The sequence below is a fragment of the Kutzneria sp. CA-103260 genome (assembly GCF_018263855.1).
GTDB lineage: Bacteria > Actinomycetota > Actinomycetes > Mycobacteriales > Pseudonocardiaceae > Kutzneria.
The window spans coordinates 4,929,078-4,986,568 of sequence record NZ_CP073318.1 but is presented as its reverse complement, the minus strand read 5'-3'; the positions used below and the strand labels follow the sequence as shown (position 1 = coordinate 4,986,568).

Genomic DNA, 57,491 nt, shown 5'->3' with positions numbered 1-57,491 from the left:
CGTGGCGGCCTTGCGTTGTGCGTCCTCGGCGAGCCGCTGCTGTCGGCGGGCATCCTCGAACTCCACGGCGAGTTCGTCGGAGAGGCGGTAGACGATGTCGACCACGAACTCCGAGGGGGCGATCCCCAGCATGGCCACCCCTTCGGCAGGCACTGCCATGCGTTCGCCGATCGACTTGACCACTGCGAGCGCAAATCTAAGTGGGCTGGCCGTCGACATCTCACCCGTCCAGACGATCGGGTGATCTTGCTCAAGGTCACGGTCGGCAGTGCGGCCCGCATGGGCCGTTTGGGCCAATACGGTGATTGGACTGGTCCCTTCGCGTCCTGGGGCGCAAGGTCGCCCGCCGACGCGCCGACAACCTTGTCAGGGAGCAAATCGCCAACCACGAGGGAGGCGACCGTGAGCAGGTCGAAACATGAGCCGCGGCCCGACATGCCGGCGCCGGATCTGCCGATTCCGTACCCGCGGCGGCCGGTGCAACAGCGCTGACCAATCGCGGGGCGGCGTGGTTGGCGTGCGGGCCACCGCTTCCCCTTCACCAGGTGGCCCGCACGCCGGCTCGTCGGCGGGGCTGACGCTGCTCTCCGCTATGAAGTGGCAACGTAGCGTGGCCTGGATACCCCCGGGGCGTTCTGTCACCCGAAGTGCCCAATGGTGCTGGTCGTCCGTGCCATTTGACGCAGACGGGCGGCCCCGACCCTGGTTAGCCTTGCCCGCGACGGGGCCGGACGACCGGCGGCGACCTACGATGGCCCGGCGAAGATCGTGAGCGACGGGGGAGGCGCGCGTGGGCTCTGCTGGCCGGCCGCAGTTGCCGGAGCACGTGCGCAACCGGTTGGTGGCGCTGTTGCTCGAGGTGGAGGACCTGCGCGAGCTGGGCACCCGCGGCCTGCTCGTGTCCGAGTTGCGCAACCGGTTGGGCCCCGGCTTCGAGGTGCCGATCCACAACAGCGACCGGCTGTACACGATCGCCCTGGTCGAGGAGTGCCAGCAGCACTACGGGGGCCTGCGCAAGCTGGTGGACGCGCTGCGGCTGATCAGCCCGGGCCACTACCGCGTGGACGAGGCGGCGGAACTGGTGGCCTCGCACATCCCGCTGGAGATCCTGCACGCCGCCGAGCGCGCGGACCTGCGCAAGCTGCTGGCGGCGCTGACATCCGAGGTGGACTCGGGGAGCCTGTACCGGGCGGCGGTGGGGCCGCTCGCGCCGCAACTTGAGTCGGCCCCGAACGACCTGCTCGGCGTGGTGGACGAACTCGTCAACATGATGACGCCGCCGGGACAGCTGCCGCCGCTGCTGGTGTTCGTGGAGTACCTCGCGGCCGCTGTGGACGGTCGCGGTCAGACGGCGCAGGCGTTGCGCCGCTGGAACGCCGACGTGGTGCGGCGCTGCGAACTGCCGCCGCAGCTGCTGGCCGCGGCGCGGGAGAGCGCGCACTTCCACACCAGCAAGCCCGCCGGGCGTGCCTCGCTGCTGGTGCAGATCGAGGAGGACGGCCTGGACCACAACCGGTTCCAGGTGTCGGTGTGGCTGTGGCTGGACACCGACAGCCAGACGCTGGCCCGTGACGACCGGTCGTACCTGCTGGACGAGATCCCGGACGTCATCGACCGCGCGCTGCTGGACTGCGGCAGCCTGCTGGTGTCGGACTCCGTGGAGCCGATGGTGGAGTTCATCCTGCCGCACCGGCTGCTGGTGACGCCGGTGGACAAGTGGCTGATCACCTCCGGCACGCCGTTCCGCAGCCGGCTGGGCGTCTACTACCCGGTGGTCGTGCGCAGCCTCGACCGCCTGCGCACGACGTCGCTGCCGCTGCGCCAGCAGTGGCGCGCGAAGTGGCGCTGGCTGCAGGAGCACAGCGGCCTGCACCCGGAAGCGGCGGTCCGGTGGATGGCCGACGAGGACGGCCGCGATCCACAGCGGCTGTACCGCGAGCTGTCCGGCGACCAACCCGTGGCGGTCGCGTGGCCGGGCCCGCCGCCGCCCGGGCACCAGGAGGCGGACTCCGTGCTGGGCGCGGCGGTGTGGGCCGGCACGCCGGTGGCGCTGTGGTGCCGTGAGCACCACGGCGAGGGCGGTCACCTCCAGCTGACCGACATGCTCGCCCACGGGCCGCTGCCGCGGCTGCCCGACCACGCGCTGCGCGCCCGCAAGGAGGCCGACGCCCCGGGCGCCGCCGACGACCACTGCGGCAACCATCTCAGCCTGCTCTGGGACGACCCGTCCCGCCTGCCCGAGCCGCGGTTCGGGCTGTCCGCACCGAGCTCAACGGGAGGATCCCCACCATGACCGGGGACGAGGACTGGCTGATCTACCGGGGCGCCGGCGAGCCGCACGACGGCATCGACCGCCTCCCGCCGCCACCGCGGTGGCGGGAGTTCGGCGGCCTGCCCCTCGTGGAGCCGAGGCTGGGCGTCGACGGCTCGGGTGGGCGCAAGCTGGGCGAGCAGGAGCGCGCCATCACCTACCGCGCGGACAGCGAGGTCACGGAGATCGTGAACGCGGCGCTGTACCTGCGCCGCCCGCTGCTGGTCACCGGCAAGCCCGGCACCGGCAAGTCCACACTGGCCTACAGCATCGCCCACGAGCTGAAGCTGGGACCGGTGCTGCGCTGGCCGATCACCAGTCGGTCCACTCTGGAGCAGGGCCTCTACCGCTATGACGCGGTGGGGCGACTGCAGGACGCGAGCCTGCGTCAGAACGGCACGCGTCCGTTGTTGCGCACGGGGAGCGGGGAGTCGCCGGCGCCGCCGAGCATCGGGCGCTACATCCGGCTGGGCATGCTGGGCACCGCGTTGCTGCCGCAGGCGCGGCCGCGGGTGCTGCTGATCGATGAGATCGACAAGAGCGACGTGGACCTGCCCAACGACCTGCTCAACGTGTTCGAGGAGGGCGAGTTCGAGATCCCCGAGCTCACCCGCCTGCCCGACGACCAGGCCGCGGTCGAGGTGATGATCGCCGACGGCACCGACCGGGTGGCGATCCAGCGCGGCCGGGTGCGCTGCCACGCGTTCCCGGTGGTGGTGCTGACCAGCAACGGCGAGCGGGACTTCCCACCGGCGTTCCTGCGGCGCTGCCTGCGGGTGGACATCCGCACCCCGAACCGGCAGCAGCTGACCGACATCGTGGCCGCGCACCTGGGGCCGGAGACGGTGGCGGCCAGCGAGGACGTGATCGAGCGCTTCCTGGAGGACCGCCGGGTCGGCGACCTGGCCAACGACCAACTGCTCAACGCCATCTACCTGGCCGCGTCCGGCGGCCGACCGCCCGAGGAGACCCGGGCCCGGCTGCTCGACGCCCTGTTGCGGCCGCTCAGCCAGCCGGGCCAATGAGGCTGGAACGGCTCGTCGACGCGCTGGCGGCCGCTCAGGTGGACGTCACCGGCGAGGAACTGGCCGACGCCGTCTGGCTGGCCGGGCACCTCGGCGACGCCCGGCCTCGGGGCACGGGCGAACCGGCTCCCGAGCGGGAGCCACTGCCGCCGCCGGTGGAGCCGGCGGAGCCGGCCTCGCCCACCGGTGGGGAGACGGAACCCCAGCGGCGCTTGGGAAGTCGGCCGTCGCCGGGGGCCACCGAGGTGCCGGCGTCGTCCGCGGCCATGCACCTGCCGGGGCGTGGCAGCCAGGTGGACGGCATGACCGGACTGACCATGCTGAGTCCGGCGGCGCCGGCGTTGCCGGACATGCTGCGGCTGTCGAGGGCGCTGCGGCCGCTGAAGCGGCGCGTGCCGGATCCGCACCGGATCATCGTCAACGAGCAGGCCACCGCCGACCAGATCGCCGACACGGGACTGTGGCTGCCGGAGTGGCAGCCGGAGATGACGCGGTGGCTCGACGTCGCCCTGGTCGTCGACGCCGGGCCGTCGATGCGGATCTGGCAGCGTGCGGCGACGGAGCTGCGGGTGTTGCTGGAGCGCATGGGGGCGTTCCGGGACGTTCGGGTGTGGGAGATGGACAGTCGGGAGGACGAGCCGCGGCTGCGCCGGCCGGGCGCGCCCAGTCGCAGTCCCCGTGAGCTGATCGATCCGAGTGGTCGCCGGCTTGTGCTGATGCTCAGCGACTGTGTCGGCGAGGCGTGGCTTTCCGGTGCCATGTCACGGTTGTTGGCGATGTGGTCGCAGTCGGGGTCGGTGGCGATCGTGCAGCCGCTGCCGCAGCGGCTGTGGCATCGCACGGGCGTGGTGCCGGTTCCGGTGCGGCTGCGGGCCTTCGAGTCGGGGCTGCCGTTCCGGCGGTTCGAGTTCCAGCCGCGCAACCAGGGCTTCGGCGCGCCGCCGCCGGCCGGGATCCCCATCCCCATCATGGAGTTGTCGCCGCGGTGGATCGGTCGCTGGGCCTCGCTGCTGGCCGGCGAGAGCCGCGGCTGGGTCGACGGCATGGTGGTGCTGGCCGGTGGTGAGCTCGGGTCGCGTCCGGAGTGGATGGTCGACGTGCCACCGGATTCGCCGCTGGAACTCGTGCAGGCGTTCCGCGCGACGGCGTCCCCCACCGCCTTCCGGCTCGCGTCGTACTTGGCGACAGCGCCGCTGAACCTGCCGGTGATGCGGCTCGTGCAGGCGACGATGCTGCCGGAGTCGGGTCCGGCGCACCTGGCGGAAGTCTTCCTGGGCCAGCTGCTGCACCGGATCGGCCACGACCAGCCGGACGAGGACCCCGACGAGGTGCAGTACGACTTCCGCAAGGGCGTCCGGGAGACGCTGCTGGGCACCCTGCGCCGGGACGAGGCCATCCGGGTCTTCGGCGAGGTGTCGAGATACGTCGGCAGCAGGATGGGGCAGCCGCTGGACTTCGCGGCGATGCTGGCCGACCCGATCGGGGGCGACGGACCCCGGCTCGCGCCGAGCAGCATGGCCTTCGCCCGGGTGCTGCACACCGTGCTGGAAGCGCTGGGACCGCCCTATTCGAACGCGGCCCGCCGGTGGAGCCAACTGCTGCCGGCCCCGGAGGACGACACGTCCACGGGCATGGTCGAACTGACCACTTTGGACGGAACCGAGACGGAAACGGAAACGGAGGTGGTGGGCGAAGAGCAGGACAGCGCGGAGCGGTTGGCGTCGCAGATCTGCCTCAGCTACCACCCCCGGGACTATGCCTGGGCGGAATGGCTGCGGTGGGAGCTGGACCGGCTCGGCTACGCCGTCGTGATCAGGCCGCTGTCCGAGGCGTCGACCCCGGACGGCCTGCGCCGGCTCGCGGCGGAAGCGTTGGAGCACGGCCGATACGTCATCACCGTGATCTCCGCGAGCACGGTCGCGCTGCCCTACGCCGGTGAGTCGTGGCTGCAGGCGTTGATCGACAGCCCCGGAAGTCGAGGCCGGGTGCTGGCGGTGACCATCCACGCCGGCCTGCTGCTGGCCGAGATGGTGGACCGCATCGACGGCGTCACCTTCGAGGGCAAGGACGCCCGCACGGCGCTCAGCTCCATTGTGGACTGCCTCGGCCGGGTGGCCGCCCGACCGGCGCGCACCACGCCGCCGGAGGTGCTGCGGTTCCCGCCGCCGCCGTTCCCGGGCGACGACGCGCATGTCGGCGATTCGGACAGCCAGGGGCCGGTGTGGGTGCTGGCCGAGATCCGCTCGGGCGGCCGGTCCCTGCTCGCCCGCGGCGGCGCGGACGGCGCGGTGCGGCTGATCGACGTGGCCAGCGGGCAGACCGTGCTCAACCTGGAGGGCCACATCGGCCCGGTCCGGGTGCTGGCGGCCATCCCGGCCGCCGAGAGCGAACACGGCATGATCGCCAGCGGTGGCGTGGACGGCATCGTCCGCACCTGGGACCTGGACTCCGGCGCGCTGCACCGGGAGACCCGGTTCCTGGAGGGCGAGGTGTGGGCGCTGGCCACGGTCCGCGTCGGCGGCCGGATCTGCCTGGCCGGCACCGGATCCGGGTCGATGATCCAGCTCTGGGACCCGGACAGCGGACAGCGGCTGCGCACCCTGGTGCGCGGCGGCAGCCGGGTGTGGGCGCTGACCTCGGTCGAGGTCGACGGCCGCGAGCTGCTGGCCAGCGGCGGGGCCGACGGCACCATCCGGCTGTGGGACCCGGAGACCAGCTCGGTGCTGCGCACCATCCAGGCCCACCGCAGCACGGTGTGGGCGCTGACCACGATCGCCGTCAACGGCGAGTCGCTGCTGGCCAGTGGCGGCGCGGACGGCATGATCCACCTCTGGCGCCCGCGCAGCGGCGCTCTGGTCAACTCGTTCGTCGGGCACGTCAGCACCATCCGCACGCTCGCGGTGGTGCCGACCGAGCACGGCGACCTGCTGGCCAGCGGCAGCGCCGACAGCACGGTGCGGCTGTGGAACCCGCGCACCGCGCGGGACGGCGTCGAGCACCGGTTCAGCCACCACACCGGCGAGGTGTGGGCGCTGGCCCCGGTCGAGGTCGAGGGCCGAGTGCAGCTGGCCAGCGGCGGCGTGGACGGCACCATCCGGCTCGCCGACCCGGTCACGTTCCAGACCGACGAGTTGCAGTCGGTGCGGTCCAGCGCGGTGTGGGCGCTGACGTCCGTGCTGCTGCCGGACCGGACGCTGCTGGCCAGCGGGGCGCTGGACGGATCCGTGCACCTGCACGAGCTGTCCGGCTTCTCCGAGGAGCGGACCCTGCGCGGGCACCGCAGCACGATCCGGGCCCTGGCCTCGGTGCCCGGTCCGGGCCGGGTGCTGCTCGCGACCGGGTCGTCGGACGGCACCGTGCGGATCTGGGACGCCGACAGCGGGGAGCACGTGTCCACCAGGGCCGAGCACACCGGCGAGGTGTGGACCGTGACGCCGCTGCTGCTCGACGGTGAGCGGTTCATGGCCAGCGGCAGCGCCGACGGCACCATCCGGCTGTGGCCGCTGGACCGGGCCGAGGAGTCGCAGGTGCTGCGCGGGCCGGCCGCCGAGGTGGTGTCGCTGGCCGCCCTGGACGGCGCCCGGGGTCCGCTGCTGGCCAGTGCCGACAGCGACGGCCGGGTGCTGCTGTGGGATCCGGCGACGTGCGAGTTTCTGGGCACCTTCGACGACGGCCTGGCCGGCGTGGTCACCCTGACCGTGGTCGACGGCCGGCTGGCCGCCGGCTGCCAGGACGGCACGATCGCCGTCGGTGATCCCGGCGACCAGGTGCGGCTGGTGATGGACAGCGGCCTCGGGCATGTCGGCGCCCTCGGGCCGGTCCGGGTCGGCGACCGCCGGCTGCTGGCCAGCGGCGGCTTCGGCGGGTTGGTGCAGTTCTGGGACGTGCGCACCGGCGAGCTCGTCGGCGAGTACCAGGCCCATGGCGGCACCGTGCGCGCCCTGACCCGGGTCCGCGTCGACGGCCAGCCGCTCGTCGCCAGCGCCAGCGACGACGGGGACTTCCTGCTCTGGGACCCGCAGAGCCGGATGCGACCCCGGTCATGAATGTCGTGCGGAGAAAGGACAAGAGGGCCGTGCGGCTGAGGCTGGACGCGCTGGACTGGGTGGCGGTCGGGCTGCTCGCGCTGGGGCTGGTGTTCCTGGCCAGCGGGCTGCTGCCGGTGGCGCAGGCGCAGGGCACGCTGGCGCGGATCGGGCCGATCCTGGTGTTCCTGGGCGCGGTGATCGTGCTGGCCGAGCTGACGGCCGAGGCCGGGGTGTTCGACACCATCGCGATCCGGCTGACGATCCTCGCGCGGGGCGACTTCGTGCTGCTGTTCGTGCTGTGCGTGCTGTTCGCGGCGATCACCACCGCGACGTTGAACCTGGACACCACGGCGGTGCTGCTGACGCCGGTGATGCTGGCCGTGGCCAAGAGGTTGGGGATTCCCGGGGCGCCGCTGGCCATGACCACGGTGTGGCTGGCCAACACCGCCAGCCTGCTGCTGCCGGTGTCGAACCTGACGAACCTGTTGGCGATGAACCGGGTGGCGCTCAGCGCGCCGGAGTTCGCCCAGCGCATGGTGCTGCCGGAACTGGCGTCGGTGGCGGCGACCGCGGTGTGCCTGTGGATCTTCTACTGGCGGCGGGGCCGGCGGGGCGTGGACCGCTACGAGCCGCCGGCGGCGCCCAAGGCCGCCGATCCCGTGCTGTTCGCCATCTGCGCCGCCGCCTGCGTGATCTTCGTCGCCGGTGTGGTCACCGGCCTGGAACTGGCCCTCGTGTCGCCGGTGTGCGCCGGTGTCGTGGTGATCGCCTTCGCCGTGCGCAAGCGGGGTTCGCTGCGCTGGGGCCTGCTGCCGTGGCGGCTGCTGGTGTTCGTCACCGGGCTGTTCTTCGTCGTGCAGACGATCAGCGACCACGGTCTGGCCGGCGTCATGCAGGCGGTGATCGGCGGCGACAACGGTCCGGGCGGCGTGTTCCGGGCCGCCGGCACCGGGGCCGGGCTGTCCAATGTCCTCAACAACCTGCCCGCCTACACCGCGGGGGAGGCGGTGGTGCCGGTCGCCAACCACAACCAGTTGCTCGGGCTGCTGATCGGCACGAACGTCGGCCCGATCGTCACGCCGTGGGCCTCCCTGGCCACGCTGCTGTGGTACGAGCGGTGCAGCTCTGCCGGGGTGAAGATCGCCTGGCCCCGGTTCCTGCGCACCGGCCTGGTCACCGCCCTGGCCTGCCTCGCCGCGGCCACCGGGGCGCTGGTGCTCACCAGCTGACGACCGCGCCGGGTCGGCCACCCGGCGACGGCCGGCTGATCAGGCTAATTTTTGGTCTAAACCATGCCCGGCTCTTGCTGATCGTGATCGGGTCACTACAGAGTGGCGGGCATGTCTTCCCTGCGTGTTGTGACCGCCCTCGGGCTGGCGGCGCTGACGGTTGTCGGGACGGTGGCGGGCTCGGCGTCGGCGGCGACCGCCGGCCCGGCCGCGCCGGACCATCGCGGTGCGCCGAACCATGTTGTCGGGGCGTACTTCGCCGGGTGGGAGAGCGGCGACTTCCCGGTGTCCAAGATTCCGGCGGACACGGTGACGAACGTGTTCTACGCGTTCTCGACGATCGCCGACGGCGCGTGCACCGTGCCGAGTGGGGCGGCGGGTGACTTCGCGGCGTTGAAGCAGTTGAAGGCGAGCCACCCGAACCTCAAGGTGTCGATCTCCATCGGCGGCTGGGGCGCGGGGGGATTCTCGGACGCGGCGTTGACGGACGCGTCGCGGAAGAAGGTCGTCGGCGCCTGCCTGAACACGTTCTTCCGGGGCTATCCGGGCGTGTTCGACGGGGTGGACATCGACTGGGAGTTCCCGGTCTCGGGTGGCCCGGCGGAGATCCCGGCCCGGCCGGCGGACAAGCAGAACGCGACGTTGCTGGCCAAGGAGTTCCGCAAGGAGCTGGACCAGCTCGGCGGCGGCCACAAGCTGTTGACGGCGGCGCTGCCGGCGGGCCGGCTGCAGACGGGCAAGGGCAAGTACGGTGACCCCTACGACCCGGCCAACAGCTTCGACCTGGGCGGCATCGCCAAGGTGCTGGACTGGATCAACCTGATGACCTACGACATGGGCACGGGCTTCTCGCCGGTGTCCACGTTCAACGCCCCGATGGCGCAGGTGCCGTCGGATCCGTTGGGCCAGCCGATGAAGCGCTGGAACAACGTGACCGGCGCGGTGCAGTACTACGAGCAGCACGGGGTGCCGGCGGACCGGATCGTGCTGGGCGTGCCGTTCTACGGCCGGGGCTTCCACGTCACCCAGGCGGGCCCGAACCACGGCCTGTTCCAGCCGTGGGACACCAGCTTCGACCCGGGCAGCTGGGGCGACATCAAGGCGAAGCTGCTGACCGACCCGGCCTGGGAACAGCACTGGGACGACAACGCGCAGGCGCCGTGGCTGTACAACGCGGCCGAGCAGAAGTTCGTCAGCTTCGAGAACCCGCGTTCGATCGGCATCCGCTCCGGCTACGCCCGCGCGGCCGGCCTGCGAGGCGCGTTTATGTGGGAGATCGCCGAGGACGACTCGGCGCACTCGATGCTCAACGCCATGGCCAAGCCCTGGTGACCGAGCCTGGCCGGTCAGTCCTGGTCGAGCAGTGAGGCCAGGATCGTGACCACATCGCCGTGCAGCGCGTCGACGTCGAGGCTGTCGTCGCCCTCGATGCGCTGCACGGCGGTCAGCAGGGCGGCCAGGCCGCCGTTGCGGGTCATGCACGTCCGGACGATCGCGCGGACGTCCATGCGCGCACGGGGACTGCGCGGGATGGACACGCGGATCTGCGTGGGCAGTTCCTCGAGGACGTCCCGGCGGGCCAGGTCGTCCACCATCGACGGGACCCGCAGGAAGGCCTCGGCCAGGGCGTGCAGGGCCTCGTCGGGGTTGCTGCGGAGGTCGTGCTGAGGCCACCGGGACCGGGTGGCGTCGAGCAGCGCGGGGGACTGCCGGATGGCGTCCACGAGTTGGCTGACAAGGCGTTCGCCGCCGGGAACGACCCGGACCACGCCGCTGTCGTCCTCCAGGACGAGCGGCAGCCGCGAGGGCTGGGGCACAACGGCCTGGGCGACGCCGCCGCGCAGCCAGCCGACGCAGTCGGTCTCCTTGGCACTGACCTGCACCTCGGCGTAGCTGGCGGGGGCGGCGGCGGGCTCGCCGCTCACGACCTCGCGGTAGAAGTGGTCCGACACGATCAGGGCAAGGGGCGCCTCGCCGCGTTTCAGGGCGTCCCGCACCGGATGGCTGTCCACGAGCCGGCAGGCGTGGATCACCGACGCGGCCGACGCGCCGGTCTCGTCGAAGAACACCTGACCGTGGTGCAGAGCCACCCGAAGGCGGATCTGCGCGCCGTTGGCGTACCGGCTGTTGTGCTCGCGCAGCATGGCCTCCAGCGCGACCGGCAGGTGGCGCACCAGCTGGCTTTCCGGGATGTCGGGGGTGAGGAACACGACCACGCCGTCGCCGGTGTCGTTGTGGTACCCGGCCTGGTAGTCGTGCCCGAGGGCGCCGAGCGCGGCGACGAGCATGTCCCGCAGGCCGGCGCGGACGATCCGGCGATGGTCCTCCGTGCGGTGGCCACCGCTGAAACTCTCCACGTCGACCACGAGGATCGCGCGGTACACCGCAGGCTGACGCTCTGCCATCCGTGTCGTGCCCCTCCAGCAACTACTCTTGCCGAACACCATAGGGGAGGTGATCGCGCTGACCGGTCCGGCCGGCACGTTCTGGGGGCGGCTGTCACCGGCCGAGCAGGCCGCGTTCGCTGCCGCGTCGACGCGCAGCAAGTTCGCGGCCGGCGAGGTGATCGTGGGACAGGGGGAGCAGACCAAGCAGGTGTACGTCGTGCTCGCGGGGCACATCAAGGTCATCGCCGGCGGGGCCGCGGGCCACGGCATCATGCTGGCCGTCTGCGGGCCGGGGGAGGTCCTGGGGGAGCTGTCGGCCATCGACGGGCGGCCGCGGTCGGCCACGATGACCGCCATCGACGCGGTCGACGTGCTGCTGCTGCCGGCGGTGCGGCTGCAGGGGCTGTGCGACGGACATCCCCGGATCGCCTGGTCGCTGCTGGAGGTCGTCGCGCGGCGGTTGCGGGAGACCGACCAGCAGCGCGCCGAGTACGGCGGGGGCAGCACCATGCAGCGCGTGGTGACGCTGCTGCTGGACCTGGCCACGCGGCTGGGGAAGCCGGGAACGGACGGGGTGCACATCGCGTCGCCGTTCACCCAGCAGGAGCTGGCGGAAACGGCGTCGACGTCACGGGAATCGATGGCCCGGGTGTTGCGGGAACTGCGGGAGGAAGGGGCCATCACCACCGGGCGCGGGCACTTCGTCATTCACCGGATGGAACGACTGCGGGATCTGGTTCGTTAGCCGGATTGCTCCTGTCCACGCTGGTCAGGGCTTTGGGAATCACACGCCGACGGTGCCGTCCACGGCCTCCCGCAGGAGATCGGCGTGCCCGTTGTGGCGGGCGTACTCGTGAATCATGTGGTGCATCACCAGCCGCAGGGAAACCCATTCCTCCCAGCGCGGCTGATACCCCTTGACGTCCAGCGACTCGGCTTCCAGTTCGATTCGCCGTGCCTGTTCGACCTCGGTTTCCCAGGCCGCGAACGCCTCCTCCCGGGTGGCCGTGGAGGCGTCGTAGGCGACCTGGTAGTCGCCGCTGTCCGAGTGGACCAGCCCGATCTCCTCGCCGTTGATCACCTTGCGGAACCAGGTGCGCTCGACTTCGGTCATGTGCCGCACCAGCCCGAGCAGCGAGAGCGTCGACGGCGGACTGGCCTGCCGGCGCAGCTGGTCGTCGGTGAGGTCGGCGCACTTGAGCGCGAGGGTGGCGCGGTGGAAGTCGAGGAAGGCGCGCAGGGTGGCGCGCTCGTCGCCGAGCAGCGGGGGTGAGAGGCGTTCGAATGTCACCGGCACAGCGAACCACAGGTGTCCGGCGTGCAAGTGCACGGCGAAATTTCCTCGTGGAAGTTCCGTTCTGTGTCAGGTGACGCAGATCTCCGCCGCCGGCCGGTCTACAAAGGTGTCATCTGCCGGATCGGCAGACCGAGGAGGGGACCAGAGATGAACACTCAGCACGAGGAGCGCCGACCCTACAACCGAGTCTTCACCCGCGTCGTCCTGACCGTGGTGTTCACGGCGGTGCAGCTCTGGGCCGTGGTGGTGTTGCTGACCCAGCTCCACGTGGCGGGCGTGGTGGCGGTCGCGCTGGCCATGGTCATGGCGGCGGCCGTGCTGACGGTCGTCTACGGCTGGCAGGAGGTCCGCGCGGCCAGCCGCCAGCAGACCGGCGGCGACGAACTGTCCGAACGGGTCCGCTGGACCCGTGACAACAGCCGGTTCCTCGACGACTTCTACCCGATCGAGCAGCGCCAGCGTCGCCAGGAGGAGCGCGACCGGCTGGCCGCCTAGGGCCGGGGGGAGAGGGCCACCCGCCTCGCCGGTCGGGGAGCGCGGGGCGGGTGAGCAAACCAGAGGGGGAACAGGTCCGTGGCGCTTCCTGTCGGGGCAGGAAGCGCCACGGGCTTTTTGCCTTTCCGGGCCACAGTTCGCGGAAACGTCCACGGCGTCGACGCCGCCGAGGTTAATCTCCGACAATGCAGTTGCCGTGGCGGACGTCCGCTCGCACCGGCCTGAGCAGCGGAAGTTCCGTCGTGGTGGCGGCGGTGACCGGCCTGCTCCTGGCTTTTGTCGCCGCGTCGGCCGTGCTGTGTGCGGTGAGCACCGGAAACGCCGCGCTGAGTTACCAGGTCGGGCGGTCCTGCCCGCAGTCGCTGGCGGTGGCGGTCAACGGCATCGCCACGCCGCCGGAGCTGGTCGGGAAGGTGGCCCAGGACGCCCGGGAAGTCGCGGCGCGGCAAGGATTCCCGCAGACGTTGTTCGGCGCCTACACCCGGACGTACCGACTGGACCTGGGCGGCCGGCCGTCGCCATGGCTGAGGTTCGGCTTCCGGGACGAGGCGACGAGCAACCTGAGCCTGGTGCGGGGCGGCGCGCCGAACGGCATGTGGCTGGCCCAGAGCCCGTCCCAGGACGCGCACATCGGCCTGGGCCCGCTCAGTCCGCAACTCCCGCCGGTGACGGCGATCTACTCGGACCTCGACGAGCCGGTGCCGCCGTTCTGGTGCACCGAGGTGTCCTCCGTTTTCTACAACCGGCAGGCCCCCGACGGCGGCAGTTCGACGACCGCGTTCCTGCCGACGCTCGACGACGTCGTCAAGATCGGCCAGCGGCTGGACACCTCGGCGCGTTTCCCCGTGGCGGCCCCGAAGACACTGGCCGAAGCCCGCGATCTGGAGGCCCGCAGCGAGCGGCTGGCCGACGCGCTGCGGGCGAAGTTCGCGGCCGACGGGCTGACCGGCGTCGCGCCGGTGCGGCTGCCGTTCGCGTCGGCGCTGGCCGAGGCGGAGAAGGCGCAGGCCAACATCGTCGCGTTCGTCCTGCCGCTGACGGCGATCAGCCTGCTGGTCGGCCTGGTCGGCGTCGGGGCGGTCGCCGCGCAGTGGTGTCAGCGCCGGCAGCCGGTGCTCCGGGTGCTCTGGGCCCGCGGCAGCGCGCCGATCTCCTTGGGCGCCAAGGCGTTGCTCGAACTCGGCGGTCCGCTGTTGGTGGGTGCGATCGCCGGCCTGGTTGCCGCGCGGACGGCCCTGCCTTGGTACGCCCCGGTTGCCGAGCTGGATCCCGGCACGACGGTGTGGGCCGGCCTGGTGGTGTTGGGCGCTGTCCTGGCGGCCGCCGCGTTGGTGACACTGACCGCCACCTGGCGTACGCACCGGATGTTCCAGGCGCAGGCCCGTCGGCGGATGCCGAGGGTGCTCAAGCTGATTCCGTTCGAGTTGCCGGTCGCGGTCGCCGCGGCGTTCTCCTGGCTGCGGCTCACAGCGGCGACCCCGAAGACCGGTGTCGTGACGGTGCCGGTCGACGCCTTCGCGTTGGCCTTTCCGGTCCTCGTGGTGGTGGTGATCGCCGGCATCGCGGCCCGGCTCGGCCGGCTGCTGCTGGCCTGGTCGCACCGGTTGAGCGTGTGGTCGCTGCCGTCGGTGCAGCTGGCAGTGCGCCGGCTCGCGGCCGCCAGCACGGCGGCGACCGGCGTGGTGCTGGTGGGCGTGCTGGCCGTCGGCACGCTGGCGGTCGGCGACAGCGTCAGCCGGGCCGAGCAGAACGCGCTGGCCAGCAAGTCCGGCACCCTCATCGGCGCCACCACCTCCGTGCAGATCTCCACCACCTTCGGACAGAGCAGCGCCCAGCTTCCGTCCACAATGGACGGCCGCGCCACTGTTGTCGGCGTGGTCGACCGGGGCGTGCACAACATGGTCGCGGTCGACCCGGCGACCTTCGCCAACGGCGCGTGGCTCGATCCGGACCGGCGGACGGAACTGCTGGACCTGGTCGGCAAGCTCGGCCATGGCGCGGCGATCGCCGTCGGCGGCGCGCCCACCGGAGCTGTGTCGGTCCCGGGTTTCGGGCCGCTGCACACCATCGGCCGGCTGCCGATCTTCCCGGGCATGCCGGACAACGCCGGCTACGTGACGGCGCGGTCGGACATCACCAGCGCATCGGAGATCAACTCGTTCTTCGTCTGGTCCGGCGTGGACGCCGACACCCTGCTCGGACAGCTGTCGGCCGCGCACATCGACCACATCGGGTACCAGACGGCCGCGCAGGCCCTGGACGCGCTGCCCTTCTACACCGTGGGCTGGACCTTCGGCTACATCGAGTCGGTGGGCGCCCTGCTGGCCGTGATCGCCGCGGCCTCGCTGCTGCTGGCAGTCGGCGCACGGCGCAAGCAGACCGCCCTGTCCGGCGCGCTCGCGACGCGGATGGGGCTGCGGCCGACCACGCTGATCGTCAGCCATCTGCTGGAGTTCGGGGCCGTGGCCGGAGCGGTGCTGCTGGCCGGAATGACGGTCGGGCTGGTGACGGTGGCGGTCTCGGTGGCGCGGCTGGATCCCGCGCCGTGGCTGCGGCCGCTGGTGGCGCTGCCCGACTCGGTGACGTTTGTGCTGATCGCGGTGGTGACCGGGCTGGCCGTCGTCGCGGTGGCGGGCTTGATCGCGGTGCGCGGCGTGCGCACCGCCCGAGTCGGGGAGCTGATCCGTGGCTGATGTCCTTGTCGCCCAAGGGGTTGGCGTCGACTATCCGACGCCGGCCGGCGCGGTGACGGCGATCGACGACGTGACGGTGACGGTGCCCGACCAGGGCATCACCGTGTTCGCCGGGCCGTCCGGTTCCGGCAAGTCGACCCTGCTGCGGGTGCTGGCGCTGGTCGAGCGGCCGACTCGCGGTGTGGTGCAGCTGGACGGTGAGGCGGTGAGCAGTCGATCGCACCGCCAACTCAGGGCGCTGCGACGGCAGACCATCGCGCTGATGTTCCAGAACCCGTTGGAGAACCTGCTGCCGGAGCTGACGGCGGCGCAGAACGTGATCGCCGCCGCGCAGAGCGCGGGTCGCCGGACCGACCTCGGCTTGCTCGATGTCGTGGGGCTCAAGGGCATGGGCAACTATCGGGTGCCGGCGCTGTCCGGCGGCCAGCAGCAGCGGCTGGCCCTGTGCTGTGCCCTCGCCCGGGAACCGAAGGTGGTGCTGGCCGACGAGCCGACGTCGCAGCTGGACGACATGTCGGCCGGACTGGTGCTGGAGTCGCTGAAAGTGTTGGTGGAGCGGGGAGTCCCCGTCGCCGTGGCGTCGCACGACGACCGGCTGACCGAGTTGGCCGACCTCGTGGTGCGGATGAGCTCCGGCCGAGTGGATCATGGACGGGTGGCGTGATGGCGTTGACGGCCAACGGGATCGGCCGGTCGTTCCGGCAGGTCGAGGTGCTGCGCGGGGTGGATCTCGCGGTGGAGCCGGGAGAGTTCGTCACCATCGGCGGCCCGTCCGGCTCCGGCAAGAGCGCGCTGCTGTCCATCCTGTGCGGCTTCGACCGGCCCGACGTCGGCCAGGTGCTGATCGGCGACGTCGAGCTGGACGGCGCGCCGAGCTGGCAGCACTGCGCGGTGCTGCCACAGGCCCTCGGGCTGGCCGGCGAGCTGACCCTGGTCGAGAACACCGCGCTGCCGTTGCTGCTGACCGGATCGGCGGAGGCCAAGTCGCGCAGCCTGGCCGTGCTGACCGAGCTCGGCGTCGGCGACCTGGCCGACCGGTACCCGAACGAGGTGTCCTACGGGCAGCAGCAGCGCGCGGCGCTGGCCCGGGCAATCGTGGTGGAGCCGGCGGTGCTGCTGGTCGACGAGCCGACCGCGCACGTCGACCACGCCAGCGCCGAGGTGGTGCTGACCGTGCTGCGCCGGGTGGCCGACCGCGGCACGGCGGTCATCGCGGCGACGCACGATCCCCGGGTGCACGCCGTCGCCGACCGCCGGCTCCGGCTGGACAAGGGCCGGCTGGTGGCGTAACCAGGAGGGCATGCGGGAGGCGATGCGGCTGATCGGCGGTTCGCGGCGGATCACCGTTCTCACCGGGGCCGGCGTGTCGACCGCGTCCGGCATTCCCGACTTCCGCGGCCCGGACGGCGTGTGGACCAAGGATCCCGAGGCGCAGCGACTGTCGTCGTTGCCGGACTACCTGGCCGATCCCGAGGTGCGGCAACGGGCCTGGCGCAGCCGGGCCGTGCATCCGGCGTGGACGGCCGAACCCAACGCGGCCCACCGGGCGCTGGTCGACCTCGAACGGTCCGGCCGGCTGGGGGCGTTGCTGACCCAGAACATCGACGGCCTGCACCAGCGGGCCGGCTCCGACCCGAAGCTGGTCGTCGAGCTGCACGGGTCGCTGACCGAGACGGAATGCCTGAACTGCGGCGACCGCCGGCCGATGGCCGAGGCCCTGGACCGGGTCGCCCGCGGCGAGGCCGATCCGCCGTGCCGCGAGTGCGGCGGGATCATCAAGTCCGCGACGATCTCCTTCGGACAGGAGCTCGACCACGAGGTGCTGCGGCGGGCCCAGCGGGCGGCCCTGGACTGCGACCTGTTCCTGGCCGCCGGCACCTCGCTGACCGTGTACCCGGCGGCGGCGCTGCCCGAGCTGGCGGTGCGGGCCGGGGCACGGCTGCTGATCTGCAACGCCGAGCCCACCCCGTTCGACGACGCCGCCGACGCGGTGGTGCGGGAGCCGCTGGCCGAGTCGCTGCCGGCGCTGGTGGCCGCTGAAACGATCGAGCCCACGGGTCGGCTGTCGACATGGGGCGATCCCGCCACTTGGTAGATAGGGTGCAGTGATGCGGGTCCCACTCACCGTCAGTGACTTCCTGGACCGTGCAGAGACGGTCCTCGGCGACAGCGTCGCGATCGTGGACGAGCCGGCCCAGCCGGCCGATCCGGTCGCCACCACCACCTATCGCGAGCTCGCCGGGCGGGTCCGCGCCTGGCAGGCCGGCCTGGACGCGCTGGGCGTCGGCGAGGGCGAGCGGGTCGCCGTCGTCAGCCACAACTCCGCGCGGCTGATGGAGCTCCTGCACGCGGTCCCGGCCAGCGGCCGGATCTGCGTGCCGGTCAACTTCCGGCTGCGGGCCGAGGAGATCGCCTACATCGCCGAGCACAGCGGCGCGTCGGTGCTGCTGGTCGACCCCGAACTGGACGACTCGCTCAAGGCCGTCACCGCGAGGCACCGGTTCGTGCTCGGGACCGAGACCGAGCAGCTGATGCGCTTCGACACCGAGCCGCGGCCCTGGTCGTCGCCGGACGAGGACGCCACCGCGACGATCAACTACACCTCCGGCACCACCGCGCGGCCCAAGGGCGTGCAGCTGACCCATCGCAACATCTGGACCAACGCCGTCACCTTCGCCATGCACACCCGGGCCTGGGAACGCGACGTCTACATGCACACCCTGCCCATGTTCCACTGCAACGGCTGGGGCATGCCGTACGGGCTGACCGGCGTCGGCGCGCGGCACATCGTGCTGCGCAAGGTCGACGGCGCCGAGATCCTGCGTCGGGTCGACGAGCACGGCGTGACCCTGATGTGCGGAGCCCCGGCGGTGTGGAACGCCGTGCTGGACGCCGCGCAGACGTGGACCGGCGAGATCCCCGGACGGGACAAGGTGCGGATCGTGTGCGCCGGCGCGCCCCCGCCGACCCGGACCATCGCCCGCGTGCAGGACGAGCTGGGCTGGGAGTTCCTGCAGATCTACGGCCTGACCGAGACCTCGCCGCTGCTCACGTTCAACCGGACCCGGCCGCAGGACCTGGACCTGCCGCCGCTGGAGCGCGCGGCCAAGCTGTCCCGGGCCGGCGGGCCGGCGCTGGGCGCGCGGATCGCCATCTCCGACAGCGGCGAGGTGCTGGCCCGGTCCAATGTGGTGCTGGAGGGCTACTGGGAGAACCCCGAGGCCACCGCCGACGCGCTGGAGGACGGCTGGTTCCACACCGGCGACGGCGGCTCCATCGACGAGGAGGGCTGCCTCGTCATCTCCGACCGCCGCAAGGACGTGATCATCACCGGCGGCGAGAACGTGTCGTCCATCGAGGTCGAGGACTGCCTGTTCAGCCACCCGGCCGTGGCCGAGGTCGCGGTCATCGGCGTGCCGCACGAGAAGTGGGGCGAGACCATCAAGGCCCTGGTCGTGCTGGCCGACGGGGCGTCGGTGGACGAGGCCGGCCTGATCGCCCACTGCAAGCAGCGGCTGGCCGGCTACAAGGCCCCCACCTCGGTGGAGTTCCGGGAGTCCATCCCGCGCACCGCCACCGGCAAGATCCAGAAGTACAAGCTCCGCGAGCCCTACTGGGCCGACCGCGCCCGCAAGGTCAACTGACCACCCCCGCGAGTCACGCTCTCCGTCACACCGAACTGTATGAATCCGTTTCGGGCTTTCGGTGTGACTGTGGGCGGGACTCGCGGAGGCGGGTGGGGCATGCTCCGGGATACGCCGAATGCGTGCAGTGTATTCACGCATTCGGTGCATACGTAGGTTCTCGCAATTCTGTTCATTTTGTGTCCGATTTATCTGGCCATGGTGTTTGGTTTACTTCGGGCTCGGTCGGCGCGGCAGGGCCTCTTCTTGTGAACGTGGACGGCGAAATCAGTGGTTTTCCCAGTCGCTGATGCCCGTTCGGTGTGCGCCGGCCGGCCTGCGGCGCATGCTCCCGCCGGGAGTGCGGACAAGGGGAGCGGTCAGTGTTGTTATCCGAGGGAAAATCACCAGAGGGAAAATCGACGGACACGTCCAGAGCCGACGTGGGGACGGCGGTGGCGGACTTTGCCGTACTGCCGGTCGTGTTCGTCGCGGGCCTGCTGGGCGTCGTGCTGCTGGCGGCCAGCGGCCGCTATGGCTACTTCGGCGATGAGCTCTACTTCGTCGCCGCCGGACATCATCTGGACTTCGGCTACGCCGACCAGCCCCCGCTGGTGCCGTTCCTGGCGCTGATCGCCGACACGATCGCGCCGGGAAACATCGCGGTGGTGCGCATCCCGGCGATCCTGGCGACGGTCGCCGGCATCGTCGTGGCCGCGCTGATCGCCCGGGAGCTCGGTGGCCGGCGCCGGGCGCAGATCATCACGGCGGCCGCCTACGCCGTGGCGCCGGTGGTCGACGTCGGTGGCCACCTGCTCGCCACGACCAGCGTGGACCTGTTCTGGTGGACGGCCATCACCTGGCTGCTGGTGCGCTGGGTGCGACTGCGTGAGGACCGGCTGCTGCTGTGGGCCGGCCTGGCCACCGCCGTCGATCTCCAGGCGAAGTACCTGATCGTGTCCTTCTGGGTGCTCGCCGGCGTCGCGATCCTGATCGCCGGCCCCCGGGACATCTTCCGCAGCAAGATGCTGTGGCTCGGCGCCGGCATCGCTGTGCTGACCTCCGTGCCGTCGCTGCTGTGGCAGGCCGACCACGGCTGGCCGCAGATCCAGATGATCCATGAGGTCGCCGTCGAGCAGGAGGGCGGTGGTGGCGGCGGTGCGAGCGGATTCCTGCTTGCCCTCGGCGGGGCCGGCGGAGTCATCGGGGTCCCGCTCGGGCTGTACGGCCTGTGGCGCGCGATTCGCCTGCCCCAGTACAGGTTTCTCGCCATTGTCGCGGTGTCGCTGGTCGTCGTGTTCATCGTGATGGCCGGCCGGCCGTACTACGCCGCCGGCATCCTGCCCGTGCTGTGGGCGTTGGCCGCCGTCGGCCTGGACGGCCCGCGGCGGAGGCGTTGGGTGCCGTGGGTCGCGTGGCCGGCCGTCGCCCTGTCGGTGGCGATGCTGCTGCAAACGCTGCCGCTCGAGCCGCGTCCGTTACGGGGCGACGACGACACGGTGGACGCCCTCGACGTCGAGAGCGTCGGATGGCCGCAGGTGACCGGCGACATCGCCGCCGCGTACCGCGCGCTGCCCGAGGACGTGCGGCGGCACACCGCAATCGTCGGCGACTCCTACTGGTTGGCCAGCGCGATCGCCCTCTACGGGCCGGCGCGCGGTCTGCCCGCGGCCTACAGCCCCAACCGCGGTTACTGGTATTTCGGCGTCCCGCCGGAAAGCGCCACGGACGTGCTGTACGTCAATGCCTTGCTCAACACCGACGCGACCATGCGCCGGCACTTCGCCAAGGTCACCCAGGTGGCCACCGTGGACAACAAGCTGGGGGTGAACAACCTCTATCAGGGCGCGTCGATCTCCCTGTGCGTCGGCCGGGACGAGTCGTGGTCCAGGCTGTGGCCGGAACTGCGCAACCTCTGACGCGGTGGTGTGGACCTTGAGGTGGTGGCGCCCGACCCGCCGCAGGGGTTCTAGGCCATTCGTGTGACACGTGTGGCTGATGATGGGTGAGTTTTGCACGGGATTTGTGGCGTCGGTGGGACACGAGTGGCACAGTGACACGGTGCCTGGTTGACGCCGATCGGCTTAATAGCTACTGCTCCGAACGGCCTAATCCGTGAGGAGGTGTGCGGTGGTGCGAACATCCGTGGTGGCCGCGGTGGTGCTGGCCGTCCTGGTGGGAGCGGCCGCGCCGGGGGCGGCGCTGCCGCCACCGCCGAGCGATCCGTCGGACTCGGACATCAGCGCGGGCCAGGACCAGGTCAGGGACAAGGCGGCCAAGGTCGGCGACCTGACCAACCAGCTGGCCGCGGCCGACGTCAGGCTGTCGGACCTCCAGGACCAGGTCGAGGCCCGGATGGAGGAGGTCAACAAGGCCCGGGTCGACCTGGAGACGGCGCAGGCGGCGGCCCGGCAGGCCAGCGACGACGCGGCGGCGGCCAAGACAGAGGCGGACGCGGCGGCGAAGTCGATGGACGACGCCCGCAAGCGGCTCGACGACTTCGCGGCGGCCAGCTTCTCGCAGGGCAGCGCGGTCGGCGGCTTCTCGGCCCTGTTCGACGCGACGAGCCCGGACAACCTGCTGGCCCGGGTGCAGATGCTCAACGCGGTCAGCGAGTCCGAGCTGAAGGCCATGGACGTGGCCCAGCGGGCCGATGTGGACCGGGCCAACAAGGATTCGGCCAGCCGCAAGGCCCTTGAGGTGGCCAAGGCCAAGCAGGCCGAGGCCGACGCGGCCAAGCGCAAGGTGGACGCCGCGATGGCGGCGGCGGTGGCGGCCCGGCAGCAGGAGGCCGACCAGGAGAAGCAGCTCCAGTCGTCCAAGTCGGACATGGAGAGCCAGCTGTCGGCGGCGCAGGCCAACGTCAGCGATCTCCAGTCGCAGCGGCAGCGCTACGACGACTGGCAGGCCGAGAAGAAGAAGGAAGAGGCCGCGGCGGCCGCTGCCGCGGCCGCCGCGGCGGCGTCCCGGCCGGTGCCGAACCGGCCCGCCCCGCCGCCGGCCGGGGTGTCGGTGGCCGCTCCCGGCCGGGCGGCGGCGGTGATCGCCCGGGCCATGGCCGAGCTGGGCATGCCCTACGCCTGGGGCGGCGGCACGCCCAGCGGCCCCAGCCGCGGCATCAGCGACGGCGGCGGCGACGCCGACTACTACGGCGACTTCAACAAGATCGGCTTCGACTGCTCGGGGCTGATGGTCTACGCCTTCGCCGGCGTCGGCGTCTACCTGCCGCACTACAGCGGTTACCAGTACTACGCCGGCCAGCACGTGCCGCTGTCCCAGATGGCCCCCGGCGACATGCTGTTCTACGGCAACCCCAGCAACATCCACCATGTCACGATGTACGTCGGCGGCGGCCGGATGATCGAGGCGCCCTACTCCGGCGCCTACGTGCGGGTGGTGCCGGTGCGCTGGGGCGAGATCATGCCGTACGCCACGCGGGTGCTCTGACGGCCGATCATCGTCAGCGGCGTGAGCAGGGCCAGCACGCCGGCGGCGGCGATCGCCTCACGCGGCCCGACGAGACCGGCCAGCAGGCCCCAGATCGCGGTGGTGGCGGCGATGCTGACCTTGGTGGTGACCGACCAGGCCGACAGGACCCGGGCCACGGTGTCGGGGGCCGAGTGCTCCAGCCGGGCGGTCGCCGACACCGGGGCGTAGACGCTGCAGGACACGATGATGCCCAGTTCGAGGACGATCACCAGCAGCAGCCCCGGCAGCCCCGGCCCGACAAAAGCCAGGCCTGGCACGAAAACCACCCGTGCCACGCTGGTGGCCAGCAGCACCGGCCGCTGGCCGAACCGCCCCACCAGCGGCCGGGCCAGTCGCGCGCCGACCAGCCCGCCGATGCTGGGCACGCCGAACGCCAGGCCGTACTGCCACGGCGTGAAGCCGAGGTCGCCGAGCATCAGCACGGCCAGCAAGGGGGCCGTCGCCATCAGCAAACCGTTGAACAGGGCCGAGTTCAGGAACAGCGGCCGCAGCACCGGGTGCCGAAGGATGTGCCGCCACCCGTCGAAGATCTCGCCGAGGCTGAGCCGGGGAGCCTGGCCCGGGGCCGGCTCCTGGCCGCGGATGGCCCGGATTCCCAGTGCCGACAACAGAAAGCTCACCGCGTTGGCCACGATGGTCGTCAACGGCCCGAGCGCCCCGATGGCCAGCCCGCCCAGCGGCGGTCCGACGGCGACGGCCGCCCAGTTCGTGGCCTCGAACCGGCCGTTGGCCTGAAGTAGATGCTCCTTGGCCACCAACGACTTCAGGAACGCCCCGCTCGCCGCCGTGAACACGATGTCGGCCGCGGCGACCACCACCGACACCAGCACCAGCTGGCCGAACGTCAAGCCGTGCAACAGGTATGCCGCCGGCAGCGTCAGCAACGCCAGGAACCGCAGCAGATCCATCGCCACCATCACCGGCCGCTTGCGCCGGAACTCGATCCACGGCCCGAGCGGCACCGCCACCAGCGCCCCGACGATCAGCCCGGCCGCGGCCAGCAGCGACACCTCCGCCGGGGTGCTGTGCAGCACCAGGATCGCCACCAGCGGAAAGGCGTCGAACGCGAACCAGGTGCCGACTGCGCTGGCCGCGAACGCGGCCCAAAGCCATCCGAAATCCCTACCCATGCCGGCGATCTTCACGGTGATGGTGCCGCCGGATCAAACAACCCCGCGCCGCCGAGCCACAACCGTCGGTTGTAGCCTCGCGCCGTGGACCTCAACGCCGTGCGGACCTTCGTGGTGGCGACCGACGAGGGCCAGCTCCAGGAAGCCGCCGTCGAGCTGGGCATCAGCCAGCAGGCGGTCTCCAAGCGCGTTGCCGCGCTGGAGAAGGAGCTCGGCGTCCGCCTGTTCAGCCGCACCGCGCGGGGCATCCAGCTGACCAGCGAGGGCGAGGCCTTCCTGCCGCACGCCCGCGCCCTGCTGGCGGTCGCCGACCGGGCCGTGGAGTCGGTCCGACCGGGGCGGCGTCCGCTGCGGGTCGACGTGCTGGGCCGACGCTCGGTCTGCGCCTCGCTGGTGCAGGAATTCCACCGCCAGCACCCGGAGATCGAGCTGGAGGTGGTCACGCTGCCCAACGGCACCGCCGCCACCGCCGCCGTGCGGTCCGGCGAGATCGACGCCGCGTTCTGCGCCACGCCGACCCCGCCATCGGACGGCCTGCGCACGATGCGCGTCGACAACGAGCCCCTGCACCTGCTGGTCGGCTTGGACCACGAACTCGCCGATGCCACCGAGCTGACGCCGAAAGACCTTGTGGGGCACCGCATCTGGATTCCCGGCATCGTGCCGGGCGCGGAGTGGGGCGTCTACTACGAGGAACTCGCCACCGCGTTCGGTCTGTCCATCGACGCCGAGGGCCCGAACTTCGGCACCGAGCACATGCTGGACCGGATCGCCGACACGCCGTCGCTCGCGACCTTCTTCGGCACGGTGATCCGGCTGCACCGGTCTGAGGACCTGCGGCTGATCCCGGTGCGCAGGCCGACTCCGGTCTACCCGCACTCGCTGATCTGGCGGGCCGACAACGCCCATCCCGGCCTGGCCGGGCTCCGCCAACGGTTGGCCGAGAACTGGCTTTCGACCCGCACCGACGACGTGTGGACGGCCAGCTGGGCCCGTTAGGCGGCTTCCAGCGAGCGGATGGCGAGTTGGGCGAACCGTCGCGAGGCGGCGGCGAGGGTTTCCGGTGCGGCGGCCTGGATTCCGTTGTTGGCCATGAACACCAGCACGACGTCGTCCACGACGAGGTCGGCGCGCAGGCGGCCGGTGGCCTTGGCCCGGCGGGTCAGTTCGGCCAGTGAGGTGAGCGAGCGTGAGCGGGCCGCGGGCAGGTCGAAAACCGTGGGGAAGGCCGCCGCGATGGCCGCGGTGGCCCCGAGATCCCGGGTGTTCAGCTCGCAGATCTTCGCGATGACCAGGCGGAGTCCGTGCCACGGGTCGGGATCGGCCAGCCCTTCCTCGATGACCGCGTGGCAACCGCCCATCCGGTCCGCGAGCGCCTCGGCGGCCAGCGCTTCCTTGGTGGGGAAGCGGCGGTAGACGGTGGCGAGGCCCACACCGGCCTGCCGGGCGATGTCCCGCATCGCCACCTCGGGACCGGCCGTGGCGAACAGGGTGCGGGCCGCGTCGAGGATGCGTTCGCGGTTGTCCTGGGCGTCGGAGCGCAGGATGTGAGTCGCCTGGTCGGTCACGGTTCTCACTTTAGCCCGGCGTCGAGCGGGGCTCGTTAGCGTCGAAACCATGAAGGCAATCGCGATTCGGACGTTCGGCGGCCCCGACGGGCTGGCCGTCGTCGAGCTCCCCGACCCGGTCCCGGCCGCCGGGCAGGTCCTGGTCGACGTGGCGGCGATCGGCGTCGCCGGCGCGGACACGTTGATCCGCAGTGGTGCGCTCGCCGCGTACGGTTTCCGGGCAGGACACGTCCCCGGCAGCGAGGTGGCCGGTACGGTGACCGCCGTCGGCGACGGCGTCGGCCCGGAGTGGCTCGGTCGACGGGTGTGGGCGTTCACCGGCACCGGGGGCGGCTATGTCGAGCAGGCGGTCGCCCCGCTGGCCGACGTCGTCCAGCTGCCGCCGGATCTGTCCTTTGTGGACGCCGTGACGCTCGGCAGTGCCGGGGTGGTGGCGCATTTCGGTCTCGCCCACGCGCACTTCGCACCCGGCGAGTCGGTGCTGGTGCGCGGCGCGGCGGGTAGCCTCGGGATCATGACCGTGCAGCTCGCGGCCCGAAGCGGCCCGGTGTCGGTGACGACGTCCTCGCCCGAACGCGGCGAGCGCCTGCGTCAGCTCGGGGCGACCCATGTGCTGGACCGCTCCGGCGGATCGAGTGCGGGCTGGGACGTGATCATCGACGTGGTGGCCGGCCCCGATCTGCCGTCCTTCCTCGACCGGCTCAATCCCAACGGCCGCATGGTGGTCGTCGGCGCGGTGGGCGGCCAGCCGCCGGCCGACTTCGGCGTGACGATGATGGCGGCGTTCCGGAGGTCGACCTCCTTCGCCACCTTCAGCTCCGACACCGTGTCCGCCGACGATCGCCGCGCCGTGCGGACCGGCCAGTTCGCCGCCGCCGAGCGGGGCGAACTGGCCGCCGTGGTGCACGAGGTGCTGCCGTTGGAGCAGGCCGTGCTGGCTCACCGGAAGATGGACGCCGGTGAGGTCTTCGGCCGGATCGTGCTGACGACCTAGAGCGCCCGGACGATGTCCTCCACCCGCTGCTTGGCGTCGCCGAACAGCATCTTGCTGTTGTCCCGGAAGAACAGCGGGTTCTGCACGCCGGCGTAGCCGACGGCCATGGAGCGCTTGAACACGATGACGTTCTGCGCCTCCCACACGTGCAGCACGGGCATGCCGGCGATGGGGCTGCCGGGGTCGTCGGCCGACGGGTTGACGGTGTCGTTGGCCCCGATCACGAGAACCACCGACGTCTGCGGGAAGTCGTCGTTGATCTCGTCCATCTCCAGCACGATGTCGTAGGGCACCTTGGCCTCGGCCAGCAGCACGTTCATGTGCCCGGGCAGCCGGCCGGCCACCGGGTGGATGCCGAACCGCACGTCCACGCCGCGTTCCCGGAGCTTGCGGGTCAGGTCGGCGACCGGGTACTGGGCCTGGGCCACGGCCATGCCGTAGCCGGGGGTGATGATCACCGACTCGGCCTCGCGCAGCAGCTCGGCGGTGTCGTCGGGGCTGATCTCCCGGTGCTCGCCCTGCTCGATGGCCGCGAACGTGCCCGACTCCACGCCGAAGCCGCCGGCGATCACCGAGATGAACGAGCGGTTCATGGCCTTGCACATGATGTAGGACAGATAGGCGCCGGAGGAGCCGACGAGCGCGCCGGTGACGATGAGCAAGTCGTTGTCCAGCAGGAAACCCGAGGCGGCGGCGGCCCAGCCGGAGTAGCTGTTCAGCATGGACACCACCACCGGCATGTCGCCGCCGCCGATGGACGCCACCAGGTGCCAGCCCAACAGCAGCGCGATCGCCGTCACGGCGGCCAGCACCGGCAGATTCGGCGTGATGACGAAAAAAACCGTCAGCACGACGAACGCCACCAGCGCGCCGAGATTGAGGAAGTGCCGGCCGGGCAGCGTCATCGGCGCGGACTTGATCCGGGCCGACAGCTTCAGGAACGCCACGATCGAGCCGGTGAACGTGACCGCGCCGATGAACACGCCGATGCACACCTCGGCGTGGTGGATGCCGGGCAGGTCGCCGGCGTCCCCGTCCAGATAGCCGTTCCAGCCGACCAGAACCGCGGCCAGGCCGACGAAACTGTGCAGCAGGGCGATGAGCTCCGGCATGCCGGTCATCTCCACCACCCGGGCCCGCCACAGCCCGATGCCGCCACCGGCGGCCATCGCCACCACCAGCAGCACGATGCCGGTGACGGCCATTCCCTGCAGCGCCAACACAATGGTCGCCACCAGGGCCAGCGCCATGCCGCCGATGCCGAACAGCACGCCGTTGCGGGAGGTCTCGTGCTTGGACAGGCCCGCGAGGCTGAGCACGAACAGCAGCGCGGCGATGAGGTACGCGGCCTGGGCCGCCGTGGTCACGGTCATGGTCAGCTCCTCGTGAACATGCCGAGCATGCGCCGGGTCACGGCGAATCCGCCGAAGATGTTGATGCTGGCCAGCAACACCGCGGCCGTGGCCAGCACCGTGACGACCACGCCGCTGTGGCCGATCTGCAACAGGGCGCCGACCACCACGATGCCGGAGATGGCGTTGGTGACCGACATCAGCGGCGTGTGCAGCGCGTGGTGCACGTTGCCGATGACGTAGAAGCCGATCACCACGGACAGCGCGAACACCGTGAGGTGGCCGATCAACTCGTTGGGGGAGAAGCCGACCAGCAGGAACAGGGCCACCGCGGCGGCGGCCACCAGGATGTGCCGACCTCGGCGCGGCTGCTGTTGCTGTTGCGGCGCAGGGGTTTCCTGCTTCTGCTGTGGTGGCGCGGCGCTGACGCTGATCTTGGGTGGCGGCCAGGTCGTCTCGCCCTCGCGGACCACGGTCATGCCGCGGATCACCACGTCCTCGAAGTCCAGCACCACTTCGCCGTCCTTGCCCGGCGTCAGCAGCTTCAACAGGTTCACCACGTTGGTGCCGTACAGCTGCGAGGCCTGGGTGGGCAGCCGGCCGGCCAGATCCGTGTAGCCGATGATGGTCACGCCGTTCGGCGTCACGACCGCTTCGCCGGCCACGGTTCCCTCGACGTTGCCGCCCTGCACGGCGGCCATGTCGACGATCACGCTGCCGGCCTTCATGCTGGCCACGTGTTCCTTGGTCAGCAGTCGCGGCGCGGGCCGGCCGGGGATCAGCGCGGTGGTGACGATGATGTCGACGTCGCGGGCCTGTTCGGCGTAGATCTCGGCCGCCCGCCGGTCGTAGGCCTCGGAGGTGGCTTTGGCGTAGCCGTCGGTGCTGACCTCCTGGGCCACGTCGACCGCCAGGAACTCGCCGCCCAGCGACTTCACCTGCTCGGCGACCTCGGCCCGCGGGTCGGTGGCCCGGACCACCGCGCCCAGGCTGTTGGCGGTGGCGATCGCGGCCAGGCCGGCCACGCCCGCGCCGGCCACCAGCACCTTGGCCGGCGGCACCTTGCCGGCCGCGGTGACCTGGCCGGTGAAGAACCGGCCGAACACGTTGGCCGCCTCGATCACGGCCCGGTAGCCGGCGATGTTGGCCATCGAGCTGAGCACGTCCAGGGCCTGGGCCCGGGAGATGCGGGGCACCGCGTCCATGGCCAGCGCGGTGATCGGCCGCTCGGCCAGCGTCTGGACCAATTCAGGCCGCAACGCCGGGCCGATCATGCCGATCAGGGTCGCGCCGTCGCGCAGGGCCGCGACCTCGGGATCGGTCGGCGGGTTCACCTTGATCACGACATCGGCGGTCCAGGCCTCGCCGCGGTCGGCGATCCGGGCCCCGGCCTGCGTGTACGCCTCGTCGGGGAAGCTCGCGGCCGCGCCGGCCCCGGACTCGACGAGCACCTCGTAGCCGAGGGCGGCCAGTTGGCGCACGGTCGCCGGCGTGGCCGCCACCCGCGTCTCGCCGGCGGCGGTCTCGGTGACCACGCCCAGTGTCCGACCCATCACGGCTCCCGTCTGTCGGCTGACCCCCTCCCCATCTTCGTTCAGAATGACCGGCGCTCGACTTGTTTCGGTTCACACGTGAATGGGATTACCAAGGTTTTCCCTGGTGGCGACGGTCGAATCGTTGCCTGGGCGTGACACTTCCGTTTACGTTCGTTCTAGCGCGGCCAGCCGGGGCACCAGCAGCAGCGACAGGGCCAGCACCACGCCGCCGATCACCAGCGGCGCCCGGATGCCCAGCGCGGTGCCGAGCGCGCCGCCCAGGACGGCCCCGACCGGGCCGCCGCCCCAGCCGATCAGCCGGTAGGCGCTCGTGACCCGGCCCAACAGCTCACGGGGGACGAGCCGCTGGCGGATCACCACGACCTGAACGTTCCACAGCATGATGCCGAAGCCGCCGAGGGCGTAGCCGACGGCGACCACCGGGACCGCCCAGGCGAAGCCGACCAGCAGCAGGGCCGCGGCGACCACCCCGATCGACAGGCCGATCCCCGGGCCGAGGCGCAGATTCTTGCGGATCCAGGCGGCCGCGAAACTGCCGAGCAGGCCGCCGACCGCGCCGCAGGCCAGGACAACGCCGTAGCTGGCCTCGGGGCCGTGCAGGACGTTGACGATCAGCAGTACCAGCACGGTGGTGCCCATCTGGAGCGTCAGGTTGGCCAGGCCCAGCTCGAAAGCCAGCAGACGCAGGCCCTTCTGCCGCCACAGCCACCGCACGCCCTCGGCGATGTCGGCGCGAATCGTGGTGGTCACGGCGGAACGGGCCGGGGCGTGCCGGGCGCGGATGGCGAAAACCAGGCCCGCCGCGGCGATGAAGGTGGCCGCGTCGACCACCAGCGGGGCACCGGCGGAGACGGCGAACAGCGCGGCCCCTACCGGCGGGCCGAGGAACTGGAAGCTGACCAGCTGGGATGCTTGCAAGCGGCCGTTGGCCTTGGGCAGCTCGGCGGGTTCGACGAGATCGGCGATGAACGGCCCGGAGGTGTTGTCGAACACCGCGCCCGCGCTGCCGAGCAGGAAGGTCATCACGGCCAGGCCCCACAGCGGCGGCACGCTCGTCAGGACCCAAACGGCGAAGGCGGCCACCACCAGGCCGCGAGCCAGGTCGATGCGCCACATCAGGTTCCGGCGGTCGTGCCGGTCGGCCAGCGCCCCGCCGAACAGCGAGAACAACAGGATCGGGATCGTGCCGGCGAAGGTGACGACGCCGACGGCCGCCGGCGTGGGCGACAGCGAGGCGGCCAGCAGCGGCAGCGCAGCGGTGCGAATACCGTCGCCCAAAAGGGAAGTCGACGCGGCCGCCCACAACAGGCGGAAGTCGGTGGTGCGAACTGCCTGTTGTGCCCCCATAGGCGGTCAGCCTACGTCACGCTGCTCCGACTGCCCCGGCTCGCGGCCGCCGAACCGGGCCGTCGCCCGACGGGCCGGCCAAGCCGCGCCGACGGCCTCGTAACGACGCACCGCCTCGGCCAGGGCGGCCTCACCTTCCGGACGCTGGCCGTTCTGGGCCAACAAGACCGCCAGATCCTCCAACGCCTGGGCCAATTCGACCGGGCGGCCGACCTTTCGGTAGTGGGCCACGGCGTGCTGCACCTGCGCCGGATCTCCAGTGGCCAGACCACGGCAGCGCAGCAGGGCGGCGGCGGCCCGAGCCGGGACGAGCTCCTTGGCCACCTCGCCCTCGCAGATTTCCAAGGCCCGCGCGACAATCGCCGAGTCGCCGGCCTGCATGGCCAGGCGGACAACGTCCGGCAGCCACTGGTGGCGCAGCATCATCGGCGCGTAACGGGGATCCAGCACCGGTTCCAGCGCGATGAGTGCCGCGTCGACGCGGCCGTCCCGCTCGGCCGCCTGGGCCTCGGCCATCAACAGGAAGTCGCAGTTCTCGCGGTCGGCGGTGGTGAGCATCGGCAGCTCGTCGGCCGCGGCCAGATGCGCGGCCACCTCGGCGCCGTCGTCCCGCAGCGCGGCGATCAGCGCGGCGACGCCGTGGGAGAGCAGCAGCAGCGGGCTGCTTTCGCGCAGGCCGAGGAAAGCCAGCTCCGGTCCGGTCTGCGTGATCACCGACAGCTCGACCAGGGCGTCGCTCCAGCGACCGGCCCAGTAGTGGTTGACGGCGGTGGACATCGGCAGCCCGCCGGGCAGTTGGTACTGGTGCACCAGACCGCGAACCGCCGCCAGCGCCTGGTCGGCCTCATCCAGACGGTCCAGGTTCTGCAGGCTGAACACCCGGTTGTCGAGCAGGCTCAGATGCAGGTGCGCCAGCCCCGGATCCTCGGCGACGACGGCCAGAGCCTCGTCCACGTAACGCAGAGCGTCGACGTGGTCGCGGGCGATGGACTGGAACAGCCACAGCGCCTGCAACGCGTAGGCCACGGCGAAGCTGTCGCCGGCCTGCTCGCCACGCTCGATCGCCGCCGCCGCAGTGGTCTTGGCCAGGCCCATCTCGTTGAGCCCCATGCCTTCCCGCACGGCCAGCAGCGCCTGGCACCGGGCCTGCCACACCGGCGACACCTCGGGCGCGTCGACCGCTTCCCGCAGCGCCGCAACGGCTCGGCCCTCCTGGCCACGGCGATAGTGCACCACCGCGTGGATCCACTGCATCTCGCCGGCCAGGTCGGGATCCCGGGTCAGGGCCAGCACGGACCGGACCTCGTCCTCGGGAAGCTCGCCGCGCCAGTACAGCACCCGCGCGAGCACGGCGGTCAGCTCGACGTGTCGGGGATCGTCGTGCTCGCAGCCGGTCACGACCTTGCGCAACAGGTCCAGGCCGATGTCCGGGGCCCGGTGGGCCACCCGCTCGCCGTGCCGCAGCATCCAGTCTATGACCCACGAGTCGACCGCCACCGGGGCGGCGACCAGTTGGCGCGCAACGGTTTCCATCGACGCCCCGGCCCGGTCCAGCCGCTCGGCGGCCTGCCGGTGCAGCACGGTCCGCACGGTCGGCGACGTCGCGTCGTACAGGGCCTGGCGGATCAGGGCGTGCCGGAAACCGAAGCGATCACCGTTGGCCAGCAACACCTTCGCCGACGCCGCCTCCTCCAGCCCCGGCAGCAGCTCCTCGGCCGGCCGGCCCTGGATCACCGCCAGGTCGGCGACCATGAAGTCGTTGCCGAGCAAAGCCGCGCGCCGCAACACTTCCGCGGTGCTGGCGGACAGAAAGCCCAGCCGGTGGGTCAGGGCCGACGACAGCGAGGTCGGCACCGACACGTCGTCGCCGGACGACACCTCGGCGTGCCCGGCCGACACCTCGACATGGCGGTCTCGCAGTAAAGCCTCCGCCAGTTCGCCGACGTACAACGGGTTTCCGGCGGCCCGATCGGCCAAGCCCAGCAGACCCGCGCCCGGTGTCCCGCCGACGATGCCGGTCAGCATCTCGGCCACCTCGCGCTCGGCCAGCGGCGCCAGCTGCATCACCGAACCGCCTTGGCGGGACACGACATCGCGCACGCCGTCGAGCACCGGGGTCCGCGGCACCGGCCGCAGCGCGCCGACCAACAGCAGTGGCAGCGTCGAGGTTTCCAGCGCCAGCCGGCTGAACACCAGCAGGCTGGCCTCGTCGGCCCACTGGATGTCGTCGGCCACCAGGGCCAGCGGACCGTCGGCGCACATGTCCTGCACGATGGCGACCAGTTCGTTGACCACGGCCAGGGTGGGATCGCCGCCGCCCAACGGATCCCGGCTGGACTGGGCCTGCCGCATCATCTCGGCCACCCGGGCCCGGGCCGGATCGGGTGAATCGGCGTCCACACCAAGACAATCGAGCATCAGCCGCAGCGGGAACCGGCTGGCCAACTCGTCGCCGGCGCCCCACACCAGCCGCACACCCTCGTCCTCGCAGCCGGCCATGCCGGTGGTCAGCAGCTCCGACTTGCCGATGCCGGGCTCGCCCTCGACGAGCAGCACGCCACCCCGTCCGGAGGCCACCGTGTCGACGGCCGACCGCAGCGCCGACAGCTCGCGGGCTCGGGCGACGAAGGTCCGGGCCCGTGGCCGTGGCCTGGCGGCCCACCATGCCGGGCGGCGTTGGGTCCGAGTCGGCGAAGGCGCGTCCGGTGCGGCCAGCGCCGGGTCGTTGGTGAGGATCTGCTGGTGGATCTCGGCCAGTTCGGCCCCCGGCTGCGTGCCCAGCTCCTCGGCCAGCACCCGGGACGCCTCCCGGAACTGCTCCACCGCGTCGGCTTGCCGGCCGGCCCGGTACAGAGCCGTCATCAGCAGCCCGCGCAGGCCCTCGTGCAGCGGATTCTCCTGGACCAGCGCGGCCAGCTCGGCCACCAGCTCGGCGTGTTGGCCCCCGGCCAGCGCGGCAGCGGCTCGGATCTCCACCAGGTCGAGCCGGTCGGACAGCAGGCGGTCACGCAGGCTCGCCGCCCAGGGGCCGGGCAGACCGGACAACGGTTCGCCGTGCCACAGCGCCAGAGCCTGGTCCGCCGCCTCGACCGCCGCCGCCTGGTCGCCCGCTTCCGAGGCCTGCTCGGCCTTGCGCTTCAACGCGTCGAACTCGTGCAGGTCGACGGCGTCGACCCGCAACAGATAACCCGGCCCCTCGGACAGCAGCACCGAGGAGGCGGCCCGGTTGCCGCGGCCCGGCTCCATCGCCCGGCGCAGACCGGAGACGTAGGTGTAGATGCTGCCCTCGGCCGACGTCGGCGCTTCCTGACCCCAGATCGCGGTGATCAGATCCTCGCGCGACACCGCCCGGCCGGCGCGGGAGGCCAGCACCGAGAACAGCACCCGCTGCCGCGGCGCGCCCAGCCGCAGCTCCTCGTCACCGCGCCGCACGAGCACCGGGCCCAGTAGTTCAGCCCGAAGGGCCTGCTCAGCCACCGTGCTCCCCAGTCTTAGCCGGCTCCGCGTGAATGCCCCGACACCTTACCCATCAGCTCCGGCCGGGAGTCCACTCCCAGCTTCTGCATGATCCGCGAGACGTGCGCCTGCACGACCCGCCGGGACAGCGCCAGCTCGGCGGCGATCTCCGGGTTGGAGCGGCCGGTGGCGACGAGTTCGGCCACCCGGAGCTCGTCGCCGACCAGGGAGTCCCAGCCGGCGATGGTCGGCTGGCCGGTGGACACGCCGGCCCGCCGGATGCCGAACTCCCGCAGGCGCGACTCCGCTCGCCGGATGTCCCAGGAGGCGCCGAGATCGGCGTAGACCAGCAGCGCCTCCTGGAAGGTCTGGCGGGCCCGGTCGATCTCGCCGCGTCGTCCCAGCAGCACGGCCGCGTCCTCGCAGGTGGCGGCGAACTCGACCCGCCGGCCGACGTCCCGGTAGCGCTGGGCCACGGCCAGCAGCGGCTCGGGATCCCCGTCGATCAGCGCCGCGCACCGCTGGGCGGCGTTGGCCGCCCGAATCGGCACGGTTTCCGAGGACGCCTCGGCCTGCGCCAGCCGTAGCGCCGCTTGGGCGACGTCGGGCTCGCCGGCGTCGAGGGCGAGCCGGGTCAGGTCCGGCAACCACTGGTGGCGCAGGGTCATCCGACCGTAGGACGGGTCCAGGATCGGCTCGTACGCGGCGATGGCGGCGGACAGGTCGCCGTCCTGCTCGGCCGCCATCGCCCGGGCGGCCAGCGCGAAGTCGCTGTTCTCCTGGTCGCCGGGGGCGATCACCGGATAGGAGGACGCCGTCTGCAGATGCGCGTGCAGCTGCTCGCTGTCGCCGCGGTGGCCGGTGATCATCGCCGCCGTGCCGTACTGCAGCAGTGGCACCCGGGAGCGCAGGTCGAAGATGGTGATCACCGGCTCGTCGCCGATGATCGAGTCCAGCTCGGCCAGCGCCTCGTCCCACCGGCCCAGCCAGTAGTAGTGCACGGCGGCCCCGATGTGCACCCGCCCCGACGGCCGCCCGGTGCGCCGGACCATCGCCTGCGTGCGGGCCACCGTGTCGGTGCCGTCGTTGAGCCGGTCCAGGTTCTGCAGCGAGAACAGCCGCGCCCCCAGCAGGTTGATCTGGAGATCGACCAGATCCTGGTTGCCGGTGGCGGCGGCGAGCGCGTTGTTCACGTGGGTGAGCGCGGCGGAGTGGTTGCGGCGCACCGATTCCACGTACCACAGCTCGTGTTCGGCCGCGGCGATCGCCGGCGCGTCGTTGGTGTCGGTCGCCTGCCCCAGCGCCGCGGCCGCGGTGGCCTCAGCGGTGTCCAGATCGTCCAGGCCGGTCCGCTCGAACTGGGCCCGCAGCGTGTCGTGGCGGGCCACCCAGAAGTCGGGCGCGGACGGATCCTTCGCCGCCGCACGGAGATCGGCGATCGCCTGCGCCACATCCCCGCGGGCGTAGGTCAGACAGGCCAGGATCCAGCGCATCTCCGCGGCGTGGGCCGGATCCCGGGTCATGTCCAGCAGCCCGCGGGCGGCCGCCTCGGGCTGCCAACCCAGCCGGAACTCCCAGCGGACCTGGCTGACCATCAGCACTTCCCGCTCCTCGCGGGCCGGCGTCGTGCTTTCGAGGGCGGCGTCCAGCAGCCGCAGGGCCAGCGCCGGATCACGGCCGGCCACGGCCTCCACATTGGCCAGCAACCATTGCACGGACCAGAGATCGAAGGCCCCGGCCGCGGCCAGCTGGACGGCGGTGCGCTCCACCGGCGCGCCGGCCTGCGCCAAGGCCTTCGCCGACTCCCGGTGCAGGGTGGTCAGCACACCGGCCGGGCGTTCGCCGTACAACGCCTGCCGCACGGCCGGATCCCGGAACGCCAGCCGGTTTCCGGCGTCCACCAGCAGGCCGGCGTCGGTCGCCTCCTCGATCGCCCCGACCAGGTCGGCCGGTGTGGAGCCGACGATCGCGGCCAGGTCGGCCAGATCGAACTCGACGCCCAGCAGCGCCGCCCAGCGCAGCCGGTCCAATGCCGTGGGGGACAGGAACTCCAGCCTTCGCGCGGCGACGGCGGCCGTCATGCGGCGGGTGTCGAAGCCGGTCGAGGGGTCGATGTCGGCGACGCCGTCGACCGTGTGCAGCACCGAATCCCGCAGCAGGCCGGCGACCAGTTCGCGGATGTGGAACGGATTGCCGGCGGCCCGGTCGACCAGTCCACGCAGCACCGGCCCCGGCGACCCGCCGATCAGGCGGGCGACCAGATCGTGCACGTCGTCCTCGTGCAGCGGTCCGATCGTCAGCGTGCGGCCGCCGGCCAGGTCCACGTGGTGCGCGGTCGGATTGGTGCGGCGGGCCCCGACCAGCAGCAGTGGCAGCTGCTGGGTCAGGCGGGAAAGGCGGTGCCAGGCCAGCAGACCGGGCTCGTCCAGCCACTGCACGTCGTCGATCACCAGCACCAGTGGGGCTTCCGCGCACGCCTCGTCGACGAAGGACAGCAGCCGGTTGATCGGCGCCAGCGGTCCCTCGGCCGACAGGTCCTCGCCCAGCGCCCACACCACCCGGCAACCGGCCACCGGAGCGTCGGCCAGACCGACCGCCAGCAGCGCCGACTTGCCGATGCCGGGCTCGCCCTCGACCAGCACGCAGCCGCCGGTGCCGTCGGCCAGGGCCACCACGAGCGCCCGGAGCCATGCCACTTCGCGTTGCCGGCCCACGAACTGCGCCGGCGCCTCCGGCTGCCGGGTGGAGGCGGCCAGTTGCTCGTGCCGCGACCCGATGCCCGGGATCGGCACCTTCTGCCGGGCCACGATCCGGTCGTGGATGTCCTGGAGCGCCGGCCCGGGATCGAGACCCAGCTCCGCCACCAGGAACTGCCGGGCGCGCTCGAATTCCGTCAGCGCCTCGTCGCGGCGACCGGCCCGGTACAACGCCACCATCAGCAGGCCGCGCAGGCCCTCCCGGCGCGGGTGTTCCTGGGCGAGGCCAGTCAGCTCGGCGATGGCCGTGTCCTGGTTGCCCAACGCCAGCAGCAGCGCGCAGCGGCGTTCGAGAGTGGCCAGTCGCAGCTCGCCGAGCCGGGCCCGGTGCAGCTCCGCGAACGGTCCGGCCAGACCCGAGAGAGCCTCGCCTTGCCACAGCGCCAGCGCCGCGGTGACCGCCCGCAGTTGGCCGCCCAGGTCTTCGGCCGACGTGCGGAGCTCGTCGAACCGGGTGACGTCCAGCTGCTCGCGGTCCACCCGCAGCGCGTAGGACGAGCCCACCGAATCGAGCAGATGCTCGGTGGGCTGTTTGCCCCGGCGAACCTGTTCCTGCAGGGATCGCCGCAGGTCGGAGACGTACGTGTGCAGGATGCCGACCGCCCGGGCCGGTGGGTCCTCGCCCCAGATGCCGTCGACCAGCTCCTCGCGGGTCACCGCCCGCCCGGCCGCCAGCGCCAGGATCGCGAACACCGCCCGCCTGCCGGCCGAGCCGAGATCGACTTCCTGGTCGCCGCGCCAGGCGCGGACCGGGCCCAGGAGTTGGACCCGCAGTGGAGCGGTCACGCCCGGGCGTCCCCGGGGTGACTGGCGGCGGAGCGACAAACCATGTGCGGAGTGTAGCCACCGTCGCGTTTATCCCGATGCCGCCCAACGGCTCGATCACACATGTTGCGTGGCGCTCTTGCGTCGGGGGCCCAATGGTGTCATTGTCAACACATCGGTTGATAAACAGATTGGTTGACAATGGCTTCCGACGAGCAGCTGGACCGGGCGTTCGCCGCGCTCGGCGACCCGGTGCGGCGGGCGCTGATCGCCCGCCTGTCCCGGGGCGACGCGACGGTGAACGAGCTGGCCGAGCCGTTCGACATCACCAAGCAGGCGGTGTCCCGGCACATCCAGGTGCTGGAGGCGGCCGGCCTGATCACCCGCAGCCGTGACGGCCAGCGCCGCCCGTGCCACCTCGACGCCGGCGCGCTGGAGCAGCTCACGGCCTGGATCGACACCTACCGGCTCGCGGTCGAACAGCGACACCGGCGGCTCGACGCCGTGCTGGAGGCCCTCAAGGAGGAGGAACAGACATGAGCAACCCGACCACCATCACCGCCCAGCCCGGCACCCCGTTCATCGACATCGAGCGGGAGTTCGACGCCACCCCGGCCCAGGTGTTCCGGGCCGCCACCGACCCATCGCTGGTCGCCCAGTGGCTCGGCCCGCGCGAGCTGGAGATGGACATCGTCGAGTACGACGTCCGCCCCGGCGGCAGCTACCGCTATGTGAACCGGGACGCCGACGGTAACGAGTACCGGTTCCGCGGCGTGTTCCACACCGTCGCCAAGGACGAGCGGGTCATCCAGACCTTCGAGTTCGAGGGCGCGCCCGGCCAGGTCAGCCTGGAGACCGCCAGCTACGAGGACCTCGGTGGCCGCACCCGGCTGCGCACCCACTCCGTGTTCCCCTCGGTCGAGGCCCGCGACGCCATGCTGGCCAGCGGCATGGAGCACGGCGTCAACGACTCGTACGACAAGCTGGCCAAGCTGGTCGAGGGCTAGGGTTCAGCGTGTGACGGACTTCGCCGCGGTGCTGCTGGCCGGCGGGCGCGGCAAACGGATGGGCGGAGTGCACAAGCCGGCGCTGGTCGTGGCCGGCCACACCCTGCTCGACCGCTGCATAGCGGCGGTCCACCCGGCGGACCCGGTGGTTGTCGTGGGTCCGGAGACGCCGACCGAGCACCCCGTGCTGTGGGCCCGCGAGGACCCGCCGGGCGGCGGTCCGGTGGCCGGACTGGCGGCGGGGTTGAAGCTGATCGACTCTCCGCTGGTCGCGGTGCTGGCCGCCGACCTGGTCGGCGTCACGGCGGACACCGTGGCCCGGCTGCGGGCTCACGTGGCGAACGACGGGGCTGTGCTGGACGACGGCCACCGGCAGTGGCTCATCGGCGTGTGGCGGGCCGAAGCCCTGCGTAAAGTGCTTCCCGAGAACCCGGCGGACGCGTCGCTGCGTTCGGTGCTGGGGGTGTTGGACTACGCCCCGGTGGCCGCGGCGCCGGGGGAGACCGTCGACGTGGACACGCCCGCCGACCTGGCCAGGGTTGCTTCACAGCACCCACACCGGTGATCGGGTTACCTACCGTCGGAGCACGCCGTCATCTAGGAGGTCCGCACGTGGCCGAGCCCGCCAACACCGAGGGCACGCCGCCGAACACCCCGGCTCGGGACGCCCAGCTGCTCGAGCGCACCGTGTTCGAGGTCAAGCGGGTGATCGTCGGCCAGGACCGGCTGGTCGAGCGCATGCTCGTGGGCCTGCTGGCCAAGGGGCATCTGCTGCTGGAGGGCGTGCCCGGCGTGGCCAAGACGCTGGCCGTGGAGACCTTCGCCAAGGTGGTCGGCGGCACGTTCAGCCGGGTGCAGTTCACCCCGGACCTGGTGCCCGCGGACATCCTCGGCACCCGCATCTACCGGCAGGCCAGCGAGACCTTCGACGTGGAGCTGGGCCCGGTGGTGGCCAACTTCGTGCTGGCCGACGAGATCAACCGGGCGCCGGCCAAGGTGCAGTCGGCGATGCTGGAGGTGATGGCCGAGCGGCACGTGTCGATCGGCGGCCAGACCTTCCCGATGCCGGACCCGTTCCTGGTGCTGGCCACCCAGAACCCGATCGAGAACGAGGGCGTCTACCCGCTGCCCGAGGCCCAGCGCGACCGGTTCCTGTTCAAGATCGTCGTGGAGTACCCGACGGCCGAGGAGGAGCGCGAGATCGTCTACCGGATGGGCGTCGCGCCGCCGCAGGCCCAGCAGGTGCTCGGCACCGACGAGCTGGTCCGGCTGCAGGACGTGGCGGCCAAGGTGTTCGTGCACCACGCCCTGGTGGACTACGTGGTGCGCCTGGTGCTGGCCACCCGCTCGCCCGGCGACCACGGCCTGACCGACGTGGCCGGCTGGGTCGCCTACGGCGCCTCGCCGCGAGCCAGCCTCGGCATCGTGGCCGCCGCCCGCGCGCTGGCCCTGGTCCGTGGCCGCGACTACGTGCTCCCGCAGGACGTGGTGGACGTGGTGCCGGACGTGCTGCGCCACCGCCTCGTGCTGTCCTACGACGCGCTGGCCGACGGCGTGCCGCTGGACCACATCGTCGCCCGCGTGCTGCAGACGGTGCCGCTGCCGCAGGTCTCTGCGCGGCCGCAGGCCGGCCAGCCGATCGCCACCGGCCCGCAGCCGCAGCAGCAGCCGTTCCAGCCGCACCTCGGGCCGATGCAGCCGCCCGCGCCGGTCGGTAGGCCGTGACCGAGCTCGCGAGGGCACCATTCAGCGCAGGGACCTGGGTCGCAGACCCGCCGAGCGCTAGCGAGGTGGGCCTGTGACCGAACCCCGCCCCCGCTGGGCTCCTCCCGTCCTGAGGGAGGAGAAGCTGGAGTCGGCGCTGCGCACGCTGGAGCTGGACGTGCGCCGCCGGTTGGACGGCCTGCTCCAGGGCAACCACCTGGGCCTGGTGCCCGGGCCGGGCACGGAGCCGGGCGAGGCGCGGCCGTACCAGCCGGGCGACGACGTGCGCCGGATGGACTGGGCCGTCACGGCCCGCACCACGCAGCCGCACATCCGCGAGACGGTCGCCGACCGCGAGCTGGAGACGTGGCTGGCGGTCGACCTGTCGGCCAGCCTCGACTTCGGCACCGCCGCCTGCGAGAAGCGCGACCTGGCGGTCGCCGCCGTGGCCGCGTTCACGCACCTGACCGGTGGCGGCGGCAACCGCATCGGCGCCGTGCTGTCGACCGGCCAGGAGATGGTTCGGTTGCCCGCGCGGGGCGGCTTGGCCCATGCCCGCACCCTCGTGCGACGGGTGGCGATGACGCCACGGGCGCCGGAGGGCGTGCGGGGCGATCTGGTGGCGCTGCTGGAGCAGCTACGGCGGCCGCCGCGCCGTCGCGGGCTCGTGGTCGTGATCTCCGACTTCCTGGGCGACCTGTCCTGGCAGCGGCCGCTGCGCGGGCTCTCGGCCCGGCACGACCTGGTGGCCGTCGAGATCGTCGACCCACGGGACGTCGACCTGCCCGAGGTCGGCCTGGTGACGCTGGTGGACCCGGAGAGCGGCCGGCAGCGCGAGGTGAACGCCTCGCCGTTGCTGCGCCGCCAGTTCGCCGCCGCCGCGGACGAGCACCGCGCACAGGTCGCCGCCGGACTCCGGCAGGCCAACTGCGCGCACCTGGTGCTGCGCACCGACTCCGACTGGATCGCTGACATGGTCCGATTCGTGGTGGCCCGTAAGCGGCGGTGGTCCGGGGGCGTGGCTGGGTGAAGGAGCTTGCGGATTCGCCCATCGACACAGCGAGCCGGCGAACGCCGCCGCCGAGCGTCAGCGAGGCGGGGGCACAGTGAGTTTGTCGGGTTTCACTGACCCGCTCTGGTTGCTGCTGATCGTCGTGGTGGCCGCGCTCGCGGTCGGGTACCTGGTCATGCAGCGGCTGCGTCGCCGGGACACCGAGCGCTACACCAATCCCGAGCTGCTGTCCCGGGTCGCGCCGCGGCGGCCGGGCTGGCCCCGGCACGTGCCGCCAGCGGTGCTGGCGGTCGGCCTGATCCTGCTCAGCATCGCGCTGGCCGGCCCGACGGCCGAGCAGAAGGTGCCGCGCAACCGGGCCACCGTGATGCTGGTGATCGACGTGTCGCTGTCCATGAACTCCAAGGACATCCCGCCGAGCCGGCTGGCCGCGGCGCAGAAGGCGGCCAAGTCGTTCGCCGACCAGCTGACCCCGGGCGTGAACCTGGGGCTGATCGAGTTCGCCGGCTCGGCCACCGCCCTGGTGTCGCCGACCACGGACCGCCAGCAGGTCAAGGACGGCATCGACGCGCTGAAGCCGGCCGAGGGCACCGCCACCGGCGACGCCATCGCCGCGGCCATCCAGTCCATCCAGTCCTTCGGCAAGCTGATCACCGGCGCGGACGGCCCGCCGCCGGCCCGCATCGTGCTGCTGTCCGACGGCCGGGAGAACAACCCGGCCGACCCGAACGCCCAGCGCGGGGCGTACACGCAGGCCAAGGCGGCCAAGGCGGCGCAGATGCCGATCTCCGGCATCTACTTCGGCACCAAGGGCGGCACCGCCGACGTGCAGGGGCAGCAGGAGGACGTGCCCGGTGACCAGCAGGCGATGCAGCAGGTCGCCCAGCTGTCCGGCGGCGAGGCCTACGACGCGGAGAGCGCCGGCCAGTTGCAGAGCGTCTACAGCAACCTGGCCTCGCAGATCGGCTACGAGACCAAGCAGGTCGACGCCAGCCAGCCGTGGCTGGCCCTGGGCACGCTGGTCTCGCTGCTGGCGGTGGCCGGCTCCATCGTGATCAGCCAGCGGATCACCTGACGACTGTCATGAAGGGCCCCTTCCTGACGTTCAACGCGAGGAAGGGGCCCTTCATGACGTCTATCGTGAGGATGGGGCCCTTCATGACGGTGAACGTGTGGGATGCTCCCTTCTTGGTGGGGGCGGGGAGACTGAAGGGCATCGGCTTGCTGTCAGGTAGACCAGAAAGTCGATCTTGATCTTGCGGACCGGCCCGGCGGCTGGCGATGATGCCCCGATGGGGCGCTGCCTGTGAACAGATGGAACCGCCCCGGCGGTCTGTGCGGCTACTCGATCCTGTGGGCCGGCCAGATCCTGTCGGTCAGCGCGGCCCGCATGGTCAATTTCGGGTTCGGCGTCTGGCTGTTCATGCGCACGCACAGCGCGGTGGACCTGTCGCTGATGACCGGCGTCGCGTTCGTGGCGACGATGCTGGTCAGCCCGTTCGCGGGCGCGGCCGTCGACCGGCTGCCGCGCCGGCTGACCATCGCCGTCGGCGACGCCGGCACCGTGGTGGTGCTGGGCGCGCTGCTGGTGCTGTTCGCCGTGGACGGTGTGCAGGTCTGGCAGTTGTTCCTGGCCAACACGATCACCGGCGTGCTGGTGGCGTTCGAGGTGCCGGCTTATTCGGCCACGATCGCGCTGATGGTGGCCAAAGAGGACCTGTCCCGGGCCAACGCCATGCGAACGATTGCCGACTCGGTGCAGAACGTGGTCGCCCCGACACTGGGCGCGGTTGCCTTGCAGTGCCTGGGAATCGATCTCGTGGTGCTGATCGCCGTGCTGGCCGGCCTGGTCGCGGTGGGCACCGTGTTCCTGGTCAGCATCCCGCAGCCCGACCGCACCGCCGCCCGCGCCGCCGGCTGGTGGCACGGCGCCTGGGTGGGCTTCCGCTACATCGCCGCCCGGCCCGGGCTGGTCGGCCTCCAGCTGACGTTCTTCGTGGTCAGCATGTTGTCGGTGATGGGCTGGCAGGTCCTCATGCCGATGGTGCTGTTACGCACCGGGAACGACGAGCTGGCCGCCGGTCTGGTGCAGACCGTCGGGGCCGTCGGCGGCGTCGTCGGCGGGGTGGTGATGCTGTTACGACCGCCGCCGGTGCGTCCGGTGCGGTCGATGCTGTTGGCGGTTCTGGTGTACTACTCGCTGGGCCGAATCGTGCTGGGCATGGGCGGCGGCATGTTCTGGTGGGCCGCCAGCTGGTTCTGCTCCTGGCTGTGCATGCCGTTCCTGCGCGGCAATCTCGACGCCATCTGGCAGGTGAAGGTCGACCCGGCCATGCAGGGCCGGGTGTTCGGGGCCCGGCAGGTGATCGACAACCTGGCCCTGCCGCTGGCCCTGGCGGTGATCGGGCCGCTGTCCGACTCCGTGCTGGAGCCGGGCATGCAGCGCGGCGGCGCGCTGCTGCCGGTGTTCGGCTCGCTCGTGCCCGGCGGCCCCGGCGGCGGCATGGCCCTGGTCTTCTTCGGCACCGGCGTGCTGGGTGTGGTCGTCGGACTCTGCGGCTTCTTCGTACGGGTGGTCCGCGACGTCGACACCGACCTACCCGACCACGACGCCCTCCCCGAGCTGGCCACCACCCGCGCCTGACCCGCGAGTCCCGCTCTGGGGCAACCGAATGTCGAGTTCCGGAACCTGTGTTTCAGCTGCCTGAGAGCGGGACTCGCGGATTGAGCTTCGCTCGTTAGGGGGACGCCGGTTGCCGGGGTTCGGAAGCAGGATCACCCTCCGAGTCATGACGAAGGCGGAGAAACGCGCGGCGGTGGGCGGATTCCTCTGGATCGTCGCGGTGGTCCAGTACTTCGTCGCCCAGGTCGCCGTCGCGTCGCAGTGGCGCACCCCGTACAGCTGGTGGGACAACTACATCAGCGACCTCGGCAACACGGCCTGCGGCCGGTTCATGGGCAACTACGTGTGCTCGCCGCTGGCCGGCGCGATGAACGCGTCGTTCATCATCGCCGGCCTGCTCACCGTGGCCGGGGTCGGGCTGATGGGCTCGGTCTGGCCGCCGACCAGCATGGCCTCGCTCGGCGTGCTGCTGTGGATCCTGGCCGGCGCCGGCCAGGTGCTCGTCGGCGCGGCGCCGGAGAACGAGGACCTGCCGCTGCACCTGATCGGCGCGCTGAACCTGCCCGTGGGCAGCGTGGCCATCCTGTTGCTGGGACTGGCATCCCGGCGCACCGGGCTCGGCCTGTTCGGCATCGTGCTGGCGGTGGTCGGCCTGGTCGGCACCACCCTGTCGATCTTCGCGCCGGATCTGGTCGGCGTCGGCGGGGCCGAGCGACTGGCCGGATATCCCGGGGATCTCTGGCTTCTCGTCGTCGGCGCCGCCGCGCTGCTGCCTCGGCCCGAGCCGGCCTCAGCCGAGGTGCTCACGAAGATGGCGTAGCTGCCGCTCGACGTGCCCGCGCGGCACGTCGTGCACCCCGAACGGCGACACGGCGATCTCCTTGGGCGCGCGAATCTCGTTGTACGCCGCGAAAACCGTGGACGGCGGGCACACCATGTCCATCAGCCCCACGCTGAACAGGCTGGTCGCGGTGATCCGCCGGGCCAGCAGCGCGCAGTCGACGTAGCGCAGGGTCTCCAGCGCGGCCGGCACCATTTCCACGTGCTGGGCCAGGAAATCACTGATCTCCGTGTACGGCGACTTCGGCCCGATCCGCACGGCCCGGTGCAGGTCGCACAGGAACGGGATGTCCGCGTGGCACACCCGGACCCGGTCGCCGGACAGCGCCGCCGCGGCGATCGCCAGCCCGCCGCCCTGGCTGCCGCCGCCGACGGCGATCCGGGCCGGATCCACACCGTCCAATTCGGACGCCACGTCGACCGCGCGCACGGCGTCCACGAAAAGCCGGCTGTAGTAATAGGTTTCCGGGCTGGCGATGCCGCGGGTCATCACGCCGGGCACCTCCGGCCCGGCCGGCGTCCGCCCCGGATCCCCGGTCGCGCCGACCGTCCACCGCGCACCCTGGCCGCGAGTGTCCATCACCAGCACGGCGAATCCGGCGGCGGCCCACAGCGTGTGCTCCAGCGGCAGTCCGCGCCCGCCGCCGTAACCGATGTACCGCACGACGATCGGCAGCGATTGGCCCTCGGAGCCGGCCGGCCGCAGGTACCAGCCCCGGATCCGGTCACCGCCGTCGCCGGAGAACTCCACGTCCCACACCGGCATCGGCCCGTAGGCCAGTTCCTCGTGCCGCACCAGCGTTGTCGGCTCGGCCGCCGCGCGGGCGCGCTCGATCCGGCCCGCCCACCACGCGTCCAGGCCGTCCGGCTCGGTCGCGGTCACCCTGTGCTCGGCCAGCTCCGGTTCCGAGAGGTCGAACAGGGGCATGTGTTCCTCCTACTGGCAACAGGTCAGGTCCTTGGGCGAGTATCGCAGCAGCACGACGTCGCCGACCTGGGTGCAGCCGAGGAGTTTCATCCGGGCCGTCGGCCCGCCGGGATAGTTGGCCGGGCGCAGGAAACGCGGCGCCTCTGCTTGCCCGACCACCAGCGGGGCCACCGCGACGTGCAGCTCGTCGGCCAGGTTCAGCGCCACCAGCTGGGTGTGCACGGTGCCGCCGCCCTCCACCATCAGCCGGTCCACGCCGCGCTCGCCCAGTCGCGCCAGGACGGTGTGCCAGTCGAACACCGCACCGGTGCTGACCACCTCGGCCAGCGTGCCGAGCCGGTCGCGCACCTTCTCGGCGGCGGAGTCCACCGTGAACACCAGTTTCTCGCCGCCGCAGCCCCACACCGCCAGCTCCGGGTCGAGGTCGCCGGAACCGGTGACGATCACCTTCATCGGGTGCGCAGGCAGCCCGCGGGCCTCGCGTTCGGCCCGCCGCTGCTCGGAGTGCACGATCAGGCGCGGGTTGTCACGTCTGATCGTGTTGGCCCCCACCAGAACCGCGTCCACGTCGGCCCGCACCGCGTCCACCCGGTCGAAGTCCTCCGGACAGGACAGCAGCAGGCGCCGGCACCCGGCGTCGTCGAGGTAGCCGTCGATGCTCACGGCCGCCGACAGCACGACATACGGCAGTTTCATGGGCCTCAACTCACGAGACTGGACAACGTGATGGTGTGTCCGGTGTGGTCCACCTTGGCCCGCAGGTAGCGCAGGTTGCTGTCGGTGGCGAACACGCCGGTCGGCACGCGGCGGCGCACCGTGACGCCGAGCTCACGCAGCTGCTCGGCCTTGTCGGGGTTGTTGGACAGCAGGTCGATCTTCTGCACGCCCAGCGCGGCCAGCATCTGCGCGGCCGCGGTGTAGTCGCGGCCGTCCTCGGGCAGGCCCAGGGCGGTGTTGGCGGCGTAGGTGTCCAGGCCGTTGTCCTGCAGGGCGTACGCGTCGAGCTTGTTGTACAGGCCGATGCCGCGGCCTTCCTGGCGCAGGTAGAGCAGCACGCCGCCGGCCGCCGAGATGCGCTCCACGGCCTCCCGCAGCTGTGGGCCGCAGTCGCAGCGGGCCGAGCCGAACACGTCGCCGGTCAGGCACTCGGAGTGCGGGCGCACCAGGGGAGTGCCGGTCGTCGGGTCCCCGAACACCATCGCCACGTGCTCCAGGCCGTCGGCCAGCCCGTGGAAGGTGACCGCTTCCGCGGTGACGGAGAAGCCGTCGGCGAAGCGGAGCGGGATCCGCACCCGGGTGCGGACGGTTGCCTCGGCGTCGCTCGTCGACATGGTGGACTCCGATCTGCCAGTGGCCGCGCTACGACCGATTACATGTTCAAATTTCAACAACATCGCGGCGGCCCGGATGGTTTCCCGGCGAGATGTGACCTGTGTCGCATTTGCTACGCCCTGGTGAAGCATCGCCGAGCCTAACTCCTCTCCCTCTGTCCAAGGACACGATCACGGAGTCCGCCTGGTTCATCCCAAGCTCGGGGAATTCGGTTGCGTGGACCCGTCCGGCGCTGTCCACACGGTCCTGTGTGCCGGAAGATGCCCGCATGGAGATCAGCGAGGGCAGCCGCCGGCGGATCGTCGCGGTGCTGCTGGTGTCGGCCGTGATCACGGTGTCGTACATCCTGTTGTGGCTGTTCGCCCGGGACGTGGTGGCCAGCGAGACCCGCGCCGGCTACGTCGAGTTCGAGAACTCCTTCCCGCTGGCCGACACCTGGCTGCTGATCTGCCTGCTCGGCGCCACCGTCACCCTGCTCGCCCGCCGGCCCAGCGCCCTGCTCTGGCTGCTGGCCGGCGGCGGCGCCGGCGTCTACCTGCTGGGCATCGACTCGCTGTACGACCTGGAGAACGGCATCTGGTGGCTGCCCGGCGGGGCCGGCCTGCTCGAACTGGCCATCAACCTCACCACGCTGATCGTCAGCCTCGGCCTGCTCCGCTGGGCCTGGCGCCGCCGCACCACCCTCCTCACCCCCTGACCTCCCCCTTCACCGCCACATGTGGTCCGCGTTCGTGACCTGAAGTCGACTGTGGCGCACATGTGGCATCGGTGGGCGGTGGTGGGGCGGGTGATCAGCGCAGGATCGCCGCCAGCATCACGCCGCGGATCTCGGCGGCGATGTCGGCGACCGGCCACGGCGGACGGTGCGCCTGCCATTCTCGCAGCAGTCCGGTGATCGCGCCGACCAGGGCGATGGCGGTGAGGCGGTAGTCCCGGTCGGGGGCGACGCCGTGGGCGGCGGCGTGTCGGGCCTCGGACTCGATGAAGTCGGCCCAGCGGGTGACCCACTCCTGGTGCTGTCGCTCCAGTTCCTCGCTCACGCCGACCGCCTCGACGTAGTTCAGCCGCGGCAGCCGGGGATCGGCGGTGACGCTGGCGACGAAGGCGTCCAGCAGCACGGTGATCCGGGTGACGACGTCCGGTGAGTCCAGTTTCGCCAGCGCCGTCCGGACCTGTTCCAGGGCGGCCGAGTTGATCAGGTCGTGCAGGGTGACCAGCAGCTGCTCCTTGCCGGTGAACTCCTCGTAGAAGTTGCGGGTGGACACGCCGGCGTCGGCGCAGATCTGGACGATCTTGGTCTGCCGGTAGCCGAGCGTGGTGAACAGGTGCAGGGCCGCCTCCAGCAGCCGCTGCCGGCGCTGCGCCCGCCGCTGCTCGGAGGCCACTCCCGCGTAGCCGCGTCTGGCGATGGCCGACTCCTCACCCGCGTGACAAAAACTGGTAATCGGGATTGCCAGATTACCCGAGCCGCGCCTACCTTGTGAAAATCCTGATTACCACTTCAGCTCGGAGGCAACGATGCTTCGCCGAGTGCTCGTGCCGCTGCTCGCCCTGTGCACGGCCCTGCTGGCTGCCCCGGGGTTGATGGACACAGCCGCCGTCGCTCAGGCCGATGCCCGCCCGCCGGCGCCGTCCCAAGACCCCTTCTACACGCCGCCCTCGCCGCTGCCCGGCCAGGCCGGCGACCTGATCCGGCAACGCCAGGTCGACTGGTACCCGGAGCCGTTCCGCGTCTTCTCCGCCCCGGTCCACACCTGGCTCGTGCTCTACCGCTCCACCTCCGCCACCGGCGCGCCGAACGCGGTGTCCGGCCTGGTGCTGGTGCCGCCGATCCCGTGGACCGGCCCGGGCCAGCGGCCGATCCTGGCCTACGCCATGGGCACACAGGGCCTCGGCGACGACTGCGCGCCGTCCTACCACCTGCGCACCGGCACCGAGGTCGAGATCGCCTTCCTGGCCCAGGCCATGCTCAAGGGCTACGCCGTCGCGCTCACCGACTACGAGGGCCTGGGTACCCCGGGCACGCACACCTACGCCGTCGCCCAGTCCGAGGGCCATGCGTTGCTCGATGTGGCCCGTGTGGCCAGCAAGGTCGACGGCGCCGGCCTCAGCCCGGCCGCACCGGTCGGCGTGTTCGGCTACTCCCAAGGCGGCCAGGCCGCGGCGGCCGCCGGCGAACTACAGCCGACGTACGCGCCCGAGCTGCCGGTCGTCGGCATCACCGAGGGCGGTGTGCCGGCCGACCTGAGCGAGGTCGCCGCCTACAACGACGGCAACGCCGGTTTCAGCCTCGTCGCCGGCGCGGCCGTCGGCTACGCGGCGGCGTATCCCGAACTGCCCTTCGCCACTGTGCTCAACGCCAAGGGCCGCGAGGTCGTGCAGAAGGTCGAAACCTCCTGCATAGTCGAACTCGCGCTGGCCGATCCGTTCGACCGGCTGAACAATCTGACCACCGTGCCCGACATGATCAAGGATCCGCGCTGGCAGGCGCGGCTGGCCGAGAACCGCCTCGGCGCGCACAAGCCGGCCGCCCCGGTGTTGCTCTACCACGGCACACTCGACGAGCTGATCCCGTTCCACGTCGGCGAAGAGCTCCGCGACCGGCTCTGCGCCCTCGGCGCTTCCGTGCAGTGGCAACCGGTTCCGCTCGCCGGCCACATCGTGGCGGTCAGTGTCTACGGCACGGCGGCGCTGAACTGGCTCGGGGACCGCTTCGCCGGCAAAGCCCCCACGCCGAACTGCTGATCGTGATAGGCAGTCGGCGTGGAACTGTTCACGCGCAGCTGGGGGTCGCCGTCGGCCCCGGCGATGGTCCTGCTGCACGGCGTCACCGGCGACGGCGGCACTTGGGCGGGGTTCGCGCCCCGGTTCGCCGACCGCTGGCACGTCATCGCCCCGGACCAGCGTGGACACGGCCGGAGCCGGCACGCCGAGGCCTACTCGTTCGACCTGTTCGCCGATGACCTGCACGGCCTGCTCGACGCGTACGACATCGAGCAGGCCGTGCTCGTCGGCCATTCCATGGGTGGCGTCGTCGCCTACCGCTTCGCCGAGCAGTACCCCGACCGGGTCGCCGCGATGGTGCTGGAGGAAGCGCCGCCGCCGGTGCCGCTGGGCCGTGAACTCGGCCCTCGGCCGGCGGGCGAGCTGGACTACGACTGGGCGTTGCGCGCGCCGATCCTGGCCGAGCTCAACGATCCCGGTCCAGACTGGCCGGCCCGGCTGGCCACGATCGCCGTTCCGACGCTGGTGATTGCCGGGGGCGGGCAGAGCCACCTGCCGCAAGCCGACATCGCCGCCATGGCCGGTTTCCTGCCGACGGCCCGGCTCGTGCGGATCGAGGCCGGCCACCTCGTGCACGAGACCCGGCCGGACGAGTTCGCGGCGGTGGTCGAGGAGTTCCTGACCGACACCAACAGGTGAATCGCCGTGCCGTCCGAGGACGGCTCGCCTAGCGTGACGCCGGATGAACAAGGCGCGGATCATCGTGGTCGGCCTGGTGATCGCGGTGCTGACCACCAGCGGCATCATCGGCTACCGGACCGACGCCCAGCGCGGCACGGCCGAGTACGTCGCGGGCAGCGACGACCCGAACCGGGTCGAGCTGGACGTCACCCTGCAGCGGGTCGACACCGCGGCCCGCGAGCTGGACCTGCGGGTGATCCCGCTGCTGCGCGGCACCCTCGCCGAGGACGTCTCGACCGGGCCGGCCAAGGACCTCGTGGTGGACACCTCGTCGCTCAGCGCCGGCGCGCTGCGCTTCAAGGCGCACGACCGGCTCTCGCTGCAGAACGTGCGGTTCGGCGTGGACGACGGCCTGGTGTCGGACTATCCGTTCGACACCTACTCGGCCTCGATCGAGTTCTATGTGACATTCGGCGACGAGAACGTGCCGGTGTCGCTGCGGTTCCGCTCCTACGACTCGCTGTTCACCGGCCGGCTGGACGACGTGAGCTTCAAGCCCGGCCTGATGAGCGCGCACGCGGTGGCCGGCCGGTCGATCGGCTCGTCGGCGCTGGCGTGGTTCCTGATGGTGGTCATGTGGGCGCTCGCGCTGACCGTGCTCGGTGCGGCGCTGACCATCGTGGCCAAGGACATGGGCCTGGTGTGGCCGGCGATGGGCTGGATGGCCGCCACCCTGTTCGCGCTGGTCGGCTTCCGCAACGCCGCCCCCGGCTCGCCGCCGATCGGGGCGCTGATCGACTACGGCGCGTTCTACTGGTCCGAGCTGCTCACCACGGTCTCGCTGATTTACGTGACGTGGCACGGCATCCGGCTGGCGCGGGCCGGCTGATACGTTGGGCGGCATGCTGTTCCTGTCGGCCGCCGAAGTCGAGTCCCTGCTGGATCCGGACGCCGCGATCGCCTCGCAGCGCCGGGCGTTCGCCGCGCTGGCCAGGGGAGCGGTCGACCTGCCGCACAAGATCATGCATCCCAGCGGCTTCGACGACTCGGTGGTGTTCTGTTACGCCGCAAGGATGTCCGGCGACACCGGGGCGGTGGCCAAGGTCGGCAGCATCAACCCCGGCAACCCGGCCCGGGGGCTGGCCAGCATCCATGCCCTGGTGATCGCCTTCGACCCGGTCACCGGGCAGCCCGTGGCCGCGATGGACGGCGGCGCCGTGACCACCCTGCGCACCGCCGCCGGCAGCGCCGTCGCCGTGGACCTGCTGGCCGTGCCGGCGGCCGCGACGCTGGCGGTGATCGGCTCCGGTGTGCAGGCCAAGGCCCATGTCCGGGCCATTTCCCGGGTTCGCGAGCTGGCCGACGTCCGCATCTGGAGCCCGTCGGACCGGCGTGTGGCGACCGCCGCCGAGCTCGATGCGCGGGCGGTGGACAGCGCAGAGGAAGCCGTTGCCGGGGCCGACATCGTCGTCACCTGCACCCTCAGCCGCGAGCCCGTGGTCCGTGGCGCGTGGCTGTCGCCCGGGGCCACTGTCGTCAGCGTCGGCTCCTTCGAACCCAGCCGCCGCGAGGTCGACGAGGACCTGGTCCGCCGGGCTGCTGCCGTGGTCGTCGACGACCCCGAGACCGCCGCCGGCCACGCCGGCCCGATCATCGGCGTTGTGGCGAAGGCGGATCTGGTAGCGCTGGGCGACGTCGTGACCGGCCTTCGCTCGCCCCGCACCTCCCCCGACGACGTGATCTTCTACAACAGCACCGGCATCGGCGTCCAGGACGCAGCCGCCGCCTGGGCCATCATCGACACCCAAACCCCCGCCCACTGACCCGCGAGTCCCGCTCTCGGGCAACTGAATGTCGAGTTCCGAAACTCGACATATGGCTGCCTGAGAGCGGGACTCGCGGGGTTATCGGGCTCGTTTCTCGAGTAGGGGAGTGATGCGGTAGCTGACCAGTTCCCGCATCACCAGGGCGGTGCTGGTCCGCTCCACCCCGGGGATCGCCAGCATTCGGCCGGCGATCCGGTACAGGTCGTCGGCGTCCTCGGCCACCACCTGCGCGAACAGGTCGGGCTGGCCGCTGATGCCGTGCACCTGGAGCACCTCGGGCACGTCGGCCAGCGCGGCGGCCACCTCGTCCAGGCGCTGCTGGGTGACGACCATCGTCACCAGCGCGGTCAGCGGATAGCCCAGCGCCCGCGGCGGGATCCGCCGCTCGAACGTGTCCAGCACGCCCGGCTGCTCCAGCCGCAGCAGGCGGGCCTGCACGGTGTTGCGGGACAGCCCGGTCTGCTCGGCCAACGCCACGGCGGTGGCCCGCGGCTGCTCGGCCAGGGCCTGCAGCAGTCGGATATCGGTCTGGTCGAAGCGGTCCTCGTTGCGCACTCTGCTCGCTCTCCCCGGTCCGCACGGGTACGGATCTGTGCGTTTTGCTCAACCCAACGCCTCTGCATTGTGCGTCGTGAGCGTCGGTGTTGTCATTTGAGCACGTTGTGCACCCCGGGAAGGTGGACCGATGACCAGGCAGAGCCCGGCCGCGCTGGCCGTGCTGACCGAGATCGAGCGGCGCGTGCTGTGGCTGTCCACGGCGGTGATCCACCATGCGAACCTGGTGCGCCCCAACGCCTCCGGCCTCAAGGTCGGCGGGCACCAGGCGTCCAGCGCGTCGATGGTGTCGATCATGACCTCGCTGTGGTTCCGGCACCTCCGCCCGCAGGACCGGGTCTCGGTCAAGCCGCACGCCTCGCCGGTGCTGCACGCCATCAACTACCTGCTCGGCGAGCTCGACGAGTCCTACCTGCCGACACTGCGGGCCTTCGGCGGCCTGCAGAGCTACCCGAGCCGGTCCAAGGACCCGGACCCGGTCGACTACTCGACCGGCTCGGTCGGCATCGGTGCGACCGCCCCGATCTGGGGCGCGATCGCCCGCCGCTACGTCGACACGGCGATCGGGACCGCCGGCGCCGGCCGCCAGTACTCGCTGCTCGGCGACGCGGAGCTGGACGAGGGCGCGGTCTGGGAGGCCGTGCTCGACCCGTCGGTGGCTGAGCTGGGGGAGATCGTCTGGATCGTCGACCTGAACCGGCAGTCGCTGGACCGGGTGGTGCCGCAGATCGCCGCCGACCGGCTACGCGACATGTTCGCCGGCGCCGGCTGGCAGGTGATCACCCTCAAGTACGGGCGGCTGCTGGCGGAGCTGTTCGCCCGCCCCGGCGGCGCGGCCCTGCGCCACCGTATCGACGGCATGCCCAATCCCGAGTACCAGCGGCTGCTGCGGTGCGACGCGGCGCAACTGCGGGACCGCCTGCCGGCCGGCGACCCGGACGTGGCCGACCTGCTGTCCGATGTGGACGACGAGACGCTGCTGGCGGCGATCCGCAATCTGGGCGGGCACGACCTCGCCGCGCTGGACGGGGCTTTCGAGCAGATCGAGGACACCCGACCGACCGTCATCTTCGCGTACACGGTGAAGGGCAACGGGTTGCCCACCCAGGGCCACCCGCAGAACCATTCCTCCCTGCTGACCGCCGACCAGATGGTGGAGTTGGCCCAGCGACTCGGCACGGATGTGGGCACTCCGTGGCAGGCGTTCGCCGAGGGGACCGACGCCGCGAGGCTCTGCCGGGAGACGGCGGATCGCTTGCGGCGCGACAAGGTCACGACAGTCGAACCGCCGTCGATCCCGCTCGACCTCGGGCGGGCTCATCACGGCACGTCCACCACGCAGGCGGCCCTGGGCCGCACCCTGTTGGACCTGACCCGCCGTGCCCCGCAGGCCGCGCGGCGCGTGGTCACGGTCAGTCCGGACGTCAGCTCCAGCACCAATCTCGGCGGCTGGGTGAACAAGGTCGGCGTGTGGTCGCCGCGCGAGCGCGTCGACTGGTTCGCCGATGACGCCGACACCATCCTGCACTGGAGGGAAAGCCCTGGGGGACAACACATCGAGCTCGGTATCGCGGAGACCAACCTGGTCGGCCTGATCGGGGAGCTCGGCGCCACCTGGAGTCGCTGGGGTCAGCCGCTGCTGCCGATCGGCGTGCTCTACGACCCGTTCGTGTCGCGGGCCCTGGAGCCGTGGTCGTTCGGCATCTACGCCGGCGGACAGTCCATTCTGGTCGGCACCCCGTCCGGCGTGACACTGGCCCCGGAGGGCGGCGCGCACCAGTCGATCACGACCCCGTCGATCGGCCTGGAGCAGCCCGGCTGCGTCACCTACGAGCCGGCGTTCGCCGTCGACGTCGAGTGGACCCTGCTGGCCAGCCTGGCCAAGCTGGGCCGGCCCGACGGAACCTCGGCCTACCTGCGGCTGTCCACCCGGCCGGTGGACCAGACGCTGGCCGACGTGCCCACCGACCCTGCGGCCCGCGAGCGCCGTCGCCGGCAGGTCGTCGCCGGTGCCTACGCCTTGCGCCGCAAGGAGAATCCGGCGATCACGATCGCCGCCATGGGCGCGGTCGTACCCGAGGCGCTGCAAGCCGCCGAACGGCTCGCCCAGGTCGGCATCGAAGCCGACGTCGTCTGCGTGACCAGCCCCGGTCTGCTGTTCCAGGCGCAGCAGGCGAGGCATGGACTCGCCGACGGTCCGTCATGGATCCTGGACCAGGTGCTGCGCCCCACGCCCCTGGTGACCGTTTTGGACGGTCACCCGCACACGCTTGCCTTCCTGGCCAACGTGAACCGGGTGCCCATTGTCCCGCTCGGCGTCACCCGCTTCGGCCAGGCCGGCTCGCTGGAGGACGTCTACCGCTACCACGGCCTCGACGCCGACAGCATCGTGCGGGCGGCCCTGGACCTCAGCTGATCTCCACCACTCGCCGGTCGAACGCCACATACCCGGCGAAGTCCGAGCCCACCCGCTCCACCGCCGACGCGGGCGGCGTCGGGTAGCTCCAGCCGGCGTCCGCCTGACCCGCCACGTTGTGGTACTGCGCCGCACCCTTCCAGGGGCAGGTGTACGGAGTGGGGCTGTCCGCCAGCTCTCCGTCCACGATGGACGAGGGCGGGAAGTACCAGTTGCCCTCGATGGACACCAGCTCGGACTCGGGCGCTTCGGCCACCACGCGGCCGTTGAGGGTTGCCTTCATGCTCGGGCCAACACCGGTCCGTGCCCCGGCATTCCGCCGCCCCGGTAATTCCGTCGTGCGCGGGGATGTTCGCCGATACGCTCGCCCTGGTGACCATGCCTCGGCGCCTGCTGGTCGATGCCGCCCCGCTCCGCCAGTCGCCGGCCTTCCGGCGGTACTGGATCGGTTCCGGGCTCTCGGCGATCGGCACCCAGATGACCATGTTCGCGATCACCTACCAGGTCTTCACCATGACCAACAGCTCGTTCGCGGTGGGGGCGGTCGGGCTCTGCAGTGCGGTGCCGGCGATCGGATTCGGCATGCTGGCGGGGACCATCGGGGACGCGGTGGACCGACGGCGGCTGGTGCTGATCACCAGCCTGGCCCTGGCCGGGGTGTCGGCGCTGTTCGCGGTGCAAGCCTTCCTCGACCTCCGCCAGCTGTGGCTGCTGTACGTGCTCACCGTGGTCGAGTCCCTGATCGTGTCCGTCAACGTGCCGGCCCGCCGCACGTTCACGCCTCGCCTGCTACCCACCGAGCTGCTGCCGGCCGGCGCCGCGCTGAACATGATGACCATGCACCTGAGCAACACGCTCGGCCCGCTGCTGGCCGGCGCGGTCGCGGCGGTCGGCGGCCTCAAGGCGTGCTACGTGATCGACGTGCTCAGCTTCGGGGCCGCGCTGTACGGCGTGTTCCGGCTGCCGCCGATGCCGCCCGAAGGCACCCTGGCCAAGCCTGGCATGACGGCGGTCGTGCAGGCCGTCGGCTTCATCAGGGGCTCCCAGGTGCTGACCGGCGCGGTGCTGGCCGACTTGTTCGCGATGACCCTTGGCGCGCCGTTCGCCCTGTTCCCCGCCATCAACGCGGCGTTCTTCGGCGGCGGCCCACAGACCCTAGGCCTGCTCAATGCCGCGCCGGCGATCGGCGGCGTGCTCGGCTCGGCGTTGTCCGGTCCCGTGGGGCACGTGTCGCGACAGGGCCGCGCCATGCTGCTGGCCGGCGCCTGCTGGGCGATCACGCTGATCGGCTTCGGGCTGTCCACCACGCTCTGGCTGTCGGTCGCGCTGCTGGTCGTCGGCGGCGCGTGCGACGTGATCAGCGTCGTGTTCCGGACGACCATCCTCCAGGTGGCCACGCCCGACCGGTATCGCAGCCGGATCGGCGCCGCCGAGTACGTCGTCGGCTACGGTGGCGCACAACTGGGGAACTTCCGCGCCGGCACGGTCGCCTCGCTCACCACGCCCGGGCTGTCGGCGGTGATCGGCGGACTGTCCACCATCGCCGGCGCGGTCGCGTTGTGGCGGTGGCTGCCCGGCTTCGCCGCGTTCAGAGCGGAAATCGCCTTTCCGGATGATCAGGCAACAACCGGGTGACAATCGTCCCCAAGAGGTTTGAAATGCTCGCGTGCGCGGCCGGTGAGCGATCGCGCCGGCAGCGTGATCTGGGGCGGGATTCGTGACCATGTCGCACTTTCACGCGTTCTACCGGTTGCGGACCGTCCCGGTTGGCGGTAAGTCTCTACACCTGTTCTTAACCCGCCGGCCACATGTGCGCGAACGTTTTCGCCAACGCACGCGACATCGGGAGAAAACGATGACAGCTGCCAGTCCCGCCGGCACGGCGACACCCCAGGTGAGCCTTGTCCCCGCCCGCATGGACCGGTTGCCGTGGACCCGGTTCCACTGGTCCATCGTGATCGGCCTGGGCGTGTCGTGGATCCTGGACGGCCTCGAGATCCAGATCGTGTCGGCCGCCGGCTTCCAGCAGACCCTGCACATGAGCTCGGTCGAGGTCGGCTTCACCGGCACCATCTACCTCATCGGCCAGGTGGTCGGCGCGCTCTACTTCGGACGGCTCACTGACAAGATCGGCCGCAAACGGCTGTTCATCCTGACACTGGCGATCTACCTGGTGGCCAGCGGCATCGCCGGCTTCTCGTTCAGCGTCTGGTTCCTGTGGATCTTCCGGTTCATCGCGGGCCTGGGCATCGGCGGCGAGTACACCGCGATCAACTCCGCCATCGACGAGCTGATCCCGTCCCGCTACCGGGGCCGCGTGGACATCGCCGTCAACGGCACCT

The 57,491-nt window shown here is 71.5% G+C and carries 48 protein-coding genes (2 of these 48 cut by a window edge); 32 read left to right on the top strand and 16 right to left on the bottom strand.

What is annotated here, in order from left to right:
* Positions 1 to 132 carry the 5' portion of a hypothetical protein gene (locus JJ691_RS21535; protein WP_211770521.1) on the bottom strand. 117 nt of this gene lie to the left of the window's left edge, so 132 of the gene's 249 nt are visible here — the first part of the coding sequence; its start codon is at positions 130 to 132; its stop codon lies off the left edge, out of view.
* Between the two features lie 658 nt (positions 133 to 790).
* Between JJ691_RS21535 and JJ691_RS21530 the strand changes: the two genes are divergently transcribed.
* The 5 genes from JJ691_RS21530 to JJ691_RS21510 all read left to right on the top strand — a co-directional run bounded on the left by JJ691_RS21530 (position 791) and on the right by JJ691_RS21510 (position 9,925).
* Positions 791 to 2,293: a VMAP-C domain-containing protein gene (locus tag JJ691_RS21530; RefSeq protein WP_211770520.1), complete on the top strand. Its 1,503-nt coding sequence runs from the start codon at positions 791 to 793 to the stop codon at positions 2,291 to 2,293.
* A complete protein-coding gene (locus JJ691_RS21525) occupies positions 2,290 to 3,336 on the top strand; it encodes an AAA family ATPase (protein WP_211770519.1) in 1,047 nt (348 codons plus the stop codon). The genes JJ691_RS21530 and JJ691_RS21525 overlap by 4 nt, the downstream gene beginning before the upstream one ends.
* Complete coding sequence (locus tag JJ691_RS21520; protein WP_211770518.1) at positions 3,333 to 7,382, top strand: SAV_2336 N-terminal domain-related protein; 4,050 nt, start codon at positions 3,333 to 3,335, stop codon at positions 7,380 to 7,382. Before JJ691_RS21525 ends, JJ691_RS21520 begins: the two co-directional genes overlap by 4 nt.
* Before the next feature lie 29 nt (positions 7,383 to 7,411).
* Positions 7,412 to 8,593 (top strand): SLC13 family permease, encoded by a 1,182-nt coding sequence (locus JJ691_RS21515; RefSeq protein ID WP_249228097.1) that lies wholly within the window; start codon positions 7,412 to 7,414, stop codon positions 8,591 to 8,593.
* Positions 8,594 to 8,704: 111 nt separating this feature from the next.
* A complete protein-coding gene (locus JJ691_RS21510; protein ID WP_211770516.1) occupies positions 8,705 to 9,925 on the top strand; it encodes a glycoside hydrolase family 18 protein in 1,221 nt (406 codons plus the stop codon).
* A gap of 14 nt (positions 9,926 to 9,939) precedes the next feature.
* Here JJ691_RS21510 and JJ691_RS21505 read toward each other — a convergent pair whose 3' ends face one another.
* Positions 9,940 to 10,998: an effector-associated domain 2-containing protein gene (locus JJ691_RS21505; RefSeq protein WP_211770515.1), complete on the bottom strand. Its 1,059-nt coding sequence runs from the start codon at positions 10,996 to 10,998 to the stop codon at positions 9,940 to 9,942.
* A gap of 49 nt (positions 10,999 to 11,047) precedes the next feature.
* Here JJ691_RS21505 and JJ691_RS21500 point away from each other — a divergent pair, with 49 nt between their 5' ends.
* The gene (locus JJ691_RS21500; protein WP_211770514.1) at positions 11,048 to 11,725 is read left to right on the top strand and encodes a Crp/Fnr family transcriptional regulator; all 678 of its coding nucleotides are present in this window, start codon (positions 11,048 to 11,050) and stop codon (positions 11,723 to 11,725) included.
* 39 nt (positions 11,726 to 11,764) lie between these two features.
* On the opposite strand, the gene JJ691_RS21495 is transcribed toward JJ691_RS21500, so the two are convergent.
* The gene (locus tag JJ691_RS21495) at positions 11,765 to 12,271 is read right to left on the bottom strand and encodes a DinB family protein (protein ID WP_211770513.1); all 507 of its coding nucleotides are present in this window, start codon (positions 12,269 to 12,271) and stop codon (positions 11,765 to 11,767) included.
* A gap of 153 nt (positions 12,272 to 12,424) precedes the next feature.
* Here JJ691_RS21495 and JJ691_RS21490 point away from each other — a divergent pair, with 153 nt between their 5' ends.
* The 8 genes from JJ691_RS21490 to JJ691_RS21455 all read left to right on the top strand — a co-directional run bounded on the left by JJ691_RS21490 (position 12,425) and on the right by JJ691_RS21455 (position 22,535).
* Positions 12,425 to 12,772: a hypothetical protein gene (locus tag JJ691_RS21490; RefSeq protein ID WP_211770512.1), complete on the top strand. Its 348-nt coding sequence runs from the start codon at positions 12,425 to 12,427 to the stop codon at positions 12,770 to 12,772.
* Between the two features lie 185 nt (positions 12,773 to 12,957).
* Positions 12,958 to 15,465, top strand: coding sequence for a hypothetical protein (locus JJ691_RS21485; RefSeq protein ID WP_211770511.1), 2,508 nt, complete (start codon positions 12,958 to 12,960; stop codon positions 15,463 to 15,465).
* Positions 15,458 to 16,129, top strand: a complete 672-nt coding sequence (locus JJ691_RS21480) for an ABC transporter ATP-binding protein (RefSeq protein ID WP_211770510.1) — start codon at positions 15,458 to 15,460, stop codon at positions 16,127 to 16,129. Before JJ691_RS21485 ends, JJ691_RS21480 begins: the two co-directional genes overlap by 8 nt.
* Complete coding sequence (locus JJ691_RS21475; protein ID WP_211770509.1) at positions 16,129 to 16,755, top strand: ABC transporter ATP-binding protein; 627 nt, start codon at positions 16,129 to 16,131, stop codon at positions 16,753 to 16,755. Before JJ691_RS21480 ends, JJ691_RS21475 begins: the two co-directional genes overlap by 1 nt.
* A 10-nt stretch (positions 16,756 to 16,765) precedes the next feature.
* Complete coding sequence (locus JJ691_RS21470; RefSeq protein WP_211770508.1) at positions 16,766 to 17,560, top strand: SIR2 family NAD-dependent protein deacylase; 795 nt, start codon at positions 16,766 to 16,768, stop codon at positions 17,558 to 17,560.
* A 13-nt stretch (positions 17,561 to 17,573) separates the two neighbouring features.
* On the top strand, positions 17,574 to 19,109 hold the full coding sequence (locus JJ691_RS21465) for an AMP-binding protein (RefSeq protein ID WP_211770507.1): 1,536 nt from the start codon (positions 17,574 to 17,576) through the stop codon (positions 19,107 to 19,109).
* 434 nt (positions 19,110 to 19,543) lie between these two features.
* Positions 19,544 to 21,007, top strand: a complete 1,464-nt coding sequence (locus tag JJ691_RS21460) for a glycosyltransferase family 39 protein (RefSeq protein WP_249228096.1) — start codon at positions 19,544 to 19,546, stop codon at positions 21,005 to 21,007.
* Positions 21,008 to 21,218: 211 nt separating this feature from the next.
* On the top strand, positions 21,219 to 22,535 hold the full coding sequence (locus tag JJ691_RS21455) for an NlpC/P60 family protein (RefSeq protein ID WP_249228095.1): 1,317 nt from the start codon (positions 21,219 to 21,221) through the stop codon (positions 22,533 to 22,535).
* Here JJ691_RS21455 and JJ691_RS21450 read toward each other — a convergent pair.
* A complete protein-coding gene (locus JJ691_RS21450) occupies positions 22,472 to 23,707 on the bottom strand; it encodes an MFS transporter (protein ID WP_211770505.1) in 1,236 nt (411 codons plus the stop codon). The two genes, JJ691_RS21455 and JJ691_RS21450, sit on opposite strands and share 64 nt — an antisense overlap.
* Before the next feature lie 84 nt (positions 23,708 to 23,791).
* On the opposite strand from JJ691_RS21450, the gene JJ691_RS21445 reads away from it, so the two are divergent.
* Positions 23,792 to 24,706: a LysR family transcriptional regulator gene (locus tag JJ691_RS21445; RefSeq protein WP_211770504.1), complete on the top strand. Its 915-nt coding sequence runs from the start codon at positions 23,792 to 23,794 to the stop codon at positions 24,704 to 24,706.
* Here the strand turns inward: JJ691_RS21445 and JJ691_RS21440 are convergent.
* Positions 24,703 to 25,275 carry a TetR/AcrR family transcriptional regulator gene (locus JJ691_RS21440; protein WP_249228094.1) on the bottom strand — a complete coding sequence of 191 codons (573 nt, stop codon included), beginning with the start codon at positions 25,273 to 25,275 and terminating at the stop codon, positions 24,703 to 24,705. The genes JJ691_RS21445 and JJ691_RS21440 overlap by 4 nt on opposite strands.
* Before the next feature lie 49 nt (positions 25,276 to 25,324).
* Here JJ691_RS21440 and JJ691_RS21435 point away from each other — a divergent pair, with 49 nt between their 5' ends.
* Entirely contained in the window at positions 25,325 to 26,269 is a 945-nt protein-coding gene (locus tag JJ691_RS21435) for a zinc-dependent alcohol dehydrogenase family protein (RefSeq protein ID WP_211770502.1), read from the top strand.
* Here JJ691_RS21435 and pntB read toward each other — a convergent pair.
* The 5 genes from pntB to JJ691_RS21410 all read right to left on the bottom strand — a co-directional run bounded on the left by pntB (position 26,266) and on the right by JJ691_RS21410 (position 37,522).
* Positions 26,266 to 27,642, bottom strand: a complete 1,377-nt coding sequence (pntB, locus tag JJ691_RS21430; protein ID WP_211770501.1) for a Re/Si-specific NAD(P)(+) transhydrogenase subunit beta — start codon at positions 27,640 to 27,642, stop codon at positions 26,266 to 26,268. The two genes, JJ691_RS21435 and pntB, sit on opposite strands and share 4 nt — an antisense overlap.
* Before the next feature lie 2 nt (positions 27,643 to 27,644).
* Entirely contained in the window at positions 27,645 to 29,174 is a 1,530-nt protein-coding gene (locus JJ691_RS21425; protein WP_211770500.1) for a Re/Si-specific NAD(P)(+) transhydrogenase subunit alpha, read from the bottom strand.
* Positions 29,175 to 29,321: 147 nt separating this feature from the next.
* Positions 29,322 to 30,524, bottom strand: a complete 1,203-nt coding sequence (locus JJ691_RS21420; RefSeq protein WP_211770499.1) for an MFS transporter — start codon at positions 30,522 to 30,524, stop codon at positions 29,322 to 29,324.
* Between the two features lie 6 nt (positions 30,525 to 30,530).
* On the bottom strand, positions 30,531 to 34,001 hold the full coding sequence (locus JJ691_RS21415; protein WP_211770498.1) for a BTAD domain-containing putative transcriptional regulator: 3,471 nt from the start codon (positions 33,999 to 34,001) through the stop codon (positions 30,531 to 30,533).
* A 14-nt stretch (positions 34,002 to 34,015) separates the two neighbouring features.
* Entirely contained in the window at positions 34,016 to 37,522 is a 3,507-nt protein-coding gene (locus JJ691_RS21410; RefSeq protein WP_211770497.1) for a BTAD domain-containing putative transcriptional regulator, read from the bottom strand.
* Between the two features lie 180 nt (positions 37,523 to 37,702).
* Here JJ691_RS21410 and JJ691_RS21405 point away from each other — a divergent pair, with 180 nt between their 5' ends.
* The 8 genes from JJ691_RS21405 to JJ691_RS21370 all read left to right on the top strand — a co-directional run bounded on the left by JJ691_RS21405 (position 37,703) and on the right by JJ691_RS21370 (position 44,667).
* Positions 37,703 to 38,041, top strand: a complete 339-nt coding sequence (locus tag JJ691_RS21405) for an ArsR/SmtB family transcription factor (protein WP_211770496.1) — start codon at positions 37,703 to 37,705, stop codon at positions 38,039 to 38,041.
* The gene (locus tag JJ691_RS21400; RefSeq protein WP_211770495.1) at positions 38,038 to 38,508 is read left to right on the top strand and encodes an SRPBCC family protein; all 471 of its coding nucleotides are present in this window, start codon (positions 38,038 to 38,040) and stop codon (positions 38,506 to 38,508) included. The genes JJ691_RS21405 and JJ691_RS21400 overlap by 4 nt, the downstream gene beginning before the upstream one ends.
* A 10-nt stretch (positions 38,509 to 38,518) precedes the next feature.
* Complete coding sequence (gene mobA / locus JJ691_RS21395) at positions 38,519 to 39,073, top strand: molybdenum cofactor guanylyltransferase (RefSeq protein ID WP_211770494.1); 555 nt, start codon at positions 38,519 to 38,521, stop codon at positions 39,071 to 39,073.
* 47 nt (positions 39,074 to 39,120) lie between these two features.
* Positions 39,121 to 40,233, top strand: a complete 1,113-nt coding sequence (locus JJ691_RS21390) for an AAA family ATPase (protein WP_249228093.1) — start codon at positions 39,121 to 39,123, stop codon at positions 40,231 to 40,233.
* A gap of 73 nt (positions 40,234 to 40,306) precedes the next feature.
* The gene (locus JJ691_RS21385) at positions 40,307 to 41,242 is read left to right on the top strand and encodes a DUF58 domain-containing protein (RefSeq protein WP_211770493.1); all 936 of its coding nucleotides are present in this window, start codon (positions 40,307 to 40,309) and stop codon (positions 41,240 to 41,242) included.
* 76 nt (positions 41,243 to 41,318) lie between these two features.
* Positions 41,319 to 42,299 carry a VWA domain-containing protein gene (locus JJ691_RS21380; RefSeq protein WP_211770492.1) on the top strand — a complete coding sequence of 327 codons (981 nt, stop codon included), beginning with the start codon at positions 41,319 to 41,321 and terminating at the stop codon, positions 42,297 to 42,299.
* 231 nt (positions 42,300 to 42,530) lie between these two features.
* Positions 42,531 to 43,868: an MFS transporter gene (locus tag JJ691_RS21375; protein ID WP_211770491.1), complete on the top strand. Its 1,338-nt coding sequence runs from the start codon at positions 42,531 to 42,533 to the stop codon at positions 43,866 to 43,868.
* Between the two features lie 145 nt (positions 43,869 to 44,013).
* On the top strand, positions 44,014 to 44,667 hold the full coding sequence (locus tag JJ691_RS21370) for a DUF998 domain-containing protein (protein ID WP_211770490.1): 654 nt from the start codon (positions 44,014 to 44,016) through the stop codon (positions 44,665 to 44,667).
* Here JJ691_RS21370 and JJ691_RS21365 read toward each other — a convergent pair.
* From JJ691_RS21365 to JJ691_RS21355, 3 genes are read right to left on the bottom strand one after another with little or no spacing between them, the layout of a single operon-like run.
* Entirely contained in the window at positions 44,638 to 45,615 is a 978-nt protein-coding gene (locus JJ691_RS21365; protein WP_211770489.1) for an acetylxylan esterase, read from the bottom strand. The genes JJ691_RS21370 and JJ691_RS21365 overlap by 30 nt on opposite strands.
* Positions 45,616 to 45,624: 9 nt before the next feature.
* A complete protein-coding gene (locus JJ691_RS21360; protein WP_211770488.1) occupies positions 45,625 to 46,311 on the bottom strand; it encodes a RibD family protein in 687 nt (228 codons plus the stop codon).
* Between the two features lie 5 nt (positions 46,312 to 46,316).
* Complete coding sequence (locus JJ691_RS21355) at positions 46,317 to 46,946, bottom strand: GTP cyclohydrolase II (protein ID WP_211770487.1); 630 nt, start codon at positions 46,944 to 46,946, stop codon at positions 46,317 to 46,319.
* Between the two features lie 269 nt (positions 46,947 to 47,215).
* On the opposite strand from JJ691_RS21355, the gene JJ691_RS21350 reads away from it, so the two are divergent.
* Positions 47,216 to 47,644 (top strand): hypothetical protein, encoded by a 429-nt coding sequence (locus JJ691_RS21350; RefSeq protein WP_211770486.1) that lies wholly within the window; start codon positions 47,216 to 47,218, stop codon positions 47,642 to 47,644.
* A 94-nt stretch (positions 47,645 to 47,738) separates the two neighbouring features.
* On the opposite strand, the gene JJ691_RS21345 is transcribed toward JJ691_RS21350, so the two are convergent.
* The gene (locus JJ691_RS21345; RefSeq protein WP_249228092.1) at positions 47,739 to 48,332 is read right to left on the bottom strand and encodes a TetR/AcrR family transcriptional regulator; all 594 of its coding nucleotides are present in this window, start codon (positions 48,330 to 48,332) and stop codon (positions 47,739 to 47,741) included.
* 133 nt (positions 48,333 to 48,465) lie between these two features.
* Between JJ691_RS21345 and JJ691_RS21340 the strand changes: the two genes are divergently transcribed.
* The 4 genes from JJ691_RS21340 to JJ691_RS21325 are packed head-to-tail and all read left to right on the top strand — an operon-like array spanning position 48,466 to position 52,175.
* Positions 48,466 to 49,692 (top strand): lipase family protein, encoded by a 1,227-nt coding sequence (locus JJ691_RS21340; RefSeq protein WP_249228091.1) that lies wholly within the window; start codon positions 48,466 to 48,468, stop codon positions 49,690 to 49,692.
* An 18-nt stretch (positions 49,693 to 49,710) separates the two neighbouring features.
* The gene (locus tag JJ691_RS21335; protein WP_249228090.1) at positions 49,711 to 50,370 is read left to right on the top strand and encodes an alpha/beta fold hydrolase; all 660 of its coding nucleotides are present in this window, start codon (positions 49,711 to 49,713) and stop codon (positions 50,368 to 50,370) included.
* Positions 50,371 to 50,413: 43 nt separating this feature from the next.
* Positions 50,414 to 51,241, top strand: coding sequence for a DUF4436 family protein (locus tag JJ691_RS21330; RefSeq protein ID WP_211770485.1), 828 nt, complete (start codon positions 50,414 to 50,416; stop codon positions 51,239 to 51,241).
* Between the two features lie 13 nt (positions 51,242 to 51,254).
* Positions 51,255 to 52,175 (top strand): ornithine cyclodeaminase family protein, encoded by a 921-nt coding sequence (locus JJ691_RS21325; protein ID WP_211770484.1) that lies wholly within the window; start codon positions 51,255 to 51,257, stop codon positions 52,173 to 52,175.
* Between the two features lie 81 nt (positions 52,176 to 52,256).
* Here the strand turns inward: JJ691_RS21325 and JJ691_RS21320 are convergent, their stop codons facing one another.
* Positions 52,257 to 52,733, bottom strand: a complete 477-nt coding sequence (locus JJ691_RS21320; RefSeq protein WP_211770483.1) for an Lrp/AsnC family transcriptional regulator — start codon at positions 52,731 to 52,733, stop codon at positions 52,257 to 52,259.
* Between the two features lie 130 nt (positions 52,734 to 52,863).
* Here JJ691_RS21320 and JJ691_RS21315 point away from each other — a divergent pair, with 130 nt between their 5' ends.
* The gene (locus tag JJ691_RS21315) at positions 52,864 to 55,149 is read left to right on the top strand and encodes a transketolase-like TK C-terminal-containing protein (RefSeq protein ID WP_211770482.1); all 2,286 of its coding nucleotides are present in this window, start codon (positions 52,864 to 52,866) and stop codon (positions 55,147 to 55,149) included.
* Here the strand turns inward: JJ691_RS21315 and JJ691_RS21310 are convergent.
* Positions 55,142 to 55,432 carry a DUF427 domain-containing protein gene (locus JJ691_RS21310; protein ID WP_211770481.1) on the bottom strand — a complete coding sequence of 97 codons (291 nt, stop codon included), beginning with the start codon at positions 55,430 to 55,432 and terminating at the stop codon, positions 55,142 to 55,144. The two genes, JJ691_RS21315 and JJ691_RS21310, sit on opposite strands and share 8 nt — an antisense overlap.
* A gap of 95 nt (positions 55,433 to 55,527) precedes the next feature.
* Between JJ691_RS21310 and JJ691_RS21305 the strand changes: the two genes are divergently transcribed.
* Both JJ691_RS21305 and JJ691_RS21300 read left to right on the top strand, forming a co-directional pair.
* A complete protein-coding gene (locus JJ691_RS21305; protein ID WP_249228254.1) occupies positions 55,528 to 56,784 on the top strand; it encodes an MFS transporter in 1,257 nt (418 codons plus the stop codon).
* Positions 56,785 to 57,004: 220 nt separating this feature from the next.
* On the top strand, positions 57,005 to 57,491 hold the 5' portion of the coding sequence (locus JJ691_RS21300; RefSeq protein WP_211770479.1) for an MFS transporter. Its footprint extends 971 nt past the window's final position; 487 of the gene's 1,458 nt are visible here — the first part of the coding sequence; its start codon is at positions 57,005 to 57,007; its stop codon lies off the right edge, out of view.

What these genes read in the sequence shown, in the direction of transcription:
- JJ691_RS21525 (WP_211770519.1), top strand. Translation starts at nt 2,290, where the DNA reads ATGACCGGGGACGAGGACTGGCTGATCTACCGGGGCGCCGGCGAGCCG.
- JJ691_RS21520 (WP_211770518.1), top strand. Translation starts at nt 3,333, where the DNA reads ATGAGGCTGGAACGGCTCGTCGACGCGCTGGCGGCCGCTCAGGTGGAC.
- JJ691_RS21510 (WP_211770516.1), top strand. Translation starts at nt 8,705, where the DNA reads ATGTCTTCCCTGCGTGTTGTGACCGCCCTCGGGCTGGCGGCGCTGACG.
- JJ691_RS21505 (WP_211770515.1), bottom strand. Translation starts at nt 10,998, where the DNA reads ATGGCAGAGCGTCAGCCTGCGGTGTACCGCGCGATCCTCGTGGTCGAC.
- JJ691_RS21490 (WP_211770512.1), top strand. Translation starts at nt 12,425, where the DNA reads ATGAACACTCAGCACGAGGAGCGCCGACCCTACAACCGAGTCTTCACC.
- JJ691_RS21485 (WP_211770511.1), top strand. Translation starts at nt 12,958, where the DNA reads ATGCAGTTGCCGTGGCGGACGTCCGCTCGCACCGGCCTGAGCAGCGGA.
- JJ691_RS21475 (WP_211770509.1), top strand. Translation starts at nt 16,129, where the DNA reads ATGGCGTTGACGGCCAACGGGATCGGCCGGTCGTTCCGGCAGGTCGAG.
- JJ691_RS21470 (WP_211770508.1), top strand. Translation starts at nt 16,766, where the DNA reads ATGCGGGAGGCGATGCGGCTGATCGGCGGTTCGCGGCGGATCACCGTT.
- JJ691_RS21465 (WP_211770507.1), top strand. Translation starts at nt 17,574, where the DNA reads ATGCGGGTCCCACTCACCGTCAGTGACTTCCTGGACCGTGCAGAGACG.
- JJ691_RS21450 (WP_211770505.1), bottom strand. Translation starts at nt 23,707, where the DNA reads ATGGGTAGGGATTTCGGATGGCTTTGGGCCGCGTTCGCGGCCAGCGCA.
- JJ691_RS21435 (WP_211770502.1), top strand. Translation starts at nt 25,325, where the DNA reads ATGAAGGCAATCGCGATTCGGACGTTCGGCGGCCCCGACGGGCTGGCC.
- pntB (WP_211770501.1), bottom strand. Translation starts at nt 27,642, where the DNA reads ATGACCGTGACCACGGCGGCCCAGGCCGCGTACCTCATCGCCGCGCTG.
- JJ691_RS21425 (WP_211770500.1), bottom strand. Translation starts at nt 29,174, where the DNA reads ATGGGTCGGACACTGGGCGTGGTCACCGAGACCGCCGCCGGCGAGACG.
- JJ691_RS21420 (WP_211770499.1), bottom strand. Translation starts at nt 30,524, where the DNA reads ATGGGGGCACAACAGGCAGTTCGCACCACCGACTTCCGCCTGTTGTGG.
- JJ691_RS21405 (WP_211770496.1), top strand. Translation starts at nt 37,703, where the DNA reads ATGGCTTCCGACGAGCAGCTGGACCGGGCGTTCGCCGCGCTCGGCGAC.
- JJ691_RS21400 (WP_211770495.1), top strand. Translation starts at nt 38,038, where the DNA reads ATGAGCAACCCGACCACCATCACCGCCCAGCCCGGCACCCCGTTCATC.
- JJ691_RS21370 (WP_211770490.1), top strand. Translation starts at nt 44,014, where the DNA reads ATGACGAAGGCGGAGAAACGCGCGGCGGTGGGCGGATTCCTCTGGATC.
- JJ691_RS21365 (WP_211770489.1), bottom strand. Translation starts at nt 45,615, where the DNA reads ATGCCCCTGTTCGACCTCTCGGAACCGGAGCTGGCCGAGCACAGGGTG.
- JJ691_RS21360 (WP_211770488.1), bottom strand. Translation starts at nt 46,311, where the DNA reads ATGAAACTGCCGTATGTCGTGCTGTCGGCGGCCGTGAGCATCGACGGC.
- JJ691_RS21355 (WP_211770487.1), bottom strand. Translation starts at nt 46,946, where the DNA reads ATGTCGACGAGCGACGCCGAGGCAACCGTCCGCACCCGGGTGCGGATC.
- JJ691_RS21350 (WP_211770486.1), top strand. Translation starts at nt 47,216, where the DNA reads ATGGAGATCAGCGAGGGCAGCCGCCGGCGGATCGTCGCGGTGCTGCTG.
- JJ691_RS21340 (WP_249228091.1), top strand. Translation starts at nt 48,466, where the DNA reads ATGCTTCGCCGAGTGCTCGTGCCGCTGCTCGCCCTGTGCACGGCCCTG.
- JJ691_RS21330 (WP_211770485.1), top strand. Translation starts at nt 50,414, where the DNA reads ATGAACAAGGCGCGGATCATCGTGGTCGGCCTGGTGATCGCGGTGCTG.
- JJ691_RS21325 (WP_211770484.1), top strand. Translation starts at nt 51,255, where the DNA reads ATGCTGTTCCTGTCGGCCGCCGAAGTCGAGTCCCTGCTGGATCCGGAC.
- JJ691_RS21315 (WP_211770482.1), top strand. Translation starts at nt 52,864, where the DNA reads ATGACCAGGCAGAGCCCGGCCGCGCTGGCCGTGCTGACCGAGATCGAG.
- JJ691_RS21310 (WP_211770481.1), bottom strand. Translation starts at nt 55,432, where the DNA reads ATGAAGGCAACCCTCAACGGCCGCGTGGTGGCCGAAGCGCCCGAGTCC.
- JJ691_RS21305 (WP_249228254.1), top strand. Translation starts at nt 55,528, where the DNA reads ATGCCTCGGCGCCTGCTGGTCGATGCCGCCCCGCTCCGCCAGTCGCCG.